Annotated in this window: 65 protein-coding genes and 2 pseudogenes (2 of these 67 running past the window's edge); 41 read left to right on the plus strand and 26 right to left on the minus strand. The window is 46.9% G+C overall.

Annotated features, from left to right (window positions below; translation table 11 throughout):
- A protein-coding gene (gene potA, locus OGY71_RS11595; RefSeq protein WP_003832287.1) for a spermidine/putrescine ABC transporter ATP-binding protein PotA crosses the window boundary here: on the minus strand, positions 1-149 show its 5' end (the start). Its footprint begins 988 nt before the window's first position; 149 of the gene's 1,137 nt are visible here — the first part of the coding sequence; the start codon lies at positions 147-149; the stop codon falls past the left edge of the window.
- A gap of 250 nt (positions 150-399) precedes the next feature.
- Between potA and pepT the strand changes: the two genes are divergently transcribed.
- Positions 400-1,626, plus strand: coding sequence for a peptidase T (gene pepT / locus OGY71_RS11600; protein ID WP_003832289.1), 1,227 nt, complete (start codon positions 400-402; stop codon positions 1,624-1,626).
- Positions 1,627-1,726: 100 nt separating this feature from the next.
- Here pepT and roxA read toward each other — a convergent pair whose 3' ends face one another.
- The 9 genes from roxA to rluE form a co-directional block, all read right to left on the minus strand.
- Positions 1,727-2,848 carry a [50S ribosomal protein L16]-arginine 3-hydroxylase gene (roxA, locus tag OGY71_RS11605; protein ID WP_003030786.1) on the minus strand — a complete coding sequence of 374 codons (1,122 nt, stop codon included), beginning with the start codon at positions 2,846-2,848 and terminating at the stop codon, positions 1,727-1,729.
- Between the two features lie 92 nt (positions 2,849-2,940).
- Positions 2,941-4,404 carry a two-component system sensor histidine kinase PhoQ gene (gene phoQ, locus OGY71_RS11610; RefSeq protein ID WP_003832291.1) on the minus strand — a complete coding sequence of 488 codons (1,464 nt, stop codon included), beginning with the start codon at positions 4,402-4,404 and terminating at the stop codon, positions 2,941-2,943.
- Positions 4,401-5,075 (minus strand): two-component system response regulator PhoP, encoded by a 675-nt coding sequence (phoP, locus tag OGY71_RS11615; protein ID WP_193135038.1) that lies wholly within the window; start codon positions 5,073-5,075, stop codon positions 4,401-4,403. Before phoP ends, phoQ begins: the two co-directional genes overlap by 4 nt.
- Positions 5,076-5,270: 195 nt before the next feature.
- The gene (gene purB / locus OGY71_RS11620) at positions 5,271-6,641 is read right to left on the minus strand and encodes an adenylosuccinate lyase (RefSeq protein ID WP_003832400.1); all 1,371 of its coding nucleotides are present in this window, start codon (positions 6,639-6,641) and stop codon (positions 5,271-5,273) included.
- A 3-nt stretch (positions 6,642-6,644) separates the two neighbouring features.
- Complete coding sequence (gene hflD / locus OGY71_RS11625; protein ID WP_003832401.1) at positions 6,645-7,286, minus strand: high frequency lysogenization protein HflD; 642 nt, start codon at positions 7,284-7,286, stop codon at positions 6,645-6,647.
- 34 nt (positions 7,287-7,320) lie between these two features.
- Positions 7,321-8,427 (minus strand): tRNA 2-thiouridine(34) synthase MnmA, encoded by a 1,107-nt coding sequence (gene mnmA / locus OGY71_RS11630; protein ID WP_003832402.1) that lies wholly within the window; start codon positions 8,425-8,427, stop codon positions 7,321-7,323.
- 53 nt (positions 8,428-8,480) lie between these two features.
- Positions 8,481-8,942 carry an NUDIX hydrolase gene (locus OGY71_RS11635; RefSeq protein ID WP_003832403.1) on the minus strand — a complete coding sequence of 154 codons (462 nt, stop codon included), beginning with the start codon at positions 8,940-8,942 and terminating at the stop codon, positions 8,481-8,483.
- A 9-nt stretch (positions 8,943-8,951) separates the two neighbouring features.
- Positions 8,952-9,890: a hypothetical protein gene (locus OGY71_RS11640; RefSeq protein WP_286613341.1), complete on the minus strand. Its 939-nt coding sequence runs from the start codon at positions 9,888-9,890 to the stop codon at positions 8,952-8,954.
- A gap of 34 nt (positions 9,891-9,924) precedes the next feature.
- Positions 9,925-10,548, minus strand: a complete 624-nt coding sequence (gene rluE / locus OGY71_RS11645; RefSeq protein WP_003832405.1) for a 23S rRNA pseudouridine(2457) synthase RluE — start codon at positions 10,546-10,548, stop codon at positions 9,925-9,927.
- Between the two features lie 202 nt (positions 10,549-10,750).
- Here rluE and icd point away from each other — a divergent pair, with 202 nt between their 5' ends.
- The 3 genes from icd to OGY71_RS11660 all read left to right on the plus strand — a co-directional run bounded on the left by icd (position 10,751) and on the right by OGY71_RS11660 (position 13,275).
- On the plus strand, positions 10,751-12,001 hold the full coding sequence (gene icd / locus OGY71_RS11650) for an NADP-dependent isocitrate dehydrogenase (RefSeq protein WP_003030769.1): 1,251 nt from the start codon (positions 10,751-10,753) through the stop codon (positions 11,999-12,001).
- 535 nt (positions 12,002-12,536) lie between these two features.
- The gene (locus OGY71_RS11655; protein WP_231912249.1) at positions 12,537-13,010 is read left to right on the plus strand and encodes an outer membrane beta-barrel protein; all 474 of its coding nucleotides are present in this window, start codon (positions 12,537-12,539) and stop codon (positions 13,008-13,010) included.
- A 10-nt stretch (positions 13,011-13,020) separates the two neighbouring features.
- Positions 13,021-13,275, plus strand: a complete 255-nt coding sequence (locus OGY71_RS11660) for a hypothetical protein (protein ID WP_003832408.1) — start codon at positions 13,021-13,023, stop codon at positions 13,273-13,275.
- Positions 13,276-13,335: 60 nt separating this feature from the next.
- Here the strand turns inward: OGY71_RS11660 and OGY71_RS11665 are convergent.
- Together OGY71_RS11665 and OGY71_RS11670 are read right to left on the minus strand one after the other, a co-directional pair.
- A pseudogene (locus tag OGY71_RS11665) lies at positions 13,336-13,458 on the minus strand (cytochrome b); the annotation flags it as partial.
- A gap of 83 nt (positions 13,459-13,541) precedes the next feature.
- On the minus strand, positions 13,542-13,814 hold the full coding sequence (locus OGY71_RS11670) for a hypothetical protein (RefSeq protein ID WP_003832409.1): 273 nt from the start codon (positions 13,812-13,814) through the stop codon (positions 13,542-13,544).
- Between the two features lie 241 nt (positions 13,815-14,055).
- Between OGY71_RS11670 and pdeG the strand changes: the two genes are divergently transcribed.
- Both pdeG and OGY71_RS11680 read left to right on the plus strand, forming a co-directional pair.
- Entirely contained in the window at positions 14,056-15,579 is a 1,524-nt protein-coding gene (pdeG, locus tag OGY71_RS11675; RefSeq protein ID WP_063941462.1) for a cyclic di-3',5'-guanosine monophosphate phosphodiesterase PdeG, read from the plus strand.
- Between the two features lie 169 nt (positions 15,580-15,748).
- Positions 15,749-15,946: a hypothetical protein gene (locus OGY71_RS11680; RefSeq protein ID WP_003832412.1), complete on the plus strand. Its 198-nt coding sequence runs from the start codon at positions 15,749-15,751 to the stop codon at positions 15,944-15,946.
- A 116-nt stretch (positions 15,947-16,062) separates the two neighbouring features.
- On the opposite strand, the gene OGY71_RS11685 is transcribed toward OGY71_RS11680, so the two are convergent.
- On the minus strand, positions 16,063-18,150 hold the full coding sequence (locus OGY71_RS11685; RefSeq protein ID WP_286613345.1) for a TonB-dependent receptor: 2,088 nt from the start codon (positions 18,148-18,150) through the stop codon (positions 16,063-16,065).
- Positions 18,151-18,546: 396 nt separating this feature from the next.
- Here OGY71_RS11685 and OGY71_RS11690 point away from each other — a divergent pair, with 396 nt between their 5' ends.
- From OGY71_RS11690 to OGY71_RS11740, 11 genes are all read left to right on the plus strand, one after another.
- Complete coding sequence (locus tag OGY71_RS11690) at positions 18,547-20,169, plus strand: ABC transporter substrate-binding protein (RefSeq protein WP_197385048.1); 1,623 nt, start codon at positions 18,547-18,549, stop codon at positions 20,167-20,169.
- Complete coding sequence (locus OGY71_RS11695) at positions 20,169-21,143, plus strand: ABC transporter permease (protein WP_197385047.1); 975 nt, start codon at positions 20,169-20,171, stop codon at positions 21,141-21,143. The genes OGY71_RS11690 and OGY71_RS11695 overlap by 1 nt, the downstream gene beginning before the upstream one ends.
- A complete protein-coding gene (locus tag OGY71_RS11700) occupies positions 21,133-21,945 on the plus strand; it encodes an ABC transporter permease (RefSeq protein ID WP_003832419.1) in 813 nt (270 codons plus the stop codon). Before OGY71_RS11695 ends, OGY71_RS11700 begins: the two co-directional genes overlap by 11 nt.
- Positions 21,939-22,733 (plus strand): ATP-binding cassette domain-containing protein, encoded by a 795-nt coding sequence (locus tag OGY71_RS11705; protein ID WP_126956065.1) that lies wholly within the window; start codon positions 21,939-21,941, stop codon positions 22,731-22,733. The genes OGY71_RS11700 and OGY71_RS11705 overlap by 7 nt, the downstream gene beginning before the upstream one ends.
- Positions 22,717-23,304 (plus strand): ATP-binding cassette domain-containing protein, encoded by a 588-nt coding sequence (locus tag OGY71_RS11710; RefSeq protein WP_003832423.1) that lies wholly within the window; start codon positions 22,717-22,719, stop codon positions 23,302-23,304. The genes OGY71_RS11705 and OGY71_RS11710 overlap by 17 nt, the downstream gene beginning before the upstream one ends.
- Positions 23,305-23,335: 31 nt before the next feature.
- The gene (locus OGY71_RS11715; protein ID WP_149335796.1) at positions 23,336-23,851 is read left to right on the plus strand and encodes a phospholipase D family nuclease; all 516 of its coding nucleotides are present in this window, start codon (positions 23,336-23,338) and stop codon (positions 23,849-23,851) included.
- Positions 23,852-23,928: 77 nt separating this feature from the next.
- On the plus strand, positions 23,929-24,579 hold the full coding sequence (gene zinT / locus OGY71_RS11720) for a metal-binding protein ZinT (protein ID WP_003832427.1): 651 nt from the start codon (positions 23,929-23,931) through the stop codon (positions 24,577-24,579).
- 139 nt (positions 24,580-24,718) lie between these two features.
- Positions 24,719-25,357, plus strand: coding sequence for a leucine efflux protein LeuE (gene leuE / locus OGY71_RS11725; RefSeq protein ID WP_003832429.1), 639 nt, complete (start codon positions 24,719-24,721; stop codon positions 25,355-25,357).
- Positions 25,358-25,530: 173 nt separating this feature from the next.
- The gene (gene yeaR, locus OGY71_RS11730) at positions 25,531-25,893 is read left to right on the plus strand and encodes a DUF1971 domain-containing protein YeaR (RefSeq protein WP_003030735.1); all 363 of its coding nucleotides are present in this window, start codon (positions 25,531-25,533) and stop codon (positions 25,891-25,893) included.
- Positions 25,894-25,896: 3 nt separating this feature from the next.
- Positions 25,897-26,079 carry a DUF1869 domain-containing protein gene (locus OGY71_RS11735; RefSeq protein WP_003832433.1) on the plus strand — a complete coding sequence of 61 codons (183 nt, stop codon included), beginning with the start codon at positions 25,897-25,899 and terminating at the stop codon, positions 26,077-26,079.
- A 218-nt stretch (positions 26,080-26,297) separates the two neighbouring features.
- Positions 26,298-26,942, plus strand: coding sequence for a hypothetical protein (locus tag OGY71_RS11740; protein WP_003832436.1), 645 nt, complete (start codon positions 26,298-26,300; stop codon positions 26,940-26,942).
- Positions 26,943-26,994: 52 nt separating this feature from the next.
- On the opposite strand, the gene fdhF is transcribed toward OGY71_RS11740, so the two are convergent.
- Positions 26,995-29,142, minus strand: a complete 2,148-nt coding sequence (gene fdhF, locus OGY71_RS11745; protein WP_003832438.1) for a formate dehydrogenase subunit alpha — start codon at positions 29,140-29,142, stop codon at positions 26,995-26,997.
- Between the two features lie 362 nt (positions 29,143-29,504).
- On the opposite strand from fdhF, the gene OGY71_RS11750 reads away from it, so the two are divergent.
- The gene (locus OGY71_RS11750) at positions 29,505-29,753 is read left to right on the plus strand and encodes a GlsB/YeaQ/YmgE family stress response membrane protein (RefSeq protein WP_003832440.1); all 249 of its coding nucleotides are present in this window, start codon (positions 29,505-29,507) and stop codon (positions 29,751-29,753) included.
- A gap of 48 nt (positions 29,754-29,801) precedes the next feature.
- Here OGY71_RS11750 and yoaJ read toward each other — a convergent pair whose 3' ends face one another.
- Genes yoaJ through OGY71_RS11765 form a run of 3 tightly spaced genes read right to left on the minus strand, consistent with a single transcriptional unit; the run spans position 29,802 to position 31,050 of the window.
- Positions 29,802-29,876 (minus strand): protein YoaJ, encoded by a 75-nt coding sequence (yoaJ, locus tag OGY71_RS11755; RefSeq protein ID WP_095533175.1) that lies wholly within the window; start codon positions 29,874-29,876, stop codon positions 29,802-29,804.
- 2 nt (positions 29,877-29,878) lie between these two features.
- Positions 29,879-29,977, minus strand: coding sequence for a YoaK family small membrane protein (locus tag OGY71_RS11760; RefSeq protein WP_032941789.1), 99 nt, complete (start codon positions 29,975-29,977; stop codon positions 29,879-29,881).
- 47 nt (positions 29,978-30,024) lie between these two features.
- Positions 30,025-31,050 carry a sensor domain-containing diguanylate cyclase gene (locus OGY71_RS11765; RefSeq protein WP_003832442.1) on the minus strand — a complete coding sequence of 342 codons (1,026 nt, stop codon included), beginning with the start codon at positions 31,048-31,050 and terminating at the stop codon, positions 30,025-30,027.
- A gap of 185 nt (positions 31,051-31,235) precedes the next feature.
- On the opposite strand from OGY71_RS11765, the gene OGY71_RS11770 reads away from it, so the two are divergent.
- Positions 31,236-31,484 carry a putative hemolysin gene (locus OGY71_RS11770; RefSeq protein WP_003832443.1) on the plus strand — a complete coding sequence of 83 codons (249 nt, stop codon included), beginning with the start codon at positions 31,236-31,238 and terminating at the stop codon, positions 31,482-31,484.
- Positions 31,485-31,491: 7 nt separating this feature from the next.
- Here OGY71_RS11770 and OGY71_RS11775 read toward each other — a convergent pair whose 3' ends face one another.
- Positions 31,492-31,839, minus strand: a complete 348-nt coding sequence (locus OGY71_RS11775; protein ID WP_003832445.1) for a DUF488 domain-containing protein — start codon at positions 31,837-31,839, stop codon at positions 31,492-31,494.
- A 198-nt stretch (positions 31,840-32,037) separates the two neighbouring features.
- On the opposite strand from OGY71_RS11775, the gene OGY71_RS11780 reads away from it, so the two are divergent.
- A complete protein-coding gene (locus OGY71_RS11780) occupies positions 32,038-32,745 on the plus strand; it encodes a CTP synthase C-terminal region-related (seleno)protein (protein ID WP_003832447.1) in 708 nt (235 codons plus the stop codon).
- A 37-nt stretch (positions 32,746-32,782) separates the two neighbouring features.
- Here OGY71_RS11780 and OGY71_RS11785 read toward each other — a convergent pair whose 3' ends face one another.
- Entirely contained in the window at positions 32,783-33,970 is a 1,188-nt protein-coding gene (locus tag OGY71_RS11785; RefSeq protein ID WP_003832449.1) for a CynX/NimT family MFS transporter, read from the minus strand.
- Between the two features lie 99 nt (positions 33,971-34,069).
- On the opposite strand from OGY71_RS11785, the pseudogene OGY71_RS11790 reads away from it, so the two are divergent.
- Positions 34,070-34,868: pseudogene (locus tag OGY71_RS11790) on the plus strand (AraC family transcriptional regulator).
- On the opposite strand, the gene OGY71_RS11795 reads toward OGY71_RS11790, so the two are convergent.
- From OGY71_RS11795 to dgcJ, 3 genes are all read right to left on the minus strand, one after another.
- Positions 34,845-35,291 carry a DUF441 domain-containing protein gene (locus OGY71_RS11795; protein ID WP_003832453.1) on the minus strand — a complete coding sequence of 149 codons (447 nt, stop codon included), beginning with the start codon at positions 35,289-35,291 and terminating at the stop codon, positions 34,845-34,847. The pseudogene OGY71_RS11790 and the gene OGY71_RS11795 sit on opposite strands and share 24 nt — an antisense overlap.
- 138 nt (positions 35,292-35,429) lie before the next feature.
- Positions 35,430-35,933, minus strand: coding sequence for a YbaK/prolyl-tRNA synthetase associated domain-containing protein (locus tag OGY71_RS11800; RefSeq protein ID WP_003832455.1), 504 nt, complete (start codon positions 35,931-35,933; stop codon positions 35,430-35,432).
- Between the two features lie 44 nt (positions 35,934-35,977).
- Positions 35,978-37,468 (minus strand): diguanylate cyclase DgcJ, encoded by a 1,491-nt coding sequence (gene dgcJ / locus OGY71_RS11805; RefSeq protein WP_003832456.1) that lies wholly within the window; start codon positions 37,466-37,468, stop codon positions 35,978-35,980.
- A 164-nt stretch (positions 37,469-37,632) separates the two neighbouring features.
- Here dgcJ and OGY71_RS11810 point away from each other — a divergent pair, with 164 nt between their 5' ends.
- On the plus strand, positions 37,633-38,403 hold the full coding sequence (locus tag OGY71_RS11810; protein WP_286613351.1) for a class I SAM-dependent methyltransferase: 771 nt from the start codon (positions 37,633-37,635) through the stop codon (positions 38,401-38,403).
- Between the two features lie 94 nt (positions 38,404-38,497).
- Here OGY71_RS11810 and OGY71_RS11815 read toward each other — a convergent pair whose 3' ends face one another.
- The gene (locus OGY71_RS11815) at positions 38,498-39,781 is read right to left on the minus strand and encodes a YeaH/YhbH family protein (protein WP_003832459.1); all 1,284 of its coding nucleotides are present in this window, start codon (positions 39,779-39,781) and stop codon (positions 38,498-38,500) included.
- A gap of 120 nt (positions 39,782-39,901) precedes the next feature.
- Positions 39,902-41,836 carry a protein kinase YeaG gene (yeaG, locus tag OGY71_RS11820; protein ID WP_003030707.1) on the minus strand — a complete coding sequence of 645 codons (1,935 nt, stop codon included), beginning with the start codon at positions 41,834-41,836 and terminating at the stop codon, positions 39,902-39,904.
- A gap of 78 nt (positions 41,837-41,914) precedes the next feature.
- Here yeaG and OGY71_RS11825 point away from each other — a divergent pair, with 78 nt between their 5' ends.
- The 7 genes from OGY71_RS11825 to OGY71_RS11855 all read left to right on the plus strand — a co-directional run bounded on the left by OGY71_RS11825 (position 41,915) and on the right by OGY71_RS11855 (position 48,214).
- On the plus strand, positions 41,915-43,882 hold the full coding sequence (locus OGY71_RS11825; protein WP_284884746.1) for a recombinase family protein: 1,968 nt from the start codon (positions 41,915-41,917) through the stop codon (positions 43,880-43,882).
- A gap of 186 nt (positions 43,883-44,068) precedes the next feature.
- Positions 44,069-44,386: a hypothetical protein gene (locus OGY71_RS11830; RefSeq protein ID WP_286613353.1), complete on the plus strand. Its 318-nt coding sequence runs from the start codon at positions 44,069-44,071 to the stop codon at positions 44,384-44,386.
- 671 nt (positions 44,387-45,057) lie between these two features.
- A complete protein-coding gene (locus OGY71_RS11835) occupies positions 45,058-45,561 on the plus strand; it encodes an AP2/ERF family transcription factor (protein WP_284884748.1) in 504 nt (167 codons plus the stop codon).
- Positions 45,562-45,640: 79 nt separating this feature from the next.
- Positions 45,641-46,108 carry a hypothetical protein gene (locus OGY71_RS11840; RefSeq protein WP_284884749.1) on the plus strand — a complete coding sequence of 156 codons (468 nt, stop codon included), beginning with the start codon at positions 45,641-45,643 and terminating at the stop codon, positions 46,106-46,108.
- Between the two features lie 740 nt (positions 46,109-46,848).
- The gene (locus OGY71_RS11845; RefSeq protein ID WP_284884750.1) at positions 46,849-47,100 is read left to right on the plus strand and encodes a hypothetical protein; all 252 of its coding nucleotides are present in this window, start codon (positions 46,849-46,851) and stop codon (positions 47,098-47,100) included.
- A complete protein-coding gene (locus tag OGY71_RS11850) occupies positions 47,093-47,488 on the plus strand; it encodes a hypothetical protein (protein ID WP_286613356.1) in 396 nt (131 codons plus the stop codon). The genes OGY71_RS11845 and OGY71_RS11850 overlap by 8 nt, the downstream gene beginning before the upstream one ends.
- Before the next feature lie 186 nt (positions 47,489-47,674).
- Positions 47,675-48,214 carry a phage tail tip fiber protein gene (locus tag OGY71_RS11855; RefSeq protein WP_286613358.1) on the plus strand — a complete coding sequence of 180 codons (540 nt, stop codon included), beginning with the start codon at positions 47,675-47,677 and terminating at the stop codon, positions 48,212-48,214.
- 29 nt (positions 48,215-48,243) lie between these two features.
- On the opposite strand, the gene OGY71_RS11860 is transcribed toward OGY71_RS11855, so the two are convergent.
- Positions 48,244-48,696 (minus strand): glycoside hydrolase family protein, encoded by a 453-nt coding sequence (locus OGY71_RS11860; RefSeq protein ID WP_286613360.1) that lies wholly within the window; start codon positions 48,694-48,696, stop codon positions 48,244-48,246.
- 41 nt (positions 48,697-48,737) lie between these two features.
- On the opposite strand from OGY71_RS11860, the gene OGY71_RS11865 reads away from it, so the two are divergent.
- From OGY71_RS11865 to OGY71_RS11895, 7 genes are read left to right on the plus strand one after another with little or no spacing between them, the layout of a single operon-like run.
- On the plus strand, positions 48,738-49,172 hold the full coding sequence (locus tag OGY71_RS11865) for a GIY-YIG nuclease family protein (protein ID WP_052959887.1): 435 nt from the start codon (positions 48,738-48,740) through the stop codon (positions 49,170-49,172).
- The gene (locus tag OGY71_RS11870; RefSeq protein ID WP_052959889.1) at positions 49,154-49,714 is read left to right on the plus strand and encodes a hypothetical protein; all 561 of its coding nucleotides are present in this window, start codon (positions 49,154-49,156) and stop codon (positions 49,712-49,714) included. Before OGY71_RS11865 ends, OGY71_RS11870 begins: the two co-directional genes overlap by 19 nt.
- Positions 49,714-50,040, plus strand: coding sequence for a hypothetical protein (locus tag OGY71_RS11875; RefSeq protein ID WP_051129202.1), 327 nt, complete (start codon positions 49,714-49,716; stop codon positions 50,038-50,040). Before OGY71_RS11870 ends, OGY71_RS11875 begins: the two co-directional genes overlap by 1 nt.
- Positions 50,037-50,330 (plus strand): hypothetical protein, encoded by a 294-nt coding sequence (locus OGY71_RS11880; RefSeq protein ID WP_286613363.1) that lies wholly within the window; start codon positions 50,037-50,039, stop codon positions 50,328-50,330. Before OGY71_RS11875 ends, OGY71_RS11880 begins: the two co-directional genes overlap by 4 nt.
- Entirely contained in the window at positions 50,330-50,593 is a 264-nt protein-coding gene (locus OGY71_RS11885; protein ID WP_284884770.1) for a hypothetical protein, read from the plus strand. The genes OGY71_RS11880 and OGY71_RS11885 overlap by 1 nt, the downstream gene beginning before the upstream one ends.
- Positions 50,593-51,252, plus strand: coding sequence for a hypothetical protein (locus OGY71_RS11890; RefSeq protein WP_284884771.1), 660 nt, complete (start codon positions 50,593-50,595; stop codon positions 51,250-51,252). Before OGY71_RS11885 ends, OGY71_RS11890 begins: the two co-directional genes overlap by 1 nt.
- Before the next feature lie 12 nt (positions 51,253-51,264).
- Positions 51,265-51,516, plus strand: coding sequence for a hypothetical protein (locus OGY71_RS11895; RefSeq protein ID WP_284884773.1), 252 nt, complete (start codon positions 51,265-51,267; stop codon positions 51,514-51,516).
- Positions 51,517-51,539: 23 nt separating this feature from the next.
- On the opposite strand, the gene OGY71_RS11900 is transcribed toward OGY71_RS11895, so the two are convergent.
- Positions 51,540-51,746 carry a hypothetical protein gene (locus tag OGY71_RS11900; RefSeq protein ID WP_200110362.1) on the minus strand — a complete coding sequence of 69 codons (207 nt, stop codon included), beginning with the start codon at positions 51,744-51,746 and terminating at the stop codon, positions 51,540-51,542.
- Between the two features lie 46 nt (positions 51,747-51,792).
- On the opposite strand from OGY71_RS11900, the gene OGY71_RS11905 reads away from it, so the two are divergent.
- The 5 genes from OGY71_RS11905 to OGY71_RS11925 all read left to right on the plus strand — a co-directional run.
- Positions 51,793-52,521, plus strand: coding sequence for a class I SAM-dependent methyltransferase (locus OGY71_RS11905; RefSeq protein ID WP_284884774.1), 729 nt, complete (start codon positions 51,793-51,795; stop codon positions 52,519-52,521).
- A gap of 592 nt (positions 52,522-53,113) precedes the next feature.
- On the plus strand, positions 53,114-53,860 hold the full coding sequence (locus tag OGY71_RS11910) for a MipA/OmpV family protein (RefSeq protein ID WP_063941476.1): 747 nt from the start codon (positions 53,114-53,116) through the stop codon (positions 53,858-53,860).
- A gap of 581 nt (positions 53,861-54,441) precedes the next feature.
- The gene (locus OGY71_RS11915) at positions 54,442-54,684 is read left to right on the plus strand and encodes a hypothetical protein (protein WP_032934433.1); all 243 of its coding nucleotides are present in this window, start codon (positions 54,442-54,444) and stop codon (positions 54,682-54,684) included.
- 10 nt (positions 54,685-54,694) lie between these two features.
- Positions 54,695-55,045 (plus strand): hypothetical protein, encoded by a 351-nt coding sequence (locus tag OGY71_RS11920; protein WP_003832469.1) that lies wholly within the window; start codon positions 54,695-54,697, stop codon positions 55,043-55,045.
- Between the two features lie 179 nt (positions 55,046-55,224).
- Positions 55,225-55,627, plus strand: partial view of an aldo/keto reductase gene (locus OGY71_RS11925; protein ID WP_126956079.1) — the 5' portion only. It continues 452 nt past the right edge of the window; 403 of the gene's 855 nt are visible here — the first part of the coding sequence; the start codon lies at positions 55,225-55,227; the stop codon falls past the right edge of the window.

Consider the following 55,627-nt stretch of genomic DNA (forward strand, 5'->3'; position numbering starts at 1 on the left):
CCAAGCAGCGTAAGAAACTCGCCATTATTGATGGTCAAATCCAGGCTGGAAATCACCTCTTTGCCATCGAAACTTTTGCGAATTCCCGCTAATTGCACCAGTGGAGAAAGCGAACGCGGTTGTTTATTCAATTTTTTACTCTGTCCCATGTAAACGCAACGGATGGCTGACCGATGCGGGGTTTGTGGTTAACCACCTTGATGACTCTTAATGAGGGCCGTTATTCTACGGCAAACCATTGTAATCGCCAATCCTTGTTGCGAATTACTGACTTAGCCCTATAGTCAGAGGGGATGTCAGGGCGAAATATTCTCACTTGCGGGGATAAAAGTGACCTGACGCAATATTTGTCTTTTGTTGCTTATTGATAATGTTGTCACAAAAAGTGAGGGTGACTGCATGGATAAACTACTTGAGCGTTTTTTACACTACGTGTCGCTGGACACCCAATCAAAATCGGGCGTGCGGCAGGTACCCAGCACCGAAGGACAGTGGAAATTATTACAACTGCTCAAACAACAGCTCGAAGAGATGGGGCTGGTTAATATTTCACTGAGCGAAAAAGGCACGCTGATGGCAACGTTACCTGCTAACGTTGCTGGTAATATTCCTGCGATCGGCTTTATTTCCCATGTGGATACCTCACCGGATTTCAGCGGTAAAAATGTCAATCCGCAAATCGTTGAAAACTATCGCGGTGGCGATATTGCGTTAGGCATTGGTGATGAAGTTTTATCGCCGGTGATGTTCCCGGTGCTGCATCAACTTCTGGGTCAGACGCTGATCACCACAGACGGTAAAACGTTGTTGGGCGCGGATGATAAAGCAGGCGTGGCGGAAATCATGACCGCACTGGCTGTGCTTATCCAAAAAAATATTCCGCACGGTGATATCCGCGTGGCCTTTACGCCGGACGAAGAGGTGGGTAAAGGGGCGAAGCATTTTGATGTTGCGGCATTCGATGCGCAGTGGGCCTATACCGTTGACGGTGGTGGCGTAGGTGAGCTGGAGTTTGAAAACTTCAACGCCGCGTCGGTTAATATCAAAATTGTTGGCAACAATGTGCATCCCGGCACCGCAAAAGGGGTGATGGTGAATGCGCTGTCCCTGGCGGCGCGTATTCACGCTGAGGTTCCGGCAGATGAAAGCCCTGAAAAGACGGAAGGCTATGAAGGCTTTTATCATCTGGCGAGCATGAAAGGGACGGTCGATCGGGCGGATATGCACTACATTATTCGTGATTTTGACCGTAAGCAGTTTGAAGCGCGTAAACGCAAGATCATGGATATCGCCAAGAAGGTTGGCAAAGGGTTACACCCAGACTGCTATATCGAACTGGTGATTGAAGACAGTTACTACAATATGCGCGAAAAAGTGATTGAGCATCCGTACGTGCTGGATATCGCCCAGCAGGCGATGCGCGATTGTGATATTGAGCCGGTGCTGAAACCGATCCGTGGCGGCACTGACGGCGCGCAGCTGTCGTTTATGGGATTACCGTGTCCGAATCTGTTCACCGGCGGCTACAACTATCATGGCAAGCATGAGTTTGTGACGCTGGAAGGAATGGAAAAAGCGGTGCAGGTGATTGTGCGTATTGCTGAATTGGCCGCGAAACAAAAATAAAGCATGTGTAGTTGCCGGATGGCGCTTTGCTTATCCGGCCTACAATATTTCACTCCAGTAGGCCTGATAAGACGCATGGCGTCGCATCAGGCACAGTCTATTACCCTTCGAAGAACCAGTACCCGCTGTTGACCAGCGCGGCAAGCATGGCAAGGAAAGAAGGATCCTCCAGCGCATCCTCAAAGTTCTCAGCCGTCAGCACAATATGACTGGCCAGCGCTTCCAGCGCAGGACGATGTGGCGAGTCAATTTTCTCACCGTTAGCGTAGACGTCATCGCCAATGCGCAATACGCGCAATCCGCCCAGACGCACTAACACATCACCTTGTTTCAGGGCATCATAAATTTCGTCTGGCTGATACGGTGGCTCCGGCGGGGCAATATCCAGCTCATGACGAGACTGAGAGATAAACTCGCCAAACCACTGCTGAAAATGTTCTGGCTGATTAATCAGACCCAGCATCATTTCGCGCAGCTTGTCCATTTCCTGCGGCAGAACATCTGCCGGATGATCGCGCGGTGGCAGGTCAGGATCGCTGTAATAGGTGCTGCCCAGTTCGCGTTGCAAAACGTAATCGGCGAACCCGCTGATCAGCTCGCGAGTGTTTGGCGCGCGGAAGCCAACCGAATAGTTCATCGCGTTTTCTAACGCATAGCCTTCGTGCGGGAATCCCGGTGGAATGTACAGGATATCGCCGGGTTCCAGCTCTTCATCAATGATGGCTTCGAACGGGTCGACCTGAAGAAGATCCGGGTGAGGGCAGTGCTGCTTCAACTGCAGCTTTTCGCCTACGCGCCAGCGACGACGACCGGTTCCCTGAATGATAAATACATCGTACTGATCCAGGTGCGGGCCAACGCCGCCGCCGGGTACAGAGAAAGAAATCATCAGATCGTCGATACGCCAGTCCGGTAATTCACGGAATGGGCGCATCAGCGCGGCGGTAGGTTCGTGCCAGTGGTTGACCGCCTGCACCAGCAAAGACCAGTTGTTCTCGCCAAGATGGTCGTAGCTTTCGAAGGGACCATGGCTAACCTGCCATTTACCATCCTGATGGCTGACGAGTCGGCTGTCGACTTCGCTTTCCATTGCCAGTCCAGCCAGTTCGTCAGGAGAGAGTGGGTCGATAAAGTTGTTAAACCCGCGTTTTAAGACCACCGGGCGTTTCTGCCAGTGGCGTTCAAGAAAATCGGGCCAGTTAAGTGTGAGTTGGTATTCCATAGTGAGCATCCCGCAGGCTGGTATCTGCAACCGATTATAACGGATACTTAACCTCAAGCGTGAAGTCAGTACATATTTATTACATGCGACGATTACTCGTCTTTCTGGCCCGGCTGCTGGCGGCCAAAAATAACTTCCATGCGCGCTCCACCCAGCAGGCTATCACCAGCAATAATTTGCCCGTCATACTGTTCGGTGATTTCTCGCGCCACCGCCAGACCGACGCCTTGTCCGGGACGTAGTGTATCTACGCGCTGTCCACGGTCAAACACCACTTCCCGTTTGCTTTGCGGAATACCAGGACCATCGTCTTCGACCAGAATATGCAGCTGATCCTCAGACAGTTGCGCCGAAATCTCGACAAACTCCAGACAATATTTACAGGCGTTATCCAGGACGTTGCCCAACACCTCGACAAAGTCATTCTGTTCACCCACAAAGCTGATCTCAGGTGAGATATCGAGATTAATGTTGACCCCTTTACGCTGATACACTTTATTCAGCGCCGAGGTGAGCTTATCCAGCAACGGCGCGACCGGGTGCAGCTCGCGGCTGAGTAGGGCACTGCTGCCACGCATACTGGCGCGATGCAGGTAATAGCCTATCTGTTGGGAAATACGACTAATTTGTTCCAGCATGATAGGCTCTGCGTCGCTGACGTTCATCTTTTCGTTACGCATTGAGCGCAGCGTACTTTGCAGTACCGCCAGTGGCGTTTTCAGGCTATGGGTGAGATCGGTTAACGTGGTGCGGTATTTATCGTAGCGCTCACGTTCGCTTTTTAAAAGTCGATTGAGATTGCGAACCAGGCTGGTCAATTCGCGTGTGGTGGCGGGGTTTAGCATCTCACGATGATGTTCCTCAAGCTCACGGACTTCACGCGCTAGCGACTCAATTGGCCGCAGGCTCCACCAGGCGGCCACCCATAACAGCGGAATGACCAGCAACAGATTGGCGACCAGGACATAAATAAACCAGCTCCAGACCATATACGAGCGCTTTAGCTCTATAGGAATGGTGTCGACAACCACAATAGTCAGTTGCGGCATTCTGGCTGTGGCGGGGTAGACGTTCACCGCCACGGAGTGGGTCATTTCGGCGTCGTCATCATCTTCTCTGACTTCTTTTAACTGCTGCTGAGCGGAGTGATCTTCGCCCAGTAAAGTGCTGGTGGCGTCTACATTGGCTTCAATTTCATGAAAACCGTTCGTTTTTAGCCAGTCCGGTTGGATACTTTTCGTCAGCCAGGGAACATTGCGCTGCGCCCACAACAATTCACCGCTTTCGTTATAGATCAGCGACATTGTTGGGCTTTGCATATCGAGATGTTCAGGCAGCTCGACGTTTATCTTGCCGTTTTCCCACTTTGCCAGGGTATAAAACAGATTACTTTCACCCCGCAGCAGGCGGAACGTTGTCTTATCAAAGCTGACGCTGTAGCCCACCAGGGCAACCATGCCGTAGGCCAGCGAAAGCACCAACACCACGCCTGCGGTTGCCAGTAAAAAGCGCAACCGCAGCGATAATGGAAAAAAATGACGCAATAGTTTATTCATTGGCGCAGTTCAAAAAGATATCCCTGACCACGCACGGTGGTGATGACGTCGTCCGGATACTGCGCCTGTATTTTCTTACGCAGACGTCCCATTAGAACATCAATGGTGTGACTTTCGCGCAGCTCGGCATCCGGATAAAGCTGCAGCATGAGCGAATCTTTACTGACCACTTTGCCATTATTACGGATGAGCGTTTCCATAATGGTGTATTCAAACGCAGTGAGCTTGATAACTTCATCATTGACGGATAACTCGCGTCGAGAGAGGTCCACCTGAAAAGGCGGAAGAGAGATAATTTGCGATGCCAGACCGCTGTTGCGGCGCATCAGTGCCTGCATGCGCGCAGCCACTTCTTCGATGTGAAACGGTTTGGTGACATAATCGTCAGCGCCAGCGCTGAGGACTTCCACCTTGTCCTGCCAGCCTTCGCGCGCGGTTAATACCAGAATCGGCAGCGAAACCTCATTACTGCGCCAGCGGCGGATCAGCGACAAACCATCTTCATCGGGGAGTCCTAAATCAACGATCGCGATATCCGGCAGATGTTCATTCAGATAATAGTCCGCTTCCTTCGCATCTTCTGCATCATCCACCTGATGCCCTAAATCCTGTAACTGAACCTTGAGGTGGTGGCGTAATAAAGCATTATCCTCGACAACCAGTACGCGCATCATCGTTTCTCCCTAAAATAATGGTATGAATAGTTTAACGCTGATTATGTGGCTGTGGGGATAAACATTTAATAAACCGGGGGAAGGGATAATCTCGCGGACAATAAAAAAGCCGGAAGCGCTGATGCTTTCCGGCTTACTACGATATGAACGGAAGACCGGAACAGGCTCAAGCACGCTCCGGCATCAAACAGATTACTTCAGTTCATCAACCATGGTGATGGCGCGACCAATATAATTGGCAGGCGTCATTGCTTTCAGGCGAGTTTTCTCTTCTTCCGGCAGCGCCAGACCGTCGATAAACTGCTTCATACCTTCGGCGTCAACGCGCTTACCGCGGGTCAGCTCTTTCAGTTTCTCGTACGGCTTCTCAATACCGTAGCGACGCATCACGGTCTGAATCGGCTCTGCCAGAACTTCCCAGTTATGATCCAGTTCATCCAGCAGATGATCGCGGTTCACTTCCAGTTTGCTCACGCCTTTCAGCGTGGACTGATACGCGATCAGCGCATAGCCAATACCTACGCCCAGGTTACGCAGAACGGTAGAGTCAGTCAGGTCACGCTGCCAGCGGGAGACCGGCAGTTTGCTCGCCAGGTGCTGCAGAACCGCGTTAGACAGACCCAGGTTACCCTCGGAGTTTTCGAAATCGATGGGGTTAACTTTGTGCGGCATGGTGGAAGAGCCGATTTCACCCGCGATGGTTTTCTGTTTGAAATGGTTCAGCGCCACGTAACCCCAGACATCGCGGTCAAAGTCGATCAGGATGGTGTTGAAACGGGCGATGCAGTCAAACAGCTCGGCAATGTAGTCGTGCGGCTCAATCTGCGTGGTGTACGGGTTCCACTGGATGCCCAGCGAGGTGACAAACTCTTCGCTGAACTGATGCCAGTCAACTTCCGGGTAAGCGGCGATGTGGGCGTTATAGTTACCGACTGCACCATTGATCTTACCAAGAATTTCAACCTGGTTGAGCTGACGATACTGACGCTCCATACGGTAAGCCACGTTAGCCATTTCTTTGCCTAGCGTAGAAGGGGTGGCTGGCTGACCGTGGGTACGGGAGAGCAGAGGAATATCGCGATACTGCACAGACAGATCTTTAACCGCGTCGATAAGCTTACGCCAGTACGGCAGAACCACTTCGTCGCGTGCGGTTTTCAACATCAGCGCGTGAGACAGGTTGTTGATGTCTTCTGAAGTACACGCAAAGTGGATAAATTCGGAAACAGCGTGCAGTTCCGGGATATCCGCCACTTTCTCTTTCAGGAAATACTCAACTGCCTTCACATCATGGTTGGTCGTACGCTCAATGGTTTTGATGCGCGCAGCATCTTCTTCATTGAAGTTAGCGACGATCGCATCAAGGAAACCGATTGCGTCGGCAGCAAAAGCAGGAACTTCCTTGATCGCTGCGTGCGCGGCCAGTTTTTGCAGCCAGCGTACTTCAACCTGTACGCGGAATTTCAGCAAACCGTATTCGCTGAAAATCCCGCGCAGCGCGCTGACTTTATCGCCGTAGCGTCCATCGACAGGGGAAACGGCGGTCAGTGAGGATAATTCCATAGATCACAACTCCGGGGTTAAATGAGCAAGAATTTGTTTTGCCTGAGTCGTCAGGCGATTACGAGAAAACATGAGTTGCAGACGGCCTCCACCAACCTGATGCCAGAGCACGGCAGCACGGATGCCAGCCAGCAGCGAAGCGCGTACTTTAGCCTGTACTTGTGGGCTCTGAAGGATGGCCGGGGAACCCGTGACCTGAATACGCGGGCCGAGTGGGCTGATGACGTCAACATAAATACCAGCCATCGCACTCATCAACGTTTCTGACTGCAAATCAAAATGGTCTAGTTGGCGCTGCAAGCCGCTAATACGGTCTCCCAGCGTGTCCATAGCGCCCTTGGCCGCTGACAGCTTACGCTCCAGCACCATCAGGCTTAGCGTATAGCGGGTGAGTTCCGCGTTCAGTCCCTGACGACTGCTGGCGTTCAGTACGCCAAGCAGCGTTTCAAGGCCAAGACGCAGATTGGCTTCGCTGCCGCCAAACACGCCCAGCGTAGAGCTGGGATTCATGTCGATGACACTGTTCAGTGAAACGTGTAATGCATCGGCATCACAATGCCCCTGGTGCGCCAGTTCCTGCACCAGGCGTGCCGACTGACAAATGCCTGCCAGGGCGAGGGTGATGTCATAATAATTCTTTGCCACGTTCACTGCTTCCTTGTATCAAATGTGTAAGTAATTATACCGGCAGAGGCAATCGTTGTTCGATAATGCCGCCGCCGAGGCACACTTCGCCATTGTAAAAGACAGCCGACTGACCCGGCGTGACCGCCGCGACTGGCTCGTCGAAAATGACTTCAATACGCTCAGCATCCAGTGCCTTAACGGTGCACGGAATGTCGGTCTGACGATAGCGGGTTTTCACCGTGCAGCGCATGGTGCCGGTGAACGGTTCGCGATCGACCCAATGCAGCTGTTGCGCCACCAGCCCAACGGACATCAGACGTGGATGTTCATGACCCTGAGCGACAACCAGAATGTTGTTCTCAACGTCTTTATCCACCACATACCATGGATCTTCTGTCCCTTCTTTCGTTCCGCCAATACCCAGACCTTTACGCTGACCCAGAGTGTGGTACATCAGCCCCTGATGCTGGCCAATCTCTTCGCCGTCAACGGTGATGATTTTGCCTGGCTGAGCCGGCAGGTAACGACCAAGAAACTCGCGGAACTTACGTTCGCCAATGAAGCAGATGCCGGTGGAGTCTTTTTTCTTGGCCGTAATCAGACCAAGATCTTCTGCAATTTTACGCACCTGCGGTTTTTCCAGTTCACCGACCGGGAACAGGCTTTGCGCGATTTGCTCATGGCCGAGCGTATAGAGGAAATAACTCTGGTCTTTATTGCCATCGAGCCCACGCAGCAGGCGGCTTTTGCCGTCGACATCCGCGCGACGCACGTAGTGACCGGTGGCGATGTAATCGGCACCTAAATCTTCTGCGGCAAACTCAAGGAAGGCTTTAAACTTAATTTCTTTATTGCACAGAATATCCGGGTTCGGCGTACGGCCCGCTTTGTACTCTTCAAGGAACAGTTCAAAGACGTTGTCCCAGTATTCTGCGGCAAAGTTGACGGTATGCAGTTCAATACCGAGTTTGTCACAGACAGCCTGCGCATCCGCAAGGTCGGCGGCCGCTGTGCAGTATTCCTCGCCATCGTCCTCTTCCCAGTTCTTCATGAACAGGCCTTCTACCTGATAACCCTGTTGTTGTAACAGCCAGGCAGAAACGGAGGAATCGACACCGCCGGACATGCCGACGATCACTTTTTTTGGGCTTTCAGACATAGGAATACTCACGACATTGAACTTCAAGGCGGCATATTCTAGCACGCAGCCCTTTACTTGACACCCTCTGTAAACGGCCAGTTAAATTCGCCGATCATGGCCAGTGGGTAGCGCTGTCCGCTCTGATAACAGCGAATACTCTCTGCAACCAACGGCGAACGCAGGTTTGGCGCAGAGAAAATCTCTTCTGCGCTGACCCAGCGACAGCAATCTATATCGCTGTCATGGGGTTCTGTAGCGCACATATTGGCAAGCTCGATAGAGAAAAGAAAACGCAAAAAGGGCGTTCTGTCCGGCGCAATCCATTGATGCATACGAATGAAATGCTGCGGCTGCCCTTTAATGCCCGTTTCTTCCCACAGTTCGCGTGCTGCGGCTTGCACCAGCGTTTCATCGGCTTCCAGGTGTCCTGCAGGCTGATTCCACAAGGCTTTGCCATTGATCGTTTCTTCAACGACTAAGAATTTATCTTCTGCATGCACAATGCAGGCGACCGTGACGTGCGGTTTGAACATGTTTTCCCCTTATTCCTCAGCAAATCCTTCGGTAACATCAGGCCAGCTAATTTCACCGCTGGCCTTGTCGATACTGGTATAAGCCACGGGAGGTGACGTTTGTGGGTCGGCCCCTCCACGGCACAATGCGGTTTGATGATCCTCGCGCACGATAATTTCAATGGCCTTTTTAGCATTCCAGCTTTCATAAAAGATACATTGGTGGTCGTGACGTAGCCCAAGGGTGGCGACTCTTGTTGCTTTGTCTGTCGACAACGGGTTGATGTCGCCGCGATAGTGGTCACCGCTGTTTATAGCCTGTAACTGCGACTTTTTTAACCAGCCGCGTATGATTTGGCGATCGGTGGTGTAATAGACCGCTTCCATAAAATCATCGTTGGATTGTTCTTGTACAGAGACGAGGTCGCCGGGCACTAAAAATACGGACGGGCTGCGACACTGTTCGGTTGGCATCGCATAGAACCATGCGTGGGTGTCTCCTGTTACCTGATAGTGGTTTGCGGAGGAGGAGGGTAAGAACCCGCGCTGCGACATCGCTTTATTTGCCCATGTCTGGCAAGACGCGCTTACTGCAAGCGGACTGGATAACGGCGTTAACCCAACTACCGAGACCCAGCCTGTGGCGAAGGTTCCTTTAGCGTCCCGATAACGTACGTAACGATAAGGTTCATCTTTGGAAAGCATGCCCGTGCTTTTGTAGCGCTGTGAACTCCTGAGCACCTCGACGGTGTCGCCATTGACCATGAACGCGGGGAGTTGACACTCTGTTGCTGGTGCAGAATAGAAATGCAGGCGTGAGTCGGTTTTTACTTTGGCAGACTCATAAAGATAGTTTGCCTCTCCGGCTGCTGTTCCGGCAATCGTCTCACAGTCCAGTTTTGCTGAACAAAACGGTGACGCGCCGAGCAGGATGAATGCTGCAAAAAGCTGCTTATCCATTTTTTTCATTCTTCCCTGTTAACACTCACGTTAAACCGTACGGTTACGATTTCAGTTCCCGCCACTCGCCGTTAGCAAGATTTTCCAGCGTGTAATCCCCCATGGCATAGCGGATGAGGCGCAGCGTAGGAAATCCAACATGCGCTGTCATACGACGTACCTGACGGTTGCGACCTTCATATAAGGTAACTTTCAACCAGCTGGTGGGAATGTTTTTCCGTTCCCGAATCGGCGGATTTCTCGGCCACAGCCATACGGGTTCCTCTACTACTTCAATGCCTGCGGGTAGCGTGGGACCATCATTGAGCGTTACTCCGTTACGCAGGGCGTCCAGCGCTTCTGCTGTCGGCTCGCCTTCAACCTGGACGTAATAAATTTTCCCGGTACGCTTACCGGGTTGCGTTAACCGCGCCTGCAGCGCGCCGTCATTGGTTAGCACCAAAAGCCCTTCGCTGTCCCGGTCGAGACGGCCCGCCGCATAAATTCCCGGCACGGGAATAAAATCTTTTAACGTGCTTCTGCCAGCCTCGTCAGTAAATTGTGGCAAAACATCGTAGGGTTTATTGAACAAAACCACGCGTTTTGGCTGGTTTTCTTTACGCTGCTTAGTGACTTGTCGTGAGCTGAATCGCTCAACCCGGTGATTTCTAAAAGAAGTTTTTTGCATGGTATTTTCAGATTATATCAATTGCCGCATTATAGCCTAAGAACGAGTGTCTTTCATGGCGGCGAACAATAGGGTAGTATTGACACGCTCATTACAAATCATTAACAAAAAGTTGCTCTAACGCATCCGTGTAGCAGGACGCAAACGCACATGCAGCGTGATGACAGACGAGCAGAACCAGAAGCGCTCGAAGGAGAGGTGAATGGAAAGCAAAGTAGTTGTTCCGGCGGAAGGTAAGAAGATCACCCTGCAAAACGGCAAACTCAACGTTCCTGAAAATCCGATTATCCCGTTCATTGAAGGCGACGGTATCGGCGTTGATGTAACCCCACCGATGATCAAAGTTGTCGATGCTGCTGTCGAGAAAGCCTATAAAGGCGAGCGTAAAATCTCCTGGATGGAAATCTACACCGGCGAGAAATCCACTCAGGTTTATGGCCAGGACGTCTGGCTGCCTGCTGAAACCTTAGATCTGATTCGTGAATATCGTGTTGCCATTAAAGGCCCTCTGACCACCCCTGTTGGCGGCGGTATTCGCTCTCTGAACGTAGCTCTGCGTCAGGAACTTGACCTGTATGTCTGCCTGCGTCCGGTGCGTTATTATCAGGGCACACCAAGCCCGGTTAAACACCCTGAACTGACCGACATGGTCATCTTCCGCGAAAACTCCGAAGATATCTACGCGGGTATCGAGTGGAAAGCTGACTCTGCCGATGCTGAGAAAGTGATTAAATTCCTGCGCGAAGAGATGGGCGTGAAGAAAATCCGCTTCCCGGAACATTGCGGCATTGGTATCAAACCGTGTTCTGAAGAAGGGACTAAACGTCTGGTGCGTGCAGCGATTGAATACGCCATCGCCAACGATCGTGATTCAGTTACCCTGGTACACAAAGGCAACATCATGAAGTTCACCGAAGGCGCGTTCAAAGACTGGGGTTACCAGTTAGCACGTGAAGAATTCGGTGGTGAACTGATCGACGGCGGTCCATGGGTGAAAATCAAGAACCCGAAAACCGGTAAAGAGATCGTGGTTAAGGACGTTATCGCCGATGCGTTCCTGCAACAGATCCTGCTGCGCCCGGCTGAGTATGACGTGATTGCCTGTATGAACCTGAACGGTGACTACATCTCCGATGCGCTGGCCGCACAGGTGGGTGGTATTGGTATCGCGCCGGGTGCAAACATTGGTGACGAATGCGCTCTGTTCGAAGCAACCCACGGTACTGCACCGAAGTATGCAGGTCAGGATAAAGTGAACCCAGGTTCCATCATTCTGTCTGCTGAAATGATGTTACGCCACATGGGTTGGGTAGAAGCGGCTGACCTGATTGTTAAAGGTATGGAAGGCGCGATTAACGCGAAAACCGTAACCTATGACTTCGAACGTCTGATGGACGGCGCTAAGCTGCTGAAATGTTCAGAGTTTGGTGACGCGATCATCGAAAACATGTAATCCAGATCTTGGGTTGTATGAGAACGGGAGCCGAGAGGTTCCCGTTTTTTTTACCTGCAAAATGCTTTCCTGGCGCTCATACTATTAAACTCATTTAAATAGCACTGAAGAACAAATTTTTATCTTTGCCATTACAATTTTATTTTTTGATAAAAATTTCCATGGCTGTCAATATTTCTTTATTTAACTCTATTCGGGTATGAGAACTAACTATAATTGAGTGGTGTTTGTATCTTATTGATTATCAGATGGGAAATAATCATTTTAACAATAAGGAAAATATTGGGAATATGTAAAAGGAATAAGCATTTTAAGATTTTTTTTGCTCTAATTTTAAATCCATTTTTATCAGCGTGTTATGACAGTTGATTATTCTGAATATTAGTAATGTCCAAAAAAGAACATTTTCTCCGATTGATGTTTTTTTACCTTTCTGTTTTTCTGTTGGCAACATGCTTGAGAAATAAAACTCAAAGCATGATTCCTTATTATGTGTGTTACTTACTATTAGTTGATGATGAAAATGGTTATTAAAATGCTAAGTTTAAAAACAGGTTTAGTGGCTGTTACATTATGTTTTGCTATGACAGTTTATGCAGGAGAAAGCGTAGTCACCGGCGGTTATGTACATACCCGGACAGATGGACAGAACCTTAATGGTTTTAACGCTAAATATGGTTATACCCCAGATGAGAGTGATTTTGGTGTTATGACATCCTTAACCATTTCAGCAAATGACGATAATGATATAGATCGTGGTTATGGTTCTGCATTAGTCGGCGCAAGTTATAAAGTAAATGATGTGGTAAAACCTTATGTAATGGCGGGTATTGGGAGAGGTGCGATCAAAGCTAATGGTGAAACTGACACTTCTACAGGTTTTGCCTATGGCGCTGGTATTCAGTTTATCCCCATTGCAGGTTTCACTGTTGATGCAGGCTATGAAGGTTCTAAGGTCTTTGGCGCACAAGCTAATAGTATTGTAGTCGGCGCCGGCTGGACATTCTAAGGTTATTTATATGAATAAATTAATGATAATATTGGTTGCGTTTTCTGCTGTTTCCTTGATGTCTGGTTGTGTATCAGAAGAACAACGCTTAGCAAAGTGCGAAGCGAAGGGAATTAGCCGTGATGTTTGTTATCACGAAGAAAAAGAATATTGGAATAATTACAGTGCTAATATGAGTCGACTGCAGGCAGCTAATACACAAGCGGATGCTTTCAAAGAGGCTATGAGTGATCACAAGAAACATAAGCATCATGATGACGATTAATATTTAAGAACACGCACATACGGTCTTGAGTGCTTATGTTCTTAATATTTTAATCATCTATTAATTATTCAAATGGTTTTGCTCAGGCATCACTCTCAAAAGCGTATTATCCTTCTGTATATAGTGATGAAATAATGCAGCGCCAGCATGGGCTGCAATCAGAAAGTAACAGATATCGGCGAACTGACTTCCCCCAAAGCCAGAGTTTTTTTGATAACCATGGCCTTACTTTGGTTTGAGAAAAACGCTTCGTCTGCTGTGTGCGATCATTCTTTTGATGAAAGTTTGTACGGAAATACATGCAGAGCGTTGGCTGCGATGGGGTAAACTCCCAGGCCTTCTGTTCTGGCTTTGATTTCCTCGAAAGAGAGTGAAGGGGATGGTTCTCGTCCGCCCCACAGATTAATGCCCTCAGGAACATCGTCCCGACTGTACTCCTCGGCGATCTCGATGGTTCCGCCACTATTCAATTCGATGACAACGCTTTTTCCGTCAACAGGAATCAGGTGCCCGTCATTGTCAGTGATAAAGATTTTCATTTGATTACCTCTTATTAGTGCATTCCTATGATAGCAAAATTGGATGAGGTGCAACGCCGGTTTTGTACTGCAAATTTCAGTAATGATTTTATCAATAAATTAGTAAGTTACGTTGTTATTGAGGAAATGTGACTGGGCGCATGGCGACTTTTGTTTCTGTCTACCATGCTCTGTAGAGATAAATTAGAACACGTCAATGCTCATCGCAACGACTGATCAGTTTTCGCTACAGGACATGAGAATGCGCAAAGCACTTTTACCGGTAACCGCTGCGGTGTGTCTTTTTTTGATCGGTGTTTTTATTCTTAATATGCAGCTTTGGTATTCATCTTCGACAGAAACCCTTGGAGGAGCCCGATATGCCGTTAAAAATATGGATAACATACTTGATGAAGCTTTCCAGGCAACCCGTACCGCAAGGCATATTGCTGAAAAAAAATGTGATCTGGAGGGACAATACCAACTTGGAACCGAAGCTGCACTTCGCCCTCATTTGCGAACGCTGATCATTATCCGGCAGGGGAAGGTTTGGTGTACGTCATTGCCGGGGAATAGGATTTTACTTAAGCAAATCCCCGTAATTGCTGATACAAATTTGTTGCTGACTCCCGCAAGAAATACGGAAAATGAGATACCTGTTCTGCTGTATCAAACTCGTTTTCAAACCAGTCGTATTATTGTCACTATTAGTGGGGTGCATATTCGAGGGGCTCTGAAAGTTCCGTTAAAGGGAGTAGCATACTCATTGCTGGTGGGTGACAACGTACTTGGTTTATTGGGCGATGTGAAAACCGTTACAACAAGCGCACGTGCGTCTGGTCAACTTAATTCCGCAAAGTATCCGTTCAGTATTATTTATAATAAACCGCCACTGTTTAGTGCAAAAAAGCTGGTTACACAGGGTTCAGGGATTCTGGTTTTTATCCTGTTAATGTCTTTTGCAGCCGCTTATGCCATTGATAAGTATCTGAACAAGAACGATACCCCTGAAGAAACGTTGCGCAGGGCGATAGTAAAAGGAGAGATCGTGCCTTTTTATCAACCTATCGTAAATGGTCGCGAGGGGACGTTACGCGGTGTTGAAGTGCTGGCCCGATGGAAACATCCAAAAGCCGGGTATATCTCTCCAGCTTCCTTCATTCCCGTCGCTGAAAAATCAGGCCTGATAGTGCCACTAACTCAAAGCCTAATGAGGCAGGTCGCGGAAAACATGAACGCCATTGCCAGCAAACTGCCATCCGGCTTCCATGTCGGCATTAACTTCAGCGCATCCCATATCACATCCCCTACATTCGTGCAGGAGTGCCTGCATTACAGGGATAGCTTTAACCGCGATGACCTCAATCTGGTAATCGAAGTTACTGAGCGCGAGCCGTTAGATGTGGATGAAGATCTTGTGCAGAGGCTCAATATCCTGCATGAGAATGGCTTTGTGATTGCGCTGGATGATTTTGGTACGGGCTATTCTGGGCTTTCTTATTTGCATGACCTGCACATTGATTACATTAAAATCGATCAGAGCTTTGTGGGAAGGGTAAATGAGCTTCCCGATTCAACCCGAATTTTGGATTGTGTTCTCGACTTGGCGCGCAAGCTGTCTTTAAGCATCGTTGCTGAAGGGGTTGAAACGAAGGCTCAGCTTGATTATCTCAACAAAAACAACATTGTTTTCCTGCAAGGGTACTATTTCTATAAACCAGTAACCTTCACTGAGTTCGTCATGATTCTGCTGTCAAAGCCTAAAGTGAAGGTTTTTGTCGAATAAATACAAGATAACCTAATTGATGAAAAGTGAGCATGAAATCTGCTTCGGTAGCAAAAATCCGACGATTATCTTTATCGTGAGGCAAATCTCGGATTCTGTTATTTAAAATCTATACCCTTATCGATGTGGTGGTTATTTGTGTTTTCATATACAGCAACTGGATAATGGTATGGCAGATATAACATTCGCGATGGAGCGTGATTCAAGTCACAAAGCGGCGAAAAATAAGTTGGATGTGCGAAGCAAAGCGAAGAACACAAATCGCAATCAGCTTGCGATTGCCGCAGTCCTGTTTTTAGGCGGTATCGTCGGGATTATTGTTTTGGCATTATATCTAATGGTGCAGGAAGGGGTATTTCTGTATTAATTGTTTAAATATTCTTATATGTTAAAATAAGATGATGATTATATCTTGTGTCTTCTCTCAATAATATTCTGCTGGTCGGGGTATTAGTGTGCCCCGACCAGCAGGATCTTATAAAATTAGAACTGATAATTTAAAGATACCCAGTAGTTACGACCAGGGTTTACGTATCCGGTAGTGGATTGTGCAGTCTGATAATAATCACCTGCGTAGGTGCTATTGCGGCCCACCTGGTACAATTTGACCTCACTAAAGTCTTTATCCAGCACGTTATTAACCGCCGTATTAAGCGTCAGATCTTTGGTCAGCTTATAAGACATCCCCATGTCGACAACGGCCCAGGCTTTTAAATCAGCGCCTTTATCGTCATAGACGGCCTTTTGTACCGCACTAAGGTTGTCGTAATTTTCGGTAAAGCGTGGGGCTTTGCCGCGATAACGTGCGCTGAGCCAGGCGTTCATATCTTCCGTTGCCTGCCAGTTCAGACGGGCGTTAGCCATATGTTTTGGTGTGTAACTTAATGGCGCGCCTTTATTGTCACCATCTTTTTGCTTGCTCTGAGTGTAGGTGTAGTTGAGAGATAAGGTCAGCACATCCGACCATAGAGGGAAGGTGCTGGCAAATTCAACGCCATCGGTTCTTGCCTTGCCGCTGTTGGTATAGCTGTTGGTATTATCATCGATAGAATATGAGACAATTTTATTTTTGTATTCGGTATAGAAGCCGGTAATGTTGGCGTTAAGCCCGGCGTCGTTCTCGTAATACAGCCCGGTTTCGTAGCTGATACTTTCCTCAGGTTTGAGGTCCGGGTTACCGACCGTATTCACCGTTCCCTGTGCGGTTACACCGCTGATCCCGTTATGCAACTGGCTTAGTGATGGTGCTTTATATCCTGTCGTCACGCCGCCTTTGAGCGTCCAGGCGTCGGAAACGTCCCAGACCATATAGGCACGCGGGCTGAGATGACCGCCAAAGACATCGTTATGCTCATAGCGTGTTCCTGCGGTTAAGGCCAGCGAGTCGAGAATATGCCATTCATCTTCCGCATAGGCTGCCCACGTTTTTTGATGGAACGTCTCGCCGGTATTGGCCAGCACCACACCATCTTTCATCCGTGCATCCCAGTATTCTCCGCCAAGGGTTAAGAGGTGTGAATCACCTAATGGCGTCAGCAGCACTGAGTCAAGAATGACGTTGGTGTTCTTCAGTTCACGCGCGTCACCGGCCCGGCCTGCGTTCTCTGGCGTGAGTGCGGAAGATACCAATTGCCGGCCTTTGTTTTCGGTTTCATTCCAGCCGAGGGAGGATTTCCAGGTGCCGAACGTTAAGGCTGTATCGTGGCCGAGGGTCACTTTGTTACGCTCATAGCGTAGCGTTTTATCATACCCCCCTGTCAGGTTGCCCAACTGCCCGTCATCGTTGTCATAGCGCTGTCTGGCGGAGTCGAGATCTAACCATAACGTATTGTTCTCGTTGGTTTTCCAGTCGAGACGCGTGCCAATATTATAGTTTTCCGACTCGGTAGGATAAGGTACGCGGGTGGAGGAGGTATCGCTGAGGGAGGTGACGCTGGAACCCTGACGCTGGGTTGTGCTCCCCCGAACCTGCATATCCAATACGCCCGCAATCAACGGGCCGCTTGACCAGAAGTTGGCGACCGTACTGTTACCCCATTTATTACTCTCTTGCAGGTTAACGCCGGTATTGATGGAAGTGCTCCATTTATCGGTGCTTTTTTTGGTGATGATATTCACCACGCCACCGATTGCGTCGGACCCATAAAGCGTCGACATCGGGCCGCGGATCACCTCAATATGATCGATCGCCGCCAGTGGGGGCATAAAGCTGGTATTCATGGCAGAGAAACCGTTTGGCGTTACGTCGCTGCTGCCGTTTTGACGAATACCGTCAATCAGGATCAAGGTATAGCTGGCAGGCATGCCACGGATGCTGATCTCCAGACCGCCGGTTTTACCGGTGCTGCTTTCAACATCTACCCCTTCAACAGAACGCAGGGCTTCACCTAAGTCATTATATTTATTGGTTTGTAACTCTTGCTGAGAAATAACAGAGACGCTGGCGGCGGCATTGGTGATTTTCTTTTCATAACCGGAAGCGGTTACCACCATGACATCTTCAGCAAATACCAGGGGGCTGGAAAATCCTAAACAGGACAGAACGACAGAGGCAACAGGTTTTAAACGCATAGTCAAACTTCCTTTGTTAAAAATTCAAAGGCAGTAAGATAATTGATGGAAATGATAATACAAATAATTATCATTACAAATTTACATAACTTGTCACTTCTGGTGTTTTTCTTGAATAAATATACATAAATTGTCATGAGTTTTAGATAAGGAATTAGCAGGAAGGGACAATAGTCCGCACAGGCAATTATTAGTTCGGGATTAATATTCCTGTGAATAAATGGCGAGGGATTAACCTATTTTCTGAGATTCACATCGTACTCATAACGGAGTATCAGAAAAAAGTATGATAATTTTAGAAAATCGTCATACTTTTCTGCGCCGCATCATTTTTTTCATCATTTCTGTCCGCCATAATCCATTCCCCAGGAGACTGCTTAACGACGGTAAATCGTTATGCGGCATAAAAATAACGTAAATCTGGATAACATAATGATCAAAGGCAAGCTGGCACTGCTTACGTGCGCATTGACTCTCGCATTAACCTCACCACTTCTTGCCGCGCAAAATGCGAGCGAAGGGCAGACGTTAAAACTGGCAATTGGACCAGAACCAACGGAAGGGTTTGACCCGATGCTGGGCTGGAGTCATGGCAGCTATTTGCTTTTGCATGCACCATTATTAAAACAAAATGCAGATATGAGCTGGGGAAACCTGCTGACGGAAAAAGTAGAGACCAGCGCAGACGGCAAAACCTGGACATTGACGTTAAAACCTGACCTTAAATTCTCTGATGGTTCCCCGCTAACCGCTGAAGATGTGGTGTTCACCTATAACAAAGCAGCAAAAAGCGGCGGCAAAATCGACATGGGAAACTTCACCCATGCCAGCCTGAAAGATAATCGCACGGTAGAAATTACGCTAAATAGCCCACAGAGCACCTTTGTGAATGTGCTGGGTTCTTTGGGTATTGTTCCGGCGAAACGGTATGACGAAAAAACATTTGCCAAAAATCCGATTGGCGCGGGTCCTTATCGGCTGGTGAGTTTTCAGCCGGGACAGCAGTTGATCGTGGAGGCTAACCCCTGGTATGCCGGTAAGAAAAATGATTTTAGTAAGCTGGTGTTTGTCTTCCTTGATGAAGATAACGCTTATGCCGCAGCGCGCAGTGGCCAACTGGGACTCGTACGTATCGCGCCGTCGATGGCGGTCGCTCCTCAGCAGACAAATTTGAAACTTTGGGTACGCGATAGCGTGGAAAACCGGGGCATTGTGTTCCCGATGGTTCCTGCAGGTAAAAAAGATGCCAATGGCTATCCGATTGGGAACGATATCACGGCCGATGTTGCCATCAGGCGCGCCATCAACTATGCCATCGATCGTAAGCAGCTTGCCGATCAGGTCATGGAAGGTCATGCGATTCCTGCGTATAGCGCAGTGCAGGGGCTGCCGTGGCAGGGGCAATCCGTTGCGTTCAAAGATGGTGACAGTGAAAAAGCACGTACGATTCTGGAAGAAGCCGGCTGGAAGGTAGGTAAAGATGGCGTGCGAGTGAAAGACGGCAAAGAGGCTCGACTGACTTTATGGTACGCCAGCGGTGACAGTACGCGCCGGGATTTAGCTGAGGCCGTACGTGCGATGCTGGAACCGTTGGGAATTCAGGTATCACTACAGTCCGGAAGCTGGGAAACTGTTGAGCGTCACATGCATGCGAACCCGACACTATTTGGTTGGGGAAGTCTGGATCCGATGGAGCTTTTCCATCATTACAGTAATCAGGCCGCGGGCGTGGAATATTACAACCCAGGCTATTACAGCAATCCTGTTGTTGAACAGCATCTTAAACAGGCTATCGACGCCCCAGACTGGCAAAAGGCGTTGCCTTTCTGGCAACAGGTGGAGTGGGATGGCAAGCAAGGGGCTGGCGTGCAGGGCGATGCTGCCTGGGCATGGCTGCTGAATATTCAGCACACCTACCTGGCAAATCCGTGTATTGATTTAGGCAAAGGCGCACCGGAGATTCACGGTAGCTGGTCACTGCTCAATAATCTAGACGAATGGACCTGGACCTGCCGTTGATGAAATCTGTTGTGGGCCATTTTCTACGGCTGATAGTGTTATTAGTGCTGGTTGCGGCTGGCACTTTTGTGCTACTCAGCTTTTCTCCAGTCGATCCGATTCGCGCTTATATTGGCAACGATCTCCTGCATGTGCCGCCGGAGCAATATGCACGCATTGCTGCTCGCTGGGGATTGGACCAGCCGCTATGGGAGCGTTTTGGTCACTGGTTTTTACGGGTATTGCAGGGCGATCTCGGCTATTCCATGTTGTTTAATGCGCCGGTTGCCAGCGTGATCAAGGAACGCTTTTCCACCTCGTTTACGCTGCTTGGCGGCGCGTGGCTACTCTCCGGCATATTGGGAACGGCAATGGGGTTTGTCGCGGGTCGCTACCTGAATCGCTGGCCGGACAAAGCAATCTGTCGCCTCAGCTATCTGCTCTCCTCGTTGCCGACCTTCTGGATTGGCATGTTGCTGCTGGCGTTATTTGCCGTGCGCTGGCCGGTATTTCCGGTCTGCTGCGCATGGGAGCCGGGTAACAGCGGCGATATGGCCATGCTGACCGAGCGTCTGCGCCATCTGGTGCTTCCCGTTTGCGCGCTCAGTTTGCTGGGACTGGGACAAATTACGCTTCATACGCGGGAAAGCATCGCCAGCGTAATGAAAAGCGAATTTGTCCGTTTTGCACGTTCCCAGGGAGATAAAGGCTGGTCACTGTTACGCCATCAGGTTCTGCGTCATGCAATTACGCCTGCGCTGTGTTTGCAGTTTGCCTCACTGGGAGAACTGCTGGGAGGTGCACTATTGGCCGAAAAAGTCTTCGCGTATCCAGGACTGGGGCAGGCCACCATTGATGCCGGATTACGCGGCGATCTGCCGTTACTGATGGGGATTGTGTTGTTCAGTACCGTACTGGTGTTCATTGGCAATTCGCTGTCTACCTGGCTTGTCCGTATGTTGAACCGTGCTCTGGAGCGACCTGATGCTCTATAACCCGACGCCGACGCTAATTCGTCTTTTGTTCTCTTTCAGCTGCCTGTTATTCATTGCAGTGTATGGTGCCGCAATGCTGGATAATCCGTTGAGCGTTAATCTGCTTGCCCGTCATCTTCCACCTGATGCGATGTATTGGTTTGGCACCGATAATCTTGGTCGCGATCTGTGGATCCGTTGTTTTCAGGGGGCACTAACCAGTCTGCAAATTGGTATTGGTGCGGCGTTGTGCAGTGGCTTGATTGCGTTAATGATGGCGGCGGTTTCGCGCATACATCCGCGTCTGGATGTGCTTATGCGCCTTATAACTGATGCCATGCTGTCGATGCCGCATCTGCTATTGCTTATTTTGATCTGTTTTACGCTGGGCGGCGGGAAAAACGGGGTAATCATGGCGGTTGCACTAACGCACTGGCCGCGTCTGGCGCTAATCCTGCGTGCTGAAGCGCAGCGCGTGGCCCACAGTGACTATCTGACGTTGACCTGGCGTCTGGGGCACGGCCATTTTTACTGCTGGCGGCATCACTATCTACCGGCGTTGTTACCCCAGTGGCTAACGGGAACATTGCTGATGTTTCCCCATGCAGTGTTGCACAGCGCGGCGTTAAGCTTCCTCGGTTTTGGACTGGCACCGCATGAACCGTCGCTGGGCCTGCTGCTGGCGGATGCGCTGAGGTTTATCAGTCATGGCGACTGGTGGTTAGTGCTGTTTCCTGGACTGATGCTGTTCAGTCTGGTGATGTTATTCGATCAGCTCGCAAGGGCGGTGCATCGTTTATGGTTACGAGGTGACGCATGTTGAGTTTAAGGCAGGTCTCACTGGACGTGGCGCGTTATCGCTGGTATGGCGCGAAAAACTGGTCTTCGCTGTTGCAGGATATCTCTTTCGACGTAGCGCCTGGTCAGATGGTGGCGCTAGTTGGAGGAAGTGGAGAAGGTAAAAGCCTATTGCTGCAATGTCTGCTCGATCTCTTACCAGACAATTTGCGTTTCAACGGCGTTATTACCCTGGAAGGTAAAACGCTGGACAGTGATGACATTCGCAAATGTCGTGGCAATACCTTTAGCTACGTCCCGCAAGGTATTCAGGCACTTAACCCGCTGCTCTCGATTGAAAAGCATCTGCGCAGGGCATGCCAGCTTTCTGACCAGCAATGGAGTGCCGGAAAAATTGAACGATTGCTCCAGCGTAGCCGACTGGAAAGTCGCGTATTAGATGCTTTTCCGCGTCAGCTTTCAGGCGGTATGGCAAAACGTGTTCTGGCCTGTCACGCGTCTCTGAGTCAGGCTCGCTATATTCTGGCGGATGAAATTACCGCCTGGCTTGATGCACCTCTCGCTAATCAACTGCTTGAACAGTTGCGTGAGCAATGTGAGCAAGGGGCTGGCGTTTTATGGGTAACGCATGACCTCACGCTGGCGGCCCGCCATGCGGATCGTATTGTCGCTCTGCATCAGGGAAGGGTGTCGGATAACGTCAGCCGGGAACAGCTGTTACGCGGAGAGATTAGCGAACACCTGCAACGACAATGGCGGGCGCTGCCTGAAAGAAATCAACTTTTTGGAGAGCGCGATGCTGTGCTGTCGTGATGTAACAATCCGTCAGGGGGAAAAGGTTCTGTGGCAAAATCTGACCTTTTCTCTACGCCCTGGAGAACGTATTGGGATTTGTGCGCCCAGTGGAACTGGCAAAACGACGCTGGGACGCGTGCTGGCGGGCTGGCAGAAACCAACTTCCGGTGACATTCTGGTTGATGACCAACCTTTGCCGATGCACCAGTATTGCCCGGTGCAACTGGTGCCACAGCATCCGGAATTAACTTTTAACCCCCGACGCAGCACCGGTGATGCGGTGTATGATGCATGGCGACCGGATGCTGCAATGCTTACCCGTCTTCACATCAATCCAGAGTGGTTAACCCGCCGTCCCGGACAACTTTCTGGTGGTGAACTGGCGCGAATTGCTTTACTTCGCGCGCTGGACCCGCGGACACGTTTTCTTATTGCCGATGAAATTACTGCCCAGCTTGATCCTTCTATTCAACGGGATATCTGGGCGCTGCTGCTTGAAGAATCTCAGCGTCGGCCATTGGGTATGCTCATTATCAGTCATCAGCAGGCACTGCTTGATCAGATCTGCACGCGAGCGCTACTCTCTTAGGTCTCTTTCGCATTTCAGGCAAATAACTAACGTGATCGTAAAAACTATCGCTGTGGCTGCGCTAATGTACGGGGCGGGTGCTTTTGCAGCACATGCTTCCTTTCAGGTGGGTTTTTCACCGGAAGGGTCGGCTCGGGCTTTAGTGCTGGATTCAATCAACCATGCGCAGCACAGCATCGATATGATGGCTTATTCATTTCAGTCTGCAGATATTGTTCAGGCATTGGTCAACGCTGAAAAGAGAGGCGTTGTGGTTCGGGCTGTTATCGATAAGAAACGAAACCAGGGTAAGGTGAGCCAGAAGGCCATCGCTTTTGCTGCCGCGAATGGGGTTGATGTTCAACTGGATGGTCACTACCACATCCAGCATGACAAGGTAATGATTATTGATGGCGACACGCTGGAAACCGGTTCGTTCAACTTTGCCAAATCCGCAGAATTTGCTAACTCTGAAAATGTGTTAGTTATTCGTGACGAACCTGCCGTTGTTGCGCAGTATCAGGCCCATTTTGACAGCCGTTGGAAAATCGCGCACCAGAGCGGTTAAATGTTTCACAACGCCGTTGATTTAAATGTGATGTTATATTATAACATTTCACTCGCAATTGATTTGAGGGTGAAATTTTGGCTATTCGTTTTAAGAAACTGACAATCGCTCTGGGGATGCTTTTAGTCAGTAGTTCGGTTCTGGCGCATGGTCATCATTCCCATGGTGCGCCAATGAGTGAAGCAGAACAAAAGGCGTCTGAAGGGGTATTTGATGACAACCAGGTGCAGAACAGGGCGCTGACCGACTGGGATGGCATGTGGCAATCTGTCTATCCGTATCTGGTCAGCGGCGAGCTTGATCCGGTGTTCAAAAAGAAAGCGGAGAAAGATAAAAGCAAAACGGCAGAACAAATCAAAGCGTATTACCGTACAGGCTATGCAACCAACGTAGACACTATCGGTATTGAAAATGGCGTGATGGAGTTTCATACCGGGAATCAGGTTGCATCATGTAAATACGACTATGCCGGATATAAGATCCTGAATTATAAATCAGGCAAGAAAGGTGTACGGTATCTGTTTGAGTGTAAAGCTGCTGACAGCAAAGCGCCAAAATATGTGCAATTTAGCGATCATATTATCGCGCCGCGTAAATCGAGCCACTTCCATATCTTTATGGGAAATACCTCGCAGGCAGCTTTGCTTGAAGAGATGGAAAACTGGCCTACCTATTACCCTTATCAGTTGAAGGGAGAAGAGGTTGTGGATGAGATGCTGCACCATTAATCCGGGCTAACCTTATCTGTACACACCCGTCACCAGTGGCGGGTTTTTTAATTCATAACCTTTTCTTTCCATCACCCGATGCATTCGTTAGCATATTGTATCGCAGCAAGTGCATGTGTTTTTTCAGGAAGAGGTTAACGTGTTCGCAGAGTATGGAGTTCTGAATTACTGGACGTATCTGGTGGGAGCCATTTTTATCGTGTTGGTACCGGGGCCAAATACGATATTTGTGTTGAAGAACAGCGTCGGTCGGGGAGTGAAGGGTGGTTATCTCGCCGCAAGCGGTGTGTTTATCGGTGATGCCGTGCTGATGTTTTTGGCCTATGCCGGTGTTGCCGCATTGATCAAAACAACGCCTGTTTTGTTCAATATCGTTCGCTATCTTGGCGCGTTTTATCTGCTGTACCTAGGTGCGAAGATCCTGTATGCGACACTGAAATCGAAAGCAAGCGACGCCGCACCTGAGGAAGTCCCGTTTGGCGCTATTTTTAAGCGAGCATTAATTCTGAGCCTGACGAATCCCAAAGCTATTTTGTTTTATGTTTCGTTCTTTGTGCAGTTTATTGATGTCAATGCACCGCACTCAGGGCTGTCATTCTTTATTTTGGCCATTACGCTTGAAGTAGTGAGCTTTTTCTATCTGAGCTTCCTTATTTTCTCCGGTGCGTTTGTGACGCAGTATATTCGCACGAAGAAAAAACTGGCCAAAGTGGGTAATTCCCTAATCGGCCTGATTTTCGTTGGTTTTGCCGCTCGTCTGGCCACGCTTCAGTCGTGATGCCAATGGCCCGCTGGTTGCGGCGGGCCTTCAATATGACGCTTTGCTTTTCATTTATAATTGTAGGGTTATAACCAATAAATGGTATTTTAAATGTATATTTTGAGGCGTACCCTGTGTACAGCAGCGATTCAATAAGACTCGCTGGTTGTCGACTGGAAAAGGGAAGAAAAATGCTTCAAATTCCACAGAATCATATCCATACACGCTCTACACCATTCTGGAACAAAGAAACCGCGCCTGCCGGAATTTTCGAACGCCACCTTGATAAAGGAACTCGTGCTGGGGTTTATCCACGACTTTCGGTTATGCAGGGGGCGGTCAAATATCTCGGATACGCCGATGAACACAGTCCGGAACCAGTAGAGGTGATGGTTATTGAAGCCGGTCAGTTTGGCGTTTTTCCGCCGGAAAAATGGCATAACATCGAAGTGATGACCGACGACACTTACTTTAATATCGATTTTTTCGTTGCCCCGGAAGTTCTGATGGAGAGTGCAAATCAACGAAAAGTCGTGCGCACCGGCAAGGAGTAAATCATGGGCAAAGCAACCTATACCGTAACCGTGACCAATAACAGCAACGGTGTTTCTGTTGATTATGAAACAGAAGCGCCGATGACATTACTGGTGCCGGATGTGGCAGCAGAAGTGGTCAAAGACTTGGTCAATACCGTTCGTTCGTACGATACCGAGAATGAGCATGAAGTCTGCGGATGGTAGGTATTAAATACTCTTACTGATTGAATACAAAGAATTTTAATGTACTAACCGCACAGCGTTTTGAAGGCGCTGTGCGGTTATTTTATTTGTGTTGAACGTAGTGATGTCCGAAAAAAGATTCCTTAAGAATACCTTAAGAAATCCGCATTGAATGCTAATTGTCGATCATTCACAGGAGTTATGATCGCAAAAAAGTAACAATACAGAACATCGCGCTTATGAAACTGAATACCCAAATTACATTCCCCACACTTATTCTAGGACTGGTCATTGTGGCGATCCCGTTCACCGCGAACTGGAATCTTCCGCTGCTTAACGGCACTGTCGTCAGATGGATCGAAAATGGGCAGGCGCTATGGCTACTGTTTGGTGCGGTATTTACCCTTGGCTATATCCGGCCTTTATCACGACCTGAAGGCGAGAAGCAATTTTGGCTTTGGGCAGCCGCGTGGTGGTTGGTATTGCTGGGGAGAAGCACCAGTTGGGGCCGCGACTATTTCCCGGAGCAGCCTAAACTTCTGTTCAGAGCTATCTCTGTTGTAATGATTTCCATGATTATTCTGCCGGTGCTGTTGTCGAAGCGCTTACGCCTGGATATTGTCCGACGCGTGCGTAATGAACCGCTACCGCTCTGGCTGCTGGCGAACACCGCCTGCGCATTTTTGATTTCCGATACGGTAGAGCATCATCGTCTGCTGGCTCCCATCTTCCTGCACAATGCCCAATATGGCGATATGATTGAAGAATTGTACGAACTGCCGTTTATGGCTGGCCTGTTTCTGATGAACCTCGGTTTTATGCAGCGGGATATGCAGGAGGAATCTGCCTCCATCCGTTTCAGTGAACCTCACTTGGTAAAGTAATGAGATAAGACCTGAGTCTGGGTAACCAGACTCAGGTGGCGATGGTGGAGAATTACGCAATGGCCTCACATAAGCGTGATTTCATGTCGCTATACGATTGAGCGGCATACTTTTCAGCCCATCTCTGATCGCTAATGTGCTCGATATTTACGGCACAATATTTGGTTTCCGGCGTTTTCGAGATTGGATCGAGGTTATCCTGGGTCAACTCGTTGCATGCACCAATCCACCATTGATAGGTCATATAAACCGTTCCGGAATTGATGCGCTCGGATACATCCGCACGGCTGATGACCTTACCCCGACGCGAGCTGACCCACACCAGATCACGATGACGGATACCGAGTTTTTCGGCATCATGGGTATTGATTTGCACATATCCTGGTTCATCAGCCAACGCTTGTAACGCTGCGCAGTTACCGGTCATAGAGCGACAGGAGTAATGCCCAACCTCACGCACGGTACACAGTACCAGCGGATAATTGTCATCCGGAACTTCTGCGGGCGCTCGCCACGGTGCGGCAAACAGTTTGCCTTTGCCGTTGGCGGTATCAAACTGGCTGTGTGCGTAAAGGTATGGCGTACCAGGACTATCGAGATCCGGGCATGGCCACTGAACATGCCCCATTTCCCCCATTTTCTCATAGGTCACGCCGTAGAACAGTGGGCACAGCTCGCGCATCTCATCCCAGATTTGCTGGTTATTTTGATACTGCATTGGATAGCCCATTTCGCTGGCCAAAAGGCTGATGATCTCCCAGTCACGTTTTACATCAGCGGTGGGTTCAATCGCTTTCTCAAAACGCTGGAAGCCGCGATCGGCGCAGGTAAAGACGCCGCCATGTTCGCCCCATGAGGTGGCGGGCAGGAGAACATCGGCCATTTCCGCTGTCTTAGTCATGAAGATGTCTTGCACGACGATAAAATCGAGCGCGTTAAACCCTTCGCGGACCAGGCCCAGGTCGGCCTCGGTTTGCAGCGGATCCTCTCCCATGATGTAGTAGGCTTTTATTTTGCCTTCGATAGCCAGGTGTGGAACTTCAGTGATGCGCGTTCCAACCTTGTCATCCATCTGATTAACGTCAATGCCCCATGCGCTGGCGAATTTTTCCCTGACTGCGGAATCGGTCACGTCCTGATATCCCGGGAACTGGTTAGGTAGTACCCCCATATCGCACGCACCCTGCACGTTATTTTGCCCGCGCACCGGACCAACGCCGACGTTAGGGCGACCCAGATTCCCGGTCAACAACGCCAGGCTCGATAAACCGCGAACCACATCAACAGCCTGACCAAACTGAGTGACGCCCATCCCCCACATTACGGTTGCCGATGGTGCTGCGGCAAATGTACGCATTGCCTGACGAACCTGCTGTGCGGGAACGCCGGTCAAATGTTCAACCGCTTCAGGCGCATAGTCTTTAACGGTTTCCCAGTATGTTTCCAGCCCTTCCGCATGCTTTTGCACATACTCGCGATCGTAGAGTTGCTCTTCGATAAGAACATGACCAAAGGCATTAACCAGAGCCATGTTGCAACCGTTTTTCAACTGCAAATGTTGGTCAGCAATACGAGCGGTTTCAATACGACGTGGGTCGCAGACAATGATTTTTGCGCCGTTCTGGCGAGCTTTAATTACCCGGCGGGCTACGATTGGGTGCGAGTCGGCGCAGTTATAACCAAAGATCAGCAGACATTTTGAATTTTCAATGTCGCTGATGGAATTGCTCATGGCGCCATTGCCTAACGTTTCTTGTAATCCGGCAACGGAAGGACCGTGACAGACGCGGGCACAACAATCGACATTATTGGTATGAAGTACACCACGTGCGAATTTTTGCATCACGTAGTTAGTTTCATTTCCGGTTCCCCGGGAGGAGCCGGTGGTCATGATGGCGCGAGGACCATAGGTTTTTTTGATTTCAGACAGGCGTTTTGCGGTGTAACGAATGGCTTCATCCCAGCTAACGGGCGTGAATTTGCCACCTTTTTCATAACGGATCATCGGGCGAGTCAGACGGGGAGTCAGGAGGCGAGTGTCGTTAAGAAAGTCCCAACCATAATAGCCTTTCAGGCATAACTGATTTTGGTTCGTTACACCCTCTGCGGCTTCGGCACGGATGATTTTGTTATTTTCGACAACAAGCTTGAGCTTGCACCCGGCCCCACAATATGGGCAAACACTGGTGATTTTTTTCATCAATAACAGACCTGTTAAATGCTGAAATAGCGCGAATTGTAGACGCAGCCACGCGATAAGCACCGCGGACTACGATTTGTCGTAGCGACGGGTTGTTAAAGCATAAAGTGTGCCAGAAGTGAAAACCCAGCAATAACGGGGCTGACGGCAAAAGCGTTGAGCATAATGACTGACGATTCGACATTAATGACGAGGAGCGGCAAAAATTTAGCCTACCGGTCAGCAGTCATAACCTTATGAAACATCGGAAAAAGATGAAAATATGAAGTGATGACGATCACAAATTTTAATTTTTCAGCGCTATGCTATGCTTTTATACAACGAGTGAATCGTTAATTTAAAAAACATAAGTGAGGAAAATTATGGGCATTATTTCATGGGTGGTTTTCGGTCTTATCGCTGGGATTTTGGCAAAATGGATTATGCCGGGTAAAGATGGCGGCGGATTCTTTATGACCATTATCTTAGGGGTTGTCGGTGCGGTAGTGGGTGGCTGGATCAGTACCTTCTTTGGTTTTGGTAAAGTTGATGGTTTCAACTTCGGCAGTTTCGTCGTAGCGGTTATCGGTGCGATTGTGGTGTTGTTTATCTACAGAAAAATCAAAAGCTAAGTAAACATACAGACAATAGAGGCCACTGATAAGTGGCCTTTATTTTGGTTACCACCACCCCAGTTCCGTGCCCAGAACCACGATGATCGCCACGCCAATCATAATAATCGTTGTTTTTTTCATCGTTATGCTCCCGGCGCAGCGTAGCCGCCAATAAAAAACCAGGATAAGAAAACGACAGCGGAAATGAAAATAATGACAGGGAAAATAATACCGAGTCGCATACGATTATCTACCAGAGTTATTTAAAGACGAGCCAGCATAGCAGGGCTTAATGTACGACAAAAGGGGTTTTATCCTGACGCTTTTTATCCTGATACATTGCGCTGTCTGCAAGATGAAGCGCACAGTTTACATCAGTCTCCAGCGGATCAATTTCCACCACACCCAGACTGGCACCAGGATAATACAGGTGAATATCACCCAGGTGGTAGTCACCGCAAATCTGCTGTTGCAGCTGATTTTTCACCTGCTGCAGACGCATAAGCTGATCAAGTTCATCTTCCGCTGACAGGCGAACGACTAAAAATTCGTCACCGCCCAGTCGACCGAGAATGTCATTATCACTACATTCACGGAGCAGGCGCTGCCCAATCTGGATCAGGAACTGGTCACCAACCTCGTGGCCAAAGCGGTCATTAATCAGTTTGAAATCATCCAAATCGATATAGGCAACAACTATCTTCTGCCTGAGGTGGCGGGCAAGCGAAAAAAGGGTCTCCAAATTTTCAAAAATTGCGCGCCGATTCGGTAACCCTGTCAGGGCATCGGTGTAGGAGTGAGCAATCAGCGCGGCGTTCGCTTCACGTAACTGAGCAACCAGCGACTCTTTTTGAATCGACTGGGCGATCAGACCGGCAAACAGATGTAATACTTGTTCTCCACGTTGGCTCAGTGCCTGCTGACGGCGGCTGGTAGCGCAGAGTGTACCGTAAAACGTTCCGTCCGGAAGATGAACGGGAGTACTTAGAAAGGTGGTGATGTCCAGTGCGCGAGCAGCGGTACATTCCGGCCAGCGTGCGGGCACGTTGTCACTGTACAGACAGTTTTCCTCAATCGCGCGTTTGCACAGCGTTTCATCCCACGGCACGGATAGCCCTTCGGGGATCTGCATTTGGCGGCTATTACGCGCATACAGAATATGCTGCAGACGGGCATCCAGATCGACCTTGGTCAGGTAGGTTGATTCCATCTCAGTCACCATCTCCAGCATCTCCAGAAGTTGGCGAACCAGACTCTCAACTGACTGCTCCGTAGCTAAGGATTGTGAGACTCTGGCAAGGATCATGTCCGACATGAGGTGAAATGCTCCTGAGTAATGATTGGGCTGACGTTGCCCGCATGATAGAACATCGAGGTGAAAGATGAAACACGCCATCCAGCTCAGAATGTAAACATAAAATGGATAGCTGACAGGAAAACATGGAGATAGATGGAAAGTCGGGGTAACCTGCCAGGATAAGGTTTTTAACAGGAGTAAATATGAAACTGGCATCTATTTTTTTGCCCGGCTTGCTGGTGCTGGCGGGGTGTACCACGGAACCGGAAGCGCCTGTGCCACCGAAAGTTGGCATGGCGAATCCAGCATCGGTGTATTGCGAACAAAAGGGCGGCTCGTTGATTGCGGTGCAGACTCCGCAAGGTGTTAAGTCTGACTGCAAACTACCCAACGGGGAAGTAATTGATGAATGGTCACTCTGGCGTAGAGATCATCCGGCAACGGCCAAGTAATACGCGGTCAGCATTGACGTAGCCACTCAGCGAGCACCAGTGCGTGGTTTTGCTGGGTATTTTTCGCTGCATACAGTAGCGTTAAGGTTTGCTGTCGGGCAATCTCTGCGAGGCGCTTTCCTTCCTGCTGCTGTTGGGCCAGCTCTGCGCGATATTGCTCGGAAAAGTGTGAAAAATCGATCAGTTCTGCGTGGAATGCTTTGCGCAATTCAGAGGATGGCGTCAGCGTTTTGTTCCATTCGTTGAAAGCAAGGTCAGTCTTTTTTATCCCGCGTGGCCACAACCGGTCGACCAACACGCGGTAACCATCACTTTTTTCTGCCGGGTCATACACACGTTTACACTGAATCTTCATCTCTTCATCCGCTCCTTTCAGCTACCGCTCAGGTATTTATCATCAACTTTATTACGGTTAAATAAGATCGTAAAACGTGACCATTATAGCATTTTGCCTGTCCTGACTCCCAATTTAAGGGATTGTGATACCACTAAAAAGTCGGTAGGCTGAGGCTCCTTATGCTGTCCCTTATTGTCAGGACACAAGGAAAGCTTAATGGAAATTTCCCCAATTAAAGATACGCTTCGCATTGCGCTGGTGGGTGATTACAGCCCCGATATTGTGGCGCACCAGGCTATTCCCCTTGCTATCGATGATGCTGCCGCCGTTCTGGAATTAGTGGCCGATTACGACTGGCTAACTACATCTGATATCAACAGCAGTGAGGACTTGATTGGCTATGATGCCATCTGGGTCGTTCCAGGCAGTCCATATCGCCATCTTGAAGGGGCGCTGATAGCGATACGCTACGCGCGTGAAAACAGCATCCCATTCCTGGGTACCTGCGGCGGCTTTCAGCATGCGATTCTGGAGTACGCCCGCAACGTGCTGGGCTGGAGCGATGCCGGCCACGCCGAGACGGACACCACGGGTCGAATGGTGATAGCACCATTGACCTGCTCGCTGGTAGAAAAAACGGATGATATTGAGCTGCGGGCCAATACGCTGATTGCCAAAGCCTACGGGCGGGATGTTATCACCGAGGGATATCACTGCAACTATGGCGTATCGGAGGATTTTGCCGCCGAGCTTGAAAGCGGCGATCTTCGGGTGACCGGTTGGGATGAGGTTGGTGATATTCGTGCCATTGAGCTGGTGACGCATCCATTTTATGTTGGCACGCTCTTTCAACATGAACGCGGAGCGCTGGCGGGAAAACCCGTGCCGTTAGTTCAGGCGATGCTGCGCGCCGCGCGCGGATAAAAAAACGGGCAGGTTGTTCACGAACCTGCCCTGTGCATTATGCGCTCGCGATCTCCCGATTGCGCCCCGCGCACAAACCAAATACCGCCATCAGCATCGCTAACACGGCGACCCCGCCAAGAGGAATCAGCCAGCTATCGTTGAGGTCGTGAATTTTCCCCATCAGTGGTGGTCCGCAGGCCGCCAGTAAATATCCGACAGACTGTGCCATGCCGGAGAGGGCAGCAGCCTGATGCGCTGAGCTTGCGCGCAGGCCAATAAAGGTCAAGCCGAGGATCATCGTCGCGCCCGAGCCAAAGCCAAACAGGATGGTCCATAGCAATGCCTGGTCGGGCATTATGGCGAATCCCGCCGCGCCGACGGCGCACATTAATGAAACCAGAGCGGCGATGGCGCGCTGATCCTTAAATCTGTTCAGGACGAGAGGAATCAATAATCCCGGCGCGGCGGTCGCCAGCTGCAGTAAACCATGCAGTGAACCGGCCTGCGACTCGCTGTAGCCGTGACTGATCAAAATAGCGGGCAGCCAGCCGATGATGACGTAGTAGATAAGCGAATTGATCCCCAGAAACAGCGTCACCTGCCAGGCGAGGCTGGAGCGCCAGATCGCGCGGGAATGCAGCGCGCGCGAGTTGCTCAAGCTGGCATTGGCCGTCTGGCGGCATTGGGGTAACCAGATAATCAGCGCCAGTAGCGGAAAGGCCATCAGTACCATCAGCGCACCGCGCCAGCCAAACCCGTTCAACGCCAGCGGTACCACAATGGCGGAACCCAGTGCCGCTGCCGCGCCCATGGTCAGTGAGTATGCGCCAGTGAGTTTCGCCACATGCTGAGCAAAATCACGCTTAATCAGTCCGGGTAAAAGCACATTGCCCAAGGCGATTCCGCAACCAATGATCGCGGTGCCGCTAAACAGGAACCCTGGTGAGGGCAGCGAACGTATCGCAATACCAGCGCAAATCAGTAGCATAGCGACACACAAGCTGCGTTCGATACCCCAACGGCGCGCAACGGCGGCAGCCAGAGGTGAAACCAGTGCGAAAGCCAGCAGTGGCAGGGTGGTCAGAAGCCCCGTCTGGGCAGTGCTCAGACCGTAATCGGCGCGAATTGCATCCAGCAACGGGGCAGCTCCGGTAAAGGTGACGCGCAATGTGGTGGCAATCATCAGGATCCCCGCGATCAGCAACGCTGCGTTCTTGCCACGGGAGGAAGGAGTATTTGTCATTTTTTTCTCATATCGTCAGGCGAGGCGATACCTTAGCGTTTTTACACAATGGATGAATCAAGCTAAAATGACAGTTTATCGCTTAAATCGGACATTTTTATGTTAGGACTGAGGCTGGATGGATATGAACCGGATCTTCACCACGATGCGGCCGTGGCGTTTTGTATTCAGGCCCGGGAAGATGAACTTTTTAGTCCGCTGCATCATCACCGTAAAGGCCAATTGATTCTGGCGTTGCATGGCGCGATCACTTGTGAGGTTGAAAATGCTATGTGGATGGTGCCCCCGCAATATGCGGTGTGGATCCCCGGTGAAATTCCACACAGCAACCACGTTACCGTTGGCGCACAATTATGCTTTTTGTTTATTGAGCCGCAGGCCGTCGTGATGCCCGATCGTTGCTGCACGCTGAAAATTGCTCCGTTGTGCCGGGAGCTTATTCTGGCGCTGGCATCCAAAACGGATGCCCAACGGCTGGAGCCGGCAACCCAGCGGCTGACGCAGGTGTTGTTTGATGAACTGCCGCAGCAACCCCAGGAGCAAATGCAGTTGCCGGTTTCCGATCACCCGAAAATTCGCAGAATGGTCGCAACGATGGCGAGAGAGCCTGCACAATGGCAGACGTTGGGACAATGGGCCAGCGTATTTGCGATGAGTGAACGTAACCTTGCTCGCCTGGTCGTCAAAGAAACGGGGTTGAGTTTTCGACGCTGGCGTCACCAGCTCCAGCTGATTCTGGCGCTGCAGGCGTTAATTGATGGTCGCAATGTACAACAGGTCGCGCAAATGCTCGGGTACGATTCGACCACGGCATTTATCACTATGTTCAAAAAAGGCCTGGGACAGACACCAGGCCGTTATCTGAACGGGCTGGCTACTGCTTCCCAACAATCAATGAGACCAGACCTGCCGCAATAAGCGGCCCCACAGGCACACCGCGAAACAGCGCCACGCCCAGTACCGTGCCCACCAGTAAACCAGCAACAAGCTGAGGCTGGCTGCCCATTAGCGTAACGCCGCGTCCGCCAAGCCAGGAGACAAATACCCCAACGGCAATAGCAACCAGTGATTTCCAGTTCACAAAGGAGTGGATGAGCGTGGAGGGCGGTAGCGTTCCGCTGGCGATCGGCGCCATGACGCCAATGGTCAGAATTATAATCCCGACGGTTAGGCCCTGTTTTTCAATCCAGGGAAAGAAGGTATTCAGAGGGGTAACACGGACAATAATCAGCACCAGAATTGAAACAGCGACAGTGGTGTTGTGGCTGACAAAGCCCAGAGCTGCCAGTCCGAGCAGGATCAGCAGAGTGACATCAAACATCGTAGTTTCCTTGCCAAAAGAAAAAATAAGCCTGCTTACTGTACGCGTAAACGCGTGACGGAACAGGCTTTTTTTAATGATTATGATTTTTTTTGGGCTAACGCACGAAGCGATGTTTTTTACTGCTAACTTGGGCAGTTATTCCGCTCTGCGGAACGGGATTAATTCCGGTTTCGCGATGCGCAGGTAATCTGCGGTATCCATGATCACGGATTTTTCCAGCATTCCGGCATTGAACGCAATTTCATTAAAACGCTCAAACAACAGCGGGTCGGCGACCAGCTTGAGATTCGGATGAAAACTGAACGGTGGGATAGCACCAAATACGCAGCCTGTTAGTTCATCTACCTCCGCCGGGCTGGCAAGTGACGCTCTCAACCCGCCAATATGGCTGGCCAACAGGCTCAGGTCCGCCTGCTGATCGGCAGAGAGGATCGCCAGAACATGCTGATTGACGCCGTTGCCTTTTACTTTGCAGACCAGCGCTTTTGCACCCTGACCCAGTGCGGTACCGCGAATTTCAGAGACAGCTTCACATTTGCCTACGGCTTCATGGCTGACTACGCGGTAGGTCGCACCGTGTTCTGACAACAGGGAGATTAAACGCTGGTGCGTTGCGTTACCTTTGTTTACTTCCGTCATGACTTACTCCTGGTACAACAATGAAAATCCTGTCAGAAAAATGATTACGCATCGGTGCGTTTTTTCTGTTTGTTCAGGTAGAGCTGTGCATCAGATGCTTTGTAGGCATCATCAATGGTGTCGTTTGGCTGCATATTATAAATTCCGACAGAGAAGCTGATTGATCTATCTTGCGCAATAATTTGTAAGTTATAGCGAATCCTCTCCAGCAGGCGGGGCGTTAATTCACTGGGGTGATCGATGAGGATAATGCAAAACTCATCGCCACCGAGGCGGATGGCATAGTCGCTTTTGCGAATGGACGTTTGAATAGCTTTGGCCAAAATGGTGATAATGCGATCGCCTTCCTTATGCCCCAACGTATCATTAATAACTTTTAGTTTGTCGCAATCAATGGCGATAAAGGTCACGAGCGTTCCCGTGTTCACCAACTGTTGCAAACGCTGCTCAAGCGCTGGCGTTAAAATTTTACGGTTGTAGAGCCCGGTCATCGCGTCACTGACATTTTCCCGTGTGACGTTGTGATACAAACGAAAATGCGTTCTGACCATATTCAACAGCAATATCGTTGCCAGTAGATAGAACGCGAATATCTTCCAGGACGAGACAATAAAGTACATAACATCAAGTGAGAGGGTGATACGTATACCGCCAGGTATGTCCTTCTCATAGTGAACATAGCGGAACAGATCGGTTTCACTTTTATGAACGAGGATCTCTTTACCTGAACTGGTATCAGAGACGGTTACGTTAAGATAACGCCAGACGAGAGGACGGTCGCTGGTATAGAAAATATTCTGTAAATTCTCTTTGTTAATATCCACCATCACCACGCCTTTTAGCTTATTGGCGTAGTAAACCGGTGTTAAAAAGCTCATCACCTTTTTCTCGGTCAGGTTATCTTCATAAATACTGGAGATCACCGTGCGGCCAGTAAAAATACCGTCAATATCATTCTGGTCGATTCCCAGCGTGCCTTTTTGCAAAAACGACCAGTTGTGTATCGCAAATTTCCGCGAGTCGATCAGGTCATAGAAATAGACGTAGTTATTTTTAAGATCGACGTAATATCGAAATTTATACTCCAGCGTCCCTAATCCCTGACCGTAATCTTTCTGCTGGCGATTAACATTGACCGCCCGGTCAAAAGAGGGCAGCAGAAAAATGTCATCAAGTTGTTCGCTACATTTTGTTGAGGTGGTCTGCAACGTACCGTGTAATGGCAGATAGTTACGCTTAGTGAGATTGAGCCCATGAGTGCCGTTAACGCTGTCGAAAGCGTTGCAAAGTGCTTTTTGCTGTTCGAGAGAAGCAGGCCCCTGAGGGGACGAAAATGTGCGCATCAGATGGGCTGCGATGCTCTGATTTGTGTACTTATCATAGAGAAACGAGGAGTCGGCTTTCTCATTGATATAGCGCATGTACGCATTCATTGCTTTATCGCTGGCAATGAGCTCATAAACCAAAAAAGAAGATGTCAAAACAATTACGCTGACGGAGATAAAGATCCTGAGCGCTTTATGATGCAATTTCATAATGATTTACAGCCCTGTAAGTCTGATACTTCAGTCTATCACAGGGCATACATCCGCTCTAACGCTACGGGCAAGGACATTTTGTAATAAAAATCATTCGCGCGCTTCACCTTTAACTCTTAATGTTGTATTTATAATGCAACTTATAGAAAGGAGACAGGCCAATGAGCGCGACTGAAAAAGCGGGTCATACATTTTTAGCCAGCCTGGGCAAAACCCGTCTGCGTCCGGGCGGCGTTGAAGCAACCGAATGGTTGTTTAGCCAGTCACAGCTGACGCCCGGCAGCCAGGTACTTGAAGTGGCGTGCAACATGGCCACGACGGCGATAGAGTTAGTTCAACGCTATGGCTGTACCGTATACGCCATTGATATGGATAAAACCGCACTGTCAAATGCAAGGAATAACGTAGCGGCAAATGGTCTGGAAAATCATATTCATGTGATGGCTGCTAACGCCAACACTCTTCCTTTTGCGGATAACAGTTTCGATGTTGTGATTAACGAAGCCATGCTGACAATGTATGCCGATAAAGCGAAGGCGAAGTTAATTGCCGAATATTATCGCGTGTTGAAGCCCGGTGGGCGTCTGCTCACCCACGACATTATGTTCACCGCCCAGAAACTGGGCGCGGGCGATCAGGGCCAGCTTGTCGATGTGGTGAAATCAAACGTTAGTCCAATGACCAGACAAGGCTGGCGTGATTTATTTCTTAACTGCGGGTTCGAACAGGTCCTGCAACAGAATGGCAACATGTCGCTGATGTCGCCGCGCGGATTAGTTCGTGATGAAGGGCTTACGGGGGCGCTAAAAATTGTGTTTAACGGCTTACGCACGAGCGAAAATCGTCGTCGTTTCCTGAAAATGTTTCGCTTCTTCCGTTCGCAACGTCATCAACTCAATTACATTGCCTGCTGCTCTGTAAAGGGAAAATAAAAAGGATAAACGGATGAATATTGATAAGATGAAAAATCAGCACCCGTAAAAAATCAGCCAGAGAAGATAACCTCTGGCTGATTTGTTTAGGTGATTAACTATTGCTGGTCGTACTTTGTTTATGAAACAGTTCGCGGAATACCGGGTAAATATCATCCTGATCGCGAATATGTTGCATCGCAAAGTTATCAAAAGTTGATTGCAGATGTTCGTATTCACGCCACAAGGTTTGGTGAGCGCGGCGAGTGATTTCGATATAGCTGTAATAGCGTACCACTGGCAGCAGTTTTTTCGCCAAAATCTCATGACATAGCGGTGAATCATCAGCCCAGTTATCACCGTCCGATGCCTGTGCAGCATAGATGTTCCATTGGGCAGGGTTGTAGCGATCTTTCACCACTTCATCCATTAACTTCAGCGCACTGGAGACAATGGTTCCCCCGGTTTCCTGAGAGTAGAAGAACTCGTGCTCATCCACTTCTTTCGCCTGGGTATGGTGGCGAATATAAACCACCTCCACGTTCTTATAGGTCCGGCTTAAGAACAAATACAGCAGGATATAAAAACGTTTAGCCATATCTTTGGTCGACTGATCCATTGAACCAGAGACGTCCATCAGGCAGAACATCACCGCCTGGCTGGAAGGGTCGGGGCGTTTTTCATAATTCTTGTAGCGTAAATCAAAGGTGTCGATAAATGGCACGCGTTCGATTTTTGCCCGTAGTTCGGCAATCTCTTTGCGTAACCGTTCCTCTTCCAGCAACTGCGCTGGTTCGCTTTTCGCGATGGTTTCCAGATCCGCTTCGAGAGCATGCAGTTCGCGACGCTTACCCGCTGTCATCGCCGTGCGGCGCGCCAGTGAGTTTTGCAGGGATCGCACCACGCTGATGTTGGCAGGCACACCGTTAGAGGTAAAACCTGCCCGGTGTGTTTTGTACTCCGTTAACTGACGCTGCTGATTCTGCTTCAGGTTAGGAAGTGCTAAATCTTCGAACAACAGATCGAGATATTCATCTTTAGAGATCTGAAAGACGAACTCATCCTGACCCTCACCATCCTGGCTGGCCTGGCCTTGTCCGCTTCCTGAACCGCCACCGCCGCCCTGTGGGCGTTCAATGCGGTCATTCTGCACAAAATGGTCGTTACCCGGATGCACGCGATGGCGCAGACCACCACGTCCCTGATGAAACATTGGTTCGCTAATATCATCAGTCGGAATAGAGACAGATTCGCCGCTATCCACATCAGTCACCGAACGCTTGTTAATGGCCTCGGAGATCGACTGTTTAATTTGCGATTTATAACGGCGTAAGAAGCGCTGGCGGTTTACCGTGCTCTTGTTTTTGCCGTTAAGACGCCGGTCAATAAACCAGGTCATAAGCCCCCCGTACTGCCAACTGTTCGCCATGTCTGTAAGTGCCGGATGGCGCTGGCGCTATCCGGCCTACGGAACATTGTTTTGCAAGCCCGGTAAGGCATGCGCCACCGGGCACTTATGTTAAGACGATTTACGTACGCGCAAATACCATTCGCACAGTAAACGCACCTGTTTACGCGTGTAGCCTTTTTCCATCATACGGTCGACAAAATCGTCGTGTTTTTTCTGCTCGTCAGTTGAGGTTTTAGCATTGAACGAAATGACCGGCAGCAACTCCTCGGTATTGGAGAACATTTTCTTCTCAATAACCGTGCGTAGTTTTTCGTAACTGGTCCAGTTTGGATTGCGACCGCTGTTATTCGCTCTGGCACGCAGAACAAAGTTGACGATCTCGTTACGGAAATCTTTCGGGTTACTGATACCCGCCGGCTTCTCAATTTTCTCCAGTTCTGAGTTCAGCGACTCGCGGTCAAACAGCTGACCGGTATCCGGGTCGCGATACTCCTGATCCTGAATCCAGAAATCCGCATAAGTGACATAACGGTCGAAAATGTTCTGTCCGTATTCGGAATAGGATTCGAGATAAGCCGTCTGGATCTCTTTGCCGATGAATTCAGCATATTTCGGGATCAAATAGCCTTTCAGGAACTCAAGATAACGCTCAGCTTGCTCCTGCGGGAACTGTTCACGTTCGATTTGCTGCTCCAGTACGTAAAACAGATGTACCGGGTTAGCTGCCACTTCGGCATGGTCAAAGTTAAAGACGCGAGAGAGGATCTTAAACGCGAAACGCGTGGACAGACCGTTCATTCCCTCATCAACCCCGGCGTAATCCCGATACTCCTGATAGGATTTCGCTTTCGGATCGGTATCTTTCAGGCTTTCGCCATCGTAAACGCGCATCTTCGAATAAATGCTCGAGTTCTCAGGTTCTTTCAGGCGAGAAAGAATGGTAAAGCGAGAGAGCGTTTCCAGCGTGCCCGGTGCGCAAGGCGCATGGGTCAGCTCACTGTGGTTAAGCAGTTTTTCGTAAATTTTGATCTCTTCAGAGATCCGCAGGCAATAAGGCACTTTGACGATGTAAACACGGTCAAGGAACGCCTCATTGTTTTTGTTATTACGGAACGTTACCCATTCGGACTCGTTCGAGTGGGCAAGAATAATCCCGTTAAACGGCAGGGCAGAGATACCTTCTGTCCCGTTGTAGTTTCCTTCCTGGGTGGCGGTCAGCAGAGGATGCAGCACTTTAATCGGTGCTTTAAACATCTCAACGAATTCCATAATCCCCTGGTTTGAGCGGCATAGTGCCCCCGAATAACCGTAGGCATCAGGATCGTTCTGGGCGTGGTGTTCGAGTTTACGAATATCCACTTTCCCGACCAGCGCAGAAATATCCTGGTTGTTTTCATCACCAGGCTCCGTTTTGGCGATAGCGATCTGCTCCAGAATAGACGGCCAGACTTTGACGACGCGGAATTTTGTAATGTCCCCGCCAAAATCGTGCAGACGTTTCGCAGCCCAGGGCGACATGATCGTACCGAGATAGCGACGCGGGATCCCATACTCTTTTTCCAGGATCTGCGCGTCCTCCTGCGGATTAAACAGGCATAACGGATGATCGTTGACCGGGCTACGTTCGCCATTGGCACTCAGGACATAAATTGGTACTCTCTGCATCAGCGACTTCAGCCGCTCAGCAAGAGATGATTTCCCCCCTCCCACAGGCCCCAGCAGATACAGAATCTGCTTCTTCTCTTCCAGACCCTGAGCCGCATGTTTCAAATAAGAAACAATTTGCTCAATGGCGTCTTCCATGCCGTAAAACTCTTCAAAGGCGGGATAGCGTGCAATTACCCGATTCGAAAAGAGTCGAGAAAGTCGAGGTTCGTGGGCAGTGTCGACCATGACAGGCTCACCAATAGCCATTAATAGCCGCTCTGCCGCGTTGGCATAAGCACTGCGATCTTGCCGACAAGTGGTAAGAAACTCCTGCAGCGTGAACTCTTCGTCCTTGGCAGCTTCATAACGCTGGCGATAGTGATCGAATATATTCATGGTATGCCGTCCTTTCGTATACTATGGGAACATTTTGATTTAATACTTTTAGCGTAGTTCTTCAACGGGATAAAAATTATGCTCCGTCCTATATGTTATGAGCGAGTATCGTCCATTCAGCAAATCGAAGGGGGAGGTGGTCTGGATGACCAACGTTCAGCATTGGAAGGTTATTTAGATAGAAATGCTGATAAATTCAATAATGAAAGAATATTCATTCAGGATAGGGGGGTTAGTGCGTTCAAAAACTCCAATATATCATCGGAGTCACAACTTGGGATATTTTTGCAAGATGTACAAAACCGCAAGTACGGCGAAGGTGACGCACTCATTGTGATGTCGCTTGACCGCATTAGTCGCCGTTCCAGTTGGGCAGAGGACACCATCAGGTTCATCGTGAATAGTGGGATCGAGGTTCACGATATTTCTGCCAGTACAGTGTTACGGAAAGATGATCCGCATTCAAAACTGATAATGGAATTGATACAGATGCGTTCTCACAATGAGTCGCTTATGAAGTCTGTACGTGCTAAAGCTGCATGGGACAGAAAAATCATGGAAGCGGTCAAGAATGGTACGGTGATTTCTAACAAGATGCCAATATGGTTGAAGAACGTCGATAACAAGTATCAACGCATTGAAGAAAAGGTAAATCTGATAAGACACTGTTTTGAATGGTACAAACATGGTCTTAGTACTGGTGAAATAATCAAAAAAATTGGAGATCCAACGCTTCAAATGGTCACGGTTTCTCGATGGATACGGGATCGTCGCTTGCTGGGGGAACATGTACGGTACAACGGTGAGGTTGTTCACAATGCATACCCAAAAGTCATTGATGAAGATTTATTCATTACAGCCAATAGGATGATGGACCGCGTTATGCTGGAAAAAAGAAAACCAGCAGATGATCTGTTACTTGAACCAGCAGTAGTACAAGAGATTTTTAGACTCTATGAAAGTGGTATTGGAACTGGTGCCATCGTTAAACACCTATCAAAAGGATGGAGCACTGTTAATGTATTGAGAGTATTAAGAGATAAAGGAGTAGTTAAACAAAAAATTATCGATAATCTAACATTTGAGCGAGTAAATCAGAAACTTTCACAAAATGGTGTTGCTAACCGTATTCGAAAAGATATAACTATTGCTCAAGATGATTATATTACTAACTTATTTCCTAAAATTCTCAAGTGTGGTTGTTGTGGGGGGAATATCGCAATTCACTATAACCATGTAAGAGTAAAGTATATAATCTGTAGAAACAGGGAAGAAAAAAAGATCTGTGATTCAAAATCAATTCAATACTTAAGAGTAGAAAAGAACATACTCCAGTTAGTAAAAAATATAGATTTTAACAAGCTAATGTCTGAAGGGGTGTTAGATAGAGGATCAATAATTGATGGTATCAGGGAAGAACTAGCAACATTACGGAAGGAAGAACAGAAATATATTGATAAAATAAAGAAACGTAAATCTGAGGGTAAACTGGCTGGGATTCATTTGAGTGAAGGTTTAACAGAGATACAGGATAGGATTGAAGAATTAGACAAAGAGATCATTAAATCCCAAGATATAAAAGAAATACCGAAACTCGATTTTAACATTGAGGAAGTACTTGATCCTATGAATGTAGAATTGCGTGCTAAGGTACGTAAAGAACTTAGGTTAGTACTAAAATCAGTTAAATATAGGGTAATTTCTAAGTCTATTTTTGTTAGTCTTGAATACTATACAAACGTTCTTGCACATGTAATTGTGATTAATAATCAACGTGGTGGTGGTGATGTGCAAACTGAGTTTTCTATAGAAGAACATGATGAGAATAGAGTTTACCGAACTGATTCATTTGCTTTAAGTTATAAAAATGGGGATGAAGTACCAAAGTTTCATACATTTGAAGGCATTCCGATAAATAACTTTGAGTATCTAAAATTGCGGGATCTTATTGAAGAGGTTGAAGGTAATGGGATCGTTGCAAGTTGGATGAACCGTAACTATGATTTTATTTTTAATCCCTCAGACACGGTCCGAAGTAGTGACTAAGAGATATTGTTACAACGCTTCGAGCTATTTTTTTCTTGACAGGAATGAATCGTTTTTATATGATGCTCCAATTGGCGGTTTGTTGCCATGACAAATGTAAAAATTAATCCCCCTATCGCAAATTAGGTGCAAGGTCATATTCGCTTATATGGCCTCATTTCCTATAACTAACAAAAAGGATACACAATGAATATTACACAAATTGAAAAGTACTTCACCAATGATGCAGCAGTAGAGGAGCAAGATAAAGAAATTTGGATTAATGGTAGTATTGTTTATAGCTGTAAGGATGGAATTGAAAATGATAGTACTAACCAAGTAACCCAATTTGGTAAAGCAATTCAAACTGTATATGTATGTGATGAAGTTCGTGTACAACACAATCACCATGATGATAGTTTCTATTTCCATACAAATAAAAATGAACTATTTTTATATACTGGCAATGAAGTATTACCCACAGAGTATATGAACTTTATACAATGTGTTTTAGCCCTAAAATAGTAAGTAATTACTAAATACTCCTAAGAACACTATTTAGGAGAATATAATGTACAATCTACTCACAACACTTTCAGTACTGCTAATCGGCTTTTTTATAATGGTTACTGGCTTTATTGAATGGCTCTTTTTGGGCTTTTTAGTATGGTTAGGACTGTGTTTGATAGCTGAAATAATAAATATTGTTAGAAAGGAGTAGATTGCAAAAAAAGAATAAGATTTTTGGGGTAAAACACTGTTTCTGGAATATAATAGATATATCGGGCATTAAAAACATTCGTTTCTAGGATAATTCCTATCTCCATTTGCCCCATGTTTTAAATCCCCAGTGATAAATAAACATATAGAAAAACATATATCTCCATAGAAAAGCCCCTTGTGACATTGGGGCGATTCTTTGGATTTAAAAAAGAGGAAAATGTATAGCATGAATCAAAAGAAAGACAAACAGATCAACGTACGTGTAAGTGAATTCCAATTAGAAGTACTACAGAAGATAGTAGATGATGGAAAAGCAAAAACACAAAGCGGTGCACTAATTTACTTAATTAACCAGTACGGAGTACTTGGAAAATAAAGTAAAGCAATAGGTTTAGTACTTCACTTTAGCACAAAGTACACACATCAAAGTACTACAAGGAATGTTAGTACTTATTTTCATGGACGATATAACAATGGAAAAAATCAACAACCTAAAAGGACAAACTAACCTACCACTATATAAAGAAGCTTATACCAAGTGGAATGATATGCACTCAAGAGTACGAAATAATAAGAATTACAGTACAGTTACTATCAGTAATGAATGGTATACCTTTAGCAATTTCTACTTTTGGTTTGTAGAGAATTATACGGGCAGTAAAAGCCACTTAGACAAGGATATAAAAGGAGGAAGGGTGTACAGTGCTGATAACTGTATATTGATGCCTGGTAGAGTTAACCAGATGTTCAAAGGTGACTATGGAAGTGTAGGTAAAGGCGTACGAGTACAGAGTAATGGACGTTATCAAGCACAAGCAACATGGGATGGTGAATATAAATCATTTGGCACTTATGATACATCTGATGAAGCTACGGCAGCATATGAAGTAGCACGTAAGAAAAGACTTTATGATCTATCAGTACAGTACTCACAATATCCAGAACTAAGTGCAGTACTACTAAGTTTATCTAAGTAATAAAAAATGGGGTAAGTACTCGAAATACTTACCCCATTGGAATTAATCAACATAACATATCTATTTATTAGGAATTAACATGGCAGGAAAAAAACAACAAAAAGATAACTCGGAATTTTTAGCCGTCGCTGGGAATTTTTCAAAGTACAGTGATCTCACACAAGACGCAAAGAACATCATTAACGATGTAATAGCGAGTAGTTCAGGTAAGAACCGTTATCCAGTGAAGAAAGTATATTATATGCTTTATCACTGTACTGTAATTGAACGCAGTAAGGTTTTATATCATCTCCAAAGATATTGGGGTTTACATGAAAAAGATAAGAATCCACCAAGTGATGATACGGCTCGTAAGTACGTTACCATTCTTAACAAGCTTGCAGACGAGTTACCAAAGGCAATCAATAGCGGTGTGAAGTTATTCAAGAAGGTAGAAGACGGCAAACACTATATGACTCCAGTACAGAAACACGAGATTGATACGATGTTTAATAATGGTGCATCGATTGAAAATATTATGAAGAAGATGCAAGGATATATGGAATGATCTTGCGAGAAACAAGTATCGCAACATGCGATATATTGAGAGGAAAAAGTATCGCAAGATGTATCGCAAGATACACAAGGATTATCGTAATAGTATCTAAAGATGGTAAAGCAACAGTAATATCAATGACTTATAATGCTATCTTGAGATATTTTATACCCCATCTTGCGATACCTTGGGTTCTCAAGATGAGTAAAAGTATCGCAAGATGGGGTGTTTTATCGCATGTTTAGGTATGTAAAACACAGTAATATCAATGAGTTATTGGTGGCGTGTCCCATCTTGCGACCTATATTAATATTATTTTTCTCATTTACATAACCAGTATAAATGTCTTACTTCTATTTCAGTCTCAGAGAGCCTAATTTCGCTTTGCTCATTAGTCTCTATAAAACTCAAAATGGAAGATTGGTAACTTGCGTTTTTCTCGTTAGTACTCGAAAGAACGCGGCGTGACTTCTTTCCTTGCTCCGCTATGGAACCCCATGTACTACTGAAGATATAACTGATTCACAGTACTGTTAGAGTACAACTGATTGAAAGTAATTCCCCTACGTACTATCAAAGTGATTTATTCAAAGCCTCTTGTAGTCGGCACGCAGTGAACACGCAGCCCCGCGAAGTGTGAACGGGTTGCCATTAATCGAACCAGTACCGAAGGAGTACAAACCATGACCGACCACCACAAGCAAGTATACGACCGTATAAAGAACTACTTACCACAAAGGAGATAATGACATATGAGTACATGGCAACAAATACGCAAGGCACATAAAGGGCAGGGGATGAAATCAAATGGCCTTTACACTACACCTAAGAAATCACCACTCAGTGATACACCACCTGTAGGGGAAGCTCTAAAGGAAGCCATACAGGACTACATACGCCACTACAAGACGACCAACGGCAAAAGGCCATCAACCCCCCATCTAAACCGTAAATACGCTATAAGAGCTACACAGGCGTTTTATAAAGGATTATCAAATGAATAAACTAACGACCTATCACCATACAAGAGGAATACTATTTTACGACAAAGTACGCCAACTTAGATACGCCGTGAATAAAAAAGGTATAACAGTAAATACAGAAAATATTGAAGGTACGCCCGAATACTTTCTAAACTTATCAGAAGAAGAGTGCTTCCAACAATCTCTAGTACGGGATGATTTGGAAGAACTTATATACATGTCAAATATAATTATCAATGGAGTAACCATTATGGAAATCAAAGTAATCAACAACAACCCCAACAACTTTAGAGCACTAATCAATGGTTCATTGAAACTATCAATACATCATACAGATGGTGTACATGCTATGGATGGTCTACCTAATGTTCATCTATTAGAACAGTATTGGAACAGTGGTGTACTCTAAAATGCGTACTTGCGGCAGAGCTTACGGGCAGAAACCCCGGCTTCAGCTACGCTGAGGGGACTGATGATCTGTTCGACGGAAAAACGCTTCTTCATGGGGATGTCCTCATGTGGCTTATGAAGACATTACTAACATCGCGGTATATTAATCAACGGGGAGCAGGTCAGTGTATTAGATTCGGCTAAGATGAATACTATTAAACAAGAGATTATCGATAACGTAGATTATAAAGGGTGGCAGATATCCGCAAACGTAAACGGGTATATCTCAGGTATTGCTCTTGGTAACTCCGGTACTGAATCAGTATTCACAGTTATAGCGGATCGCTTTAGCTTGATTAGTTCTAGTGGGGCAAGTGAAACTACACGTAACTATCCTTTCGTAGTAGATGCCAGTACGGGCACTACTTATATGAAATCGGCAATGATTCAGAATGCCAGTATTAACGGTGCTCAGATAGCAAACGCAACTATTCAAACTGCTAATATAGCAGATGGTTCTATTAACAATGCTAAGATTCAAAATGGTTCAGTTACTAACTTGAAGATAGGCAATGAAATCTATAGTAATAACTATGTATGGAATAGTACTGGATGGTATTTGGGTAAAGATGGTGGTATGTACTTGAATGGTACGGCAGCAGATGGGCGTATGACGCTATCACCACAGGGTATAAGCGTTTATGATCAATGGGGTACACTACGTGTACGTCTAGGGCAACTATAAAAACAATTAAGGGGCATAATGCCCCTTTCTTATTTGTTAACTAATTGTTTTACTATATCATTTAAACGATTTGGTGTCTGACGATACCATAGAGAATCTTTAGCCTGTTTAATTGCTTCCTTATAGTCCTGTACTTTTAGGGCGGCAATCATCTTTTTGAATTTCTTAGTACCTGCTAAACCTAATTGAAACACCATAATGATCATGAAATCTTCCCAATCTTTCGGGAGTGTAAGACCAAGTGTTTTTACATCTTTCATAGTACGGTCAATATCCCATGCCAATAATAAATCGGCATCCATTGGGGTAATACCTGATTTGAATTTTTCACGTTCATGGTTTTGTACTAAATGCCCGTAGCCTATCGTGTCGTATCCTTCAGTATCTTTATACATCCAGAATTTACCTTGTTTAAAATATCCACGTGTTGCTTGGTACTCTTTCGTACCTTCATAGTTAATTAATCGATCTTTTAAGTCCATTGCTAAATACCTTTATAAAAATAATAATATATGAGGTATTTATGAATGATTGGCAGTATTCACCGGATTGGTCGGAGGATGAATTATTAGATGGTAGTTCAGTTGGTTTTGTTTATTTGTTTCAATTTGAAGATGGCTATTACATCGGCGTAAAACAAATATGGAAAGGGGTAAAGGACTGTACCAAATTAACAGGGGCAGAAAAAGAAAACGGATGGCGAGACTACAAGACAAGTTCTAAGAAAGTACAGAGTATGATCGACTCAGGCTTGAACTATACCCGTACTATCCTATGGGGCTTTGAGACAATGACAGAAGCAAACTATGTAGAATCCTTTCTAATCCTCACACACTCACTTGATGAAAACATTTTGAATAAGGCAATGATGACAAAATGCCGTATTCCCAACAACACACAGAAACGAAAACTAAAAGGAATTATAAGGACTATAGAAGAATGGCTAGGCAATATGTAAAAGGCATAAAAGAAGTACAGGGTTATGTGAATAAACGTGGACGTGAAGTTAATAATGAATTCCGTAGTGAATTAATCAATGATCTACGTAAGGTATCACGTGAACTTCAAACGGGAATCAATCAGGCCGCAGCAGGGGGTGTAGTACCGTTCACTGGTAACGCAATGTTAACATTCTTCTCTAAGCGTCCTACGGGCGTTACCGTAACGATTATGGTTAAGGATATACAGGCACAATATCTATACGGTTCATTAGTAGAGCGAGACAACATTGATAAGTTCATTCCTACTAGTAATGCTCGATTAACTAAACAAGGTAACATTACTGGATTAAAGAGTAATCTTAAATCTGGTAAATATAAAGTAATAGAACAAAAAGGAACTAAACGAATTATTGATACACGTAAAAAAGATGATCGCGTAATAGCGGTCAAAAAGCCAAAAGAACGTAAGATTATCTTTGATTGGTACGCAAATGCCGATAAGAAAATAAATATTGTGATTAATGGTTTACGTGGGGAATTCAGTACAAGGAACAAGTAATGATAGAGATAATGCAAAAACACTATGAAGAACAAACGCCATATATCTTAGTAGATAATGTAACACCATTGATGAATTCATTACCTTATGATCGTGGGTTTATGGGAAATAAGAAACTAAAGAAGGTACTAAAAAGTCATGAATCTAATGATCAAGTACAGTACATAATGAATATAGCATTTGAAAAACCCCAGGATCTAAAAGAAGGTGATGTAGTAGAGTGGCAATTACGCGATTTGGTATTAGATGTTGTTGTACTCAGTCATGAAAGGGTTTTTGTAAAAGGTACTTTCGTTTGGTTATCAATCGTAGGAATAAAAGAATGATAGGACTAATCACAAAAATAATTGAATTGGGTATGAGTTACTTTACTAAAACTAAAGTAATTGAAAAAGAAGTAAAGGTGTCGAATGCCGAAGGGCAAATTGAAACTAATAAAATTGAAATTGAAAAAACTACAATTCATTGGCGTAATGCTCTTGGTTTTGTAATTACTGCCATTGTTGCTTATAACTGGTTAATAGTACCGCTACTGGATGCCTTTGGTATTGTGGTTATTCAAGTCCCATTAGGGGAATTACTAACTATTCTACAAATTATGTTAGGGGGTGTGTAATGGCCTATGGTATTCAGGTATGGCGTAAAGGTGTATTAGTGAATGCCGTCATTAATCCAACTAATGTTATTGATGTAATCACATCGGGTTCAGGATCTAAATCATATCCCCCCTTAACTGGATGGGCTTTAGAAGTATGTGCTACTGGTATTTTAATTAATGGTCAATCGGCACAAAGTACTGCCAGTGTCTCAGGATGGACAGTGAACTACACCAACGCCACCACACTAAGACCAATCATCGTAACCATAAGGGGTGTGTAATGGCATATGGAGCAATTCTAACAGATAGTAATGGTAAGCAATGGGTAACACCAGATGCCCCGCCATTATGCCTTGTAAATCGTTTTAACTTCTCATTGCCTACATCGGGACAACTCAATACATATATTAATACATGGGTTCCCGATTATCTAACGTGTGTCATTTTCACTAAATGGACAAGTGGCAATCAGACATTTAATGGGCAAATGGTAAAACTTGGTGGATATTGGCAGTACGATATTCTAAGTGCTGGTACGGGTGGTTATGCCGCACCAACGGCAACTAACTTTACTGTATATGTTTTTGCTAATCAGGTAACAGCGATTAGCGGTTGGGGTGTTCAAATATATGGGGCAAATGGTCAACCTACATGGAATGATCAAATGTTACCATTACAAATAAAATCGGCGTATCTCCCATTAACGGAGACACTTTATAACATGGGGCATGGTGTAGCCGTGATGCCAGCCGCCAGCCAATGGGCATTAATTTATGAAGATGGTAGTTCATACTACTATTCAAGTAGTTTTAATGCTAATGGAACAAACTTAGAACGGGCATCCACTCAAGTAGAAGATGGAATGTACGCAAATGAAAATGAAGGGGTTATTAATCGAACGTGTTATTACATTAACACCGACGTTTATGACTCATATTAAAGGAAACAAGTAATGGACTACATCGCGATAGGGGGTCTATTAATGGCCTTTTTTACATTTATGGGTCGTCTACTCTATAGACGAAAACAAGAGATCTTAGAAGCTGAAAGGCGTATAAGTGATATTGAAAGTAAATTAGCAGTATTAGAGACTAAAACAGAAAGCAATGAAGCAGATATTGATGAATTGTATGATTTAGTACGGGAACTTTCAGACATTAAAAGTGACGTTTCCGAAATCAAAGGAATGTTAAAATCTAGATAAAGCCCCACATGGGGCTTTTTTTATTATTCCCAATATATTTTAGTTTTAAAGGTTTTTAAATCAGTGTGATTTGTGCGAGTAGCTTTAAAACTATTGCCTGTATTTTTATTAACTATTTCATATTCATCAATATCCGTTTGTCCCATTGAACCCTTAGCACGACTACTAATCAAATTATATGTGAACTCACTATATGGATATTTCTTAACGAAATCTTCATTGCTAATCATGTTTTATTTCCTAAATACCCGTACAACAACTGTACAAGGGTATTTTATGGCAAGAGTAACTAAAAAGGAATCACAACTTCATTTAAAAGTAATGGAGTTGGTACATTCAGATAGAGCACTAACAGAAGATGATAAAGAGTTTATCTTCAATAACTATAGGGGTGATGGTATTGGTGCTACTGGTGCTTTCTTTACACCTGAATTCCTTGCATGGGACTTCATACTAGATGCTGGCTGTAGTGATGACTGTATAGAACTATGTGCGGGTATCGGGCGACTCAGTTACTACCAATTCATGCGTAATAAACCTTCACATATTACGTGTGTAGAACTAAATCCAGAGTACGTACTTATTGGTAAACGCGTACTACCACAAGCCGAATGGATTACAGGTGATGCTCTCCAATACACACCAGACCGTTTCTACCGTGTTGCTTATGGTAATCCCCCATTTGGTAAGATTAAAACATCCGAAGCGTATACAGGCCGTTATACGGGTAGTGAATTTGAGTACAAGATAATTGATAGGGCAAGGGAGTATTCCAGCTATGGGGCGTGGATTGTTCCACAGGGTAGTGCGGGTTTTAAATATTCAGGCCATACGTACTATGACCGCTCGATACAGTCAACCAAGTACCTCAAATTTGAAAAGGATACGGGGCTAATCTTACATCCTGGGGTGGGCATCGATACATCAATCTATCGCGACCAATGGAACGGTACGAAGGTAACATGTGAATCGGTGTTAGTGGACTATGACGGTACTAATCTTTAGTGAACTATGAACCCAATATAAGTTCTCTTTTGGGCCGGGGGAAGTATCGCTCCAGCGTCTGCTGGATGATGATAGAAGCAGTTTTGAGCTTAGGGAGCAAAAAATTTTATGTAAATAAAACAATCACATAGAATTTATTTTGAATGTTCCCATTGATGATTTTATGCGTCCTTTCGTTTTTTAGCACATGTTAAGAGCCGTTCATATGAATAGTAGAGGCCCCTGAAGAGGTAAACTGAACGACGTCGCTGCTGAGGAAATAAGCAACTCTCATGCCATTTTAGTGGTCAGGAGATCAACGTATTCGGTGATACACCTTCTAAAATTAAGCGTAGATGGCATTTGCAAAACTTGCCTGTGTGCGCAAATGAATTTCAATGGCATATCAATAACTCATCAGCAAAAAAAGCACATCTTATGTAAAGAATTGGAGCGGGATTCATGCGGTGTTCATCGTCCTGCAAGCAAAATGTCATCACTCGCTGAGAAATTAGGGGGTTACATTCTGGGGCGAATACGTAAAATAGTTGGGCTGAAGCGTATTGGCGGTTACACTTTGACCGCTACACATTTGAATAAGGAATTATGGATTGTGACCAAACTCAAACTTCTGGCACTTAGCGTCCTTGCCGCAACCGCAGTTAGCACCGCACAGGCTGAAAGCCAGTGGACTGTTGGCGCGGGTGTCGGCGTGATTAACAGCCCATACAAACAGTATGACCGCGATGTTTACCCTGTTCCGGTTGTCACCTATGAAGGCGATAATGTGTGGTTCCACGGCTTGGGTGGCGGTTACTATTTGTGGAATGACACGACAGATAAGCTTTCCATCATGGCGTACTATGATCCGACGCATTTCAAGCCAGGTGATAGCGATAGCCATGCTTTGCGCCAACTCGACAAGCGTAAAAGCAGCATGATGGCTGGTCTCTCGTATGTACATAACACCCAGTATGGTTTCCTGCGTACTGCACTGGCGGGTGATACTCTGGATAACAGCAACGGCTTTATCTGGGATCTGGCCTGGCTCTACCGTTACACTAATGGTGGGCTGACTCTGACGCCGGGTATCGGTGTGCAGTACAGCAGCGAAAACTACAACGACTATTATTATGGCGTGTCCAATCACGAGTCTCGCCGCAGTGGTCTGAAAAGCTACAACGCTGACGATGGATGGGATCCGTACCTGGAGTTGACCGCGAGCTATAACTTCCTTGGCAACTGGAACGTATACGGCACTGGCCGTTATGTGCGTTTGAGTGATGAAGTGAAAGACAGCCCGATGGTCGATAAGTCCTGGTCTGGCATCTTCTCGGTGGGTGTAACCTACAAGTTCTGATACTAATGCGCGTCAAACACTAGCCCGCATCAGTGCGGGCTTTTTTGTGCTTGACGGAGATGAATATTGATCTAAAACATGAAATTTGATTTTTTGTGCTGTTTTGGCATTCTGTCAGGCTACAACGAATTTTTAACGTATTATTCCTGTCGCTGTTACTAAAAATATACTTGCTATTTTATTAGCCTGTTATCTATTCATTTTTGAACGAAATAAAGTCGTGATGGTTTAGCAAATCATTGTCATGAAGTAATGGTTTGTAGCTATTCAATGCGTTGATAATACTAAAATTTACGATCGAGGTAAGCGTAATTTTCTTATTGTTAAGCGCAATGAAAATTATTGATAACTCTTTTAGCATGTTTATCTCATGGCGAAAGTTAGCTTTCATGTGAAAAAAACAAAAATTAATCGATTGATTTTAATTTTACATCTTTAGGTGTTTATCTGAAAAAATTAAAATTGACATTAAATATTCCATTGCAGATATTAAGTAAACTTTAAAGTAGCGACAGCAACTCTTCATGGCATTAAATATAATACGCCATGTGGATTTTTTGAGAATAAACCTGGTATATATAATGAAAAAGTTAATCATGATAGCTGTGATGGGCGGGATTCTGGCTGGTTGTTCCACCGAGGCTTCACGCATGAATGCTTGCGAAAGTAAGGGTGTGAGCCGTGATGCCTGTTATGTTGCGGAGCAAAACCGTCAGGCGACAATCAATGCTGCCGCTGAAAAACAGGCTATGGAAAACGCGCAAAACGTGTATGGCACAAATGATACTAATTCCAGCCATCACCACAAACACGATAAGTATTAAGGTGTAACGTATGAAAAAATTAATTATTATCGCTGCGTTGGTGGCTTCCTCTGCTGCACCTGCGTATGCCATTAGCGAGGCTTACCGCCAGCAGTTACAGCATGAACATAAAACCATGGTCAGTGACGCGAATGCTCCGGTACACGCCAGTAAAATCACGCCCGTGCATGTGAATAAACTTGGAGTGGACTTTAAACGTGGTGCTGATGGCATTGCTTATATTAATGGCAAACCTGCGGCAAATGATGAGAATAGTGCAGAAGCTCAGTCTTATAGCGCAGGTTTGATTTCCGTCATCGTCTATAAAAACGGAAAAATCAACGCCATGAAAGAGGGAAAATATCTAGGTCGGTTAAAATAACCACTTCGTAGTTAAGATTTTGTATTATTTCGGCCCGGGAACATCTGCTGTTCCCGGGCTTTTTATTTCGCTCGCCTTAACGATCGGTTTCCAATCCATGATGGTGCAATTTGTGCACCCTAACAGGACACATGCGCGTTGTTTTGCTTTACTGTGGTGCATTAACACAGGAGGGTGCGATGACAGCGAAACAGGTGACGTTTACAAACCAGGTATCGCTTCCTGCTATTGGGCAGGGAACATGGTACATGGGCGAGGATCCAAGCCGACGCCGGGATGAAGTGTCTGCGCTGCAGGCCGGACTGGATCTAGGCCTGCGATTGATTGATACCGCAGAAATGTACGCTGATGGTGCAGCGGAGGAGGTAGTGGGTGAAGCATTAACGGGGCGGCGTGATAGCGCTTTTTTAGTCTCGAAAGTTTACCCATGGAATGCCGGCGGACAGAAAGCCATTGCCGCCTGCGAAGCGAGCCTGCGTCGACTGAAAACTGATTATCTGGATCTCTATTTGCTGCACTGGATGGGCGATTTTTCATTTGCAGAGACCGTCGATGCCATGGAAACACTGATTGCGCAGGGGA

Origin of the sequence: Citrobacter sp. Cpo109 (assembly GCF_030332565.1) — a bacterium.
GTDB classification, from domain to species: domain Bacteria; phylum Pseudomonadota; class Gammaproteobacteria; order Enterobacterales; family Enterobacteriaceae; genus Citrobacter; species Citrobacter portucalensis.

Bases quoted from the DNA above. Each gene is read 5' to 3' on its own strand.
- pepT (WP_003832289.1), top strand. From the start codon at position 400: ATGGATAAACTACTTGAGCGTTTTTTACACTACGTGTCGCTGGACACC.
- roxA (WP_003030786.1), bottom strand. From the start codon at position 2,848: ATGGAATACCAACTCACACTTAACTGGCCCGATTTTCTTGAACGCCAC.
- phoQ (WP_003832291.1), bottom strand. From the start codon at position 4,404: ATGAATAAACTATTGCGTCATTTTTTTCCATTATCGCTGCGGTTGCGC.
- phoP (WP_193135038.1), bottom strand. From the start codon at position 5,075: ATGCGCGTACTGGTTGTCGAGGATAATGCTTTATTACGCCACCACCTC.
- purB (WP_003832400.1), bottom strand. From the start codon at position 6,641: ATGGAATTATCCTCACTGACCGCCGTTTCCCCTGTCGATGGACGCTAC.
- mnmA (WP_003832402.1), bottom strand. From the start codon at position 8,427: ATGTCTGAAAGCCCAAAAAAAGTGATCGTCGGCATGTCCGGCGGTGTC.
- OGY71_RS11635 (WP_003832403.1), bottom strand. From the start codon at position 8,942: ATGTTCAAACCGCACGTCACGGTCGCCTGCATTGTGCATGCAGAAGAT.
- OGY71_RS11640 (WP_286613341.1), bottom strand. From the start codon at position 9,890: ATGAAAAAAATGGATAAGCAGCTTTTTGCAGCATTCATCCTGCTCGGC.
- rluE (WP_003832405.1), bottom strand. From the start codon at position 10,548: ATGCAAAAAACTTCTTTTAGAAATCACCGGGTTGAGCGATTCAGCTCA.
- icd (WP_003030769.1), top strand. From the start codon at position 10,751: ATGGAAAGCAAAGTAGTTGTTCCGGCGGAAGGTAAGAAGATCACCCTG.
- OGY71_RS11655 (WP_231912249.1), top strand. From the start codon at position 12,537: ATGCTAAGTTTAAAAACAGGTTTAGTGGCTGTTACATTATGTTTTGCT.
- OGY71_RS11660 (WP_003832408.1), top strand. From the start codon at position 13,021: ATGAATAAATTAATGATAATATTGGTTGCGTTTTCTGCTGTTTCCTTG.
- OGY71_RS11670 (WP_003832409.1), bottom strand. From the start codon at position 13,814: ATGAAAATCTTTATCACTGACAATGACGGGCACCTGATTCCTGTTGAC.
- pdeG (WP_063941462.1), top strand. From the start codon at position 14,056: ATGCGCAAAGCACTTTTACCGGTAACCGCTGCGGTGTGTCTTTTTTTG.
- OGY71_RS11680 (WP_003832412.1), top strand. From the start codon at position 15,749: ATGGCAGATATAACATTCGCGATGGAGCGTGATTCAAGTCACAAAGCG.
- OGY71_RS11685 (WP_286613345.1), bottom strand. From the start codon at position 18,150: ATGCGTTTAAAACCTGTTGCCTCTGTCGTTCTGTCCTGTTTAGGATTT.
- OGY71_RS11690 (WP_197385048.1), top strand. From the start codon at position 18,547: ATGCGGCATAAAAATAACGTAAATCTGGATAACATAATGATCAAAGGC.
- OGY71_RS11695 (WP_197385047.1), top strand. From the start codon at position 20,169: ATGAAATCTGTTGTGGGCCATTTTCTACGGCTGATAGTGTTATTAGTG.
- OGY71_RS11700 (WP_003832419.1), top strand. From the start codon at position 21,133: ATGCTCTATAACCCGACGCCGACGCTAATTCGTCTTTTGTTCTCTTTC.
- OGY71_RS11705 (WP_126956065.1), top strand. From the start codon at position 21,939: ATGTTGAGTTTAAGGCAGGTCTCACTGGACGTGGCGCGTTATCGCTGG.
- OGY71_RS11710 (WP_003832423.1), top strand. From the start codon at position 22,717: ATGCTGTGCTGTCGTGATGTAACAATCCGTCAGGGGGAAAAGGTTCTG.
- yeaR (WP_003030735.1), top strand. From the start codon at position 25,531: ATGCTTCAAATTCCACAGAATCATATCCATACACGCTCTACACCATTC.
- OGY71_RS11735 (WP_003832433.1), top strand. From the start codon at position 25,897: ATGGGCAAAGCAACCTATACCGTAACCGTGACCAATAACAGCAACGGT.
- OGY71_RS11740 (WP_003832436.1), top strand. From the start codon at position 26,298: ATGAAACTGAATACCCAAATTACATTCCCCACACTTATTCTAGGACTG.
- fdhF (WP_003832438.1), bottom strand. From the start codon at position 29,142: ATGAAAAAAATCACCAGTGTTTGCCCATATTGTGGGGCCGGGTGCAAG.
- OGY71_RS11750 (WP_003832440.1), top strand. From the start codon at position 29,505: ATGGGCATTATTTCATGGGTGGTTTTCGGTCTTATCGCTGGGATTTTG.
- OGY71_RS11760 (WP_032941789.1), bottom strand. From the start codon at position 29,977: ATGCGACTCGGTATTATTTTCCCTGTCATTATTTTCATTTCCGCTGTC.
- OGY71_RS11765 (WP_003832442.1), bottom strand. From the start codon at position 31,050: ATGTCGGACATGATCCTTGCCAGAGTCTCACAATCCTTAGCTACGGAG.
- OGY71_RS11770 (WP_003832443.1), top strand. From the start codon at position 31,236: ATGAAACTGGCATCTATTTTTTTGCCCGGCTTGCTGGTGCTGGCGGGG.
- OGY71_RS11775 (WP_003832445.1), bottom strand. From the start codon at position 31,839: ATGAAGATTCAGTGTAAACGTGTGTATGACCCGGCAGAAAAAAGTGAT.
- OGY71_RS11780 (WP_003832447.1), top strand. From the start codon at position 32,038: ATGGAAATTTCCCCAATTAAAGATACGCTTCGCATTGCGCTGGTGGGT.
- OGY71_RS11785 (WP_003832449.1), bottom strand. From the start codon at position 33,970: ATGACAAATACTCCTTCCTCCCGTGGCAAGAACGCAGCGTTGCTGATC.
- OGY71_RS11795 (WP_003832453.1), bottom strand. From the start codon at position 35,291: ATGTTTGATGTCACTCTGCTGATCCTGCTCGGACTGGCAGCTCTGGGC.
- OGY71_RS11800 (WP_003832455.1), bottom strand. From the start codon at position 35,933: ATGACGGAAGTAAACAAAGGTAACGCAACGCACCAGCGTTTAATCTCC.
- dgcJ (WP_003832456.1), bottom strand. From the start codon at position 37,468: ATGAAATTGCATCATAAAGCGCTCAGGATCTTTATCTCCGTCAGCGTA.
- OGY71_RS11810 (WP_286613351.1), top strand. From the start codon at position 37,633: ATGAGCGCGACTGAAAAAGCGGGTCATACATTTTTAGCCAGCCTGGGC.
- OGY71_RS11815 (WP_003832459.1), bottom strand. From the start codon at position 39,781: ATGACCTGGTTTATTGACCGGCGTCTTAACGGCAAAAACAAGAGCACG.
- yeaG (WP_003030707.1), bottom strand. From the start codon at position 41,836: ATGAATATATTCGATCACTATCGCCAGCGTTATGAAGCTGCCAAGGAC.
- OGY71_RS11825 (WP_284884746.1), top strand. From the start codon at position 41,915: ATGCTCCGTCCTATATGTTATGAGCGAGTATCGTCCATTCAGCAAATC.
- OGY71_RS11830 (WP_286613353.1), top strand. From the start codon at position 44,069: ATGAATATTACACAAATTGAAAAGTACTTCACCAATGATGCAGCAGTA.
- OGY71_RS11835 (WP_284884748.1), top strand. From the start codon at position 45,058: ATGGAAAAAATCAACAACCTAAAAGGACAAACTAACCTACCACTATAT.
- OGY71_RS11840 (WP_284884749.1), top strand. From the start codon at position 45,641: ATGGCAGGAAAAAAACAACAAAAAGATAACTCGGAATTTTTAGCCGTC.
- OGY71_RS11845 (WP_284884750.1), top strand. From the start codon at position 46,849: ATGAGTACATGGCAACAAATACGCAAGGCACATAAAGGGCAGGGGATG.
- OGY71_RS11850 (WP_286613356.1), top strand. From the start codon at position 47,093: ATGAATAAACTAACGACCTATCACCATACAAGAGGAATACTATTTTAC.
- OGY71_RS11855 (WP_286613358.1), top strand. From the start codon at position 47,675: ATGAATACTATTAAACAAGAGATTATCGATAACGTAGATTATAAAGGG.
- OGY71_RS11860 (WP_286613360.1), bottom strand. From the start codon at position 48,696: ATGGACTTAAAAGATCGATTAATTAACTATGAAGGTACGAAAGAGTAC.
- OGY71_RS11865 (WP_052959887.1), top strand. From the start codon at position 48,738: ATGAATGATTGGCAGTATTCACCGGATTGGTCGGAGGATGAATTATTA.
- OGY71_RS11870 (WP_052959889.1), top strand. From the start codon at position 49,154: ATGGCTAGGCAATATGTAAAAGGCATAAAAGAAGTACAGGGTTATGTG.
- OGY71_RS11875 (WP_051129202.1), top strand. From the start codon at position 49,714: ATGATAGAGATAATGCAAAAACACTATGAAGAACAAACGCCATATATC.
- OGY71_RS11880 (WP_286613363.1), top strand. From the start codon at position 50,037: ATGATAGGACTAATCACAAAAATAATTGAATTGGGTATGAGTTACTTT.
- OGY71_RS11885 (WP_284884770.1), top strand. From the start codon at position 50,330: ATGGCCTATGGTATTCAGGTATGGCGTAAAGGTGTATTAGTGAATGCC.
- OGY71_RS11890 (WP_284884771.1), top strand. From the start codon at position 50,593: ATGGCATATGGAGCAATTCTAACAGATAGTAATGGTAAGCAATGGGTA.
- OGY71_RS11895 (WP_284884773.1), top strand. From the start codon at position 51,265: ATGGACTACATCGCGATAGGGGGTCTATTAATGGCCTTTTTTACATTT.
- OGY71_RS11900 (WP_200110362.1), bottom strand. From the start codon at position 51,746: ATGATTAGCAATGAAGATTTCGTTAAGAAATATCCATATAGTGAGTTC.
- OGY71_RS11905 (WP_284884774.1), top strand. From the start codon at position 51,793: ATGGCAAGAGTAACTAAAAAGGAATCACAACTTCATTTAAAAGTAATG.
- OGY71_RS11915 (WP_032934433.1), top strand. From the start codon at position 54,442: ATGAAAAAGTTAATCATGATAGCTGTGATGGGCGGGATTCTGGCTGGT.
- OGY71_RS11920 (WP_003832469.1), top strand. From the start codon at position 54,695: ATGAAAAAATTAATTATTATCGCTGCGTTGGTGGCTTCCTCTGCTGCA.